The sequence below is a fragment of the Kribbella sp. NPDC004138 genome, assembly GCF_053603655.1.
Genome location: NZ_JBSGFZ010000005.1, coordinates 285,962 through 343,632 on the forward strand (window position 1 = coordinate 285,962; position 57,671 = coordinate 343,632).

The window sequence follows — 57,671 nt, forward strand, 5'->3', positions numbered from 1 at the left end:
CCGGACGACCGGCCCGGACGTTCGGCCACGTGTAGTCGACGCCGTCGGCAACCAGTTTGCTGCCCGGTACGACGCCCGCGGCCTGCAGAGCCTCGACGGAGTACCCGGAGCCGATCCCGTCGTAGTTCGCCTCGCCGGGGAGTGCGTCGTGGCTCGTGCCGTTGCTATTGGCGGCTGCCACGGCATCGGCTGAGTACGACGGCGGCGCCGCGTCCACCGCCGACCCCCACGCGGTGTTCGCGGCAGCCCCGAGCACCACGCTGACCGAGCCGCCCGACGTCAGCAGGCTCGGAGGAAGGAAGGACTTGTTCCAGTCCCCGCCGTTCACGGTCATGCTCTGGACGTACGGCGATCCGGCTGCCGCGGCAGGTGCGCTCACGGTGAGCGTCTTGCCGCCCTGGAGCCGAACGACGGCCTCCGGGAACACCGGGCTGCCGAGCACCAGGTCAGCGGTTCCCGGCACCGCGGGGTAGAAGCCCAGCGCGGACCACACGTACCAGGACGACAACGAGCCCAGGTCGTCGTTGCCCGCCAGCCCGTCCGGCCGGTTGCCGAACAGCTCCGTCTGGATCCGGCGCACGACCTGCTGTGTCTTGTACGGCTGGCCGATGTAGTTGTAGAGCCACGGCGTTCCGAAGCTGGGCTCGTTCCCCATCCAGGCGTGCGGGCCGGCGATCTCGTTCACCTGCTGGAGGTGTGTGTCGAGGTAGTCGCCCATCGCGGCCGGTCCGCCCTTCGCGGCGACCAGCCCGGCCGCGTTGAACGGAACCATCGGCGTGTACTTCCAGGAGTTGCCTTCGGCCCAGTCGCCGTACGAGAAGTCGGTGGGGTCGAAGTTCTCCTTCCAGGCGCCGCTCGAGCGTCGCGGCTGGACGAAGCCGCTCTGCGGGTTCAGCAGGTACTGCCAGCCTTGTGCCCGCTCGAGGAACCTCGCCTGGGTCGCGGTGTCGCCGCGGGCGCCCGCGAACGCCGCCAGTGCGAAGTCGGCGATGTTGTACTCCAGCGAGGTCGACACCGTCCCGGTGTGCTCGCAGCAGTCGTAGCCACCGTCCGTCGGCAAGTAGCCGTGCGTATCGAGGTAGCCGTTGCCCGGCCGGATGTCAGAACGCCCGGTGGCCTGGTCGGCCATCGCCGTCAGGGCCTTGGCCGCGTCGAAGTTGCGCGCGCCGAACGCGTACGCCGACGCGATGATCGGCAGCGCCGGATCGCCGACCATCATGTACGTCTCGCCGTTGGCGACCGGCCACTTCGGCAATCTGCCCGACTGGTCGTAGGCGAGCAGCAAGGACCGGACCATGTCCGAGGTCTGGGCCGGTGCGACCAGCGCGCTCAACTGGATCTGCGACCGGTAGGTGTCCCAGCCCGAGAAGTTGGCGTACACCGCCGACTGACCGGCCGGAACCGTCCGGACGACCTTGTCGAAGCCGATGTACTGGCCGTTGGAGTCGCTGAAGACGTTCGGATGCAGCAAGGAGTGGTACAGGGCGGTGTAGAAGGTCTTCTGGGCGTCGAGCGTGCCCCCGCCGATCTGTACGCCGGTGAGCAACCCGTTCCACGCCGACTTGGCGGCTTGCTCGACCACCGCGAGATCCCAACTGGCCAGGGTGTCCCGGTTGGCCTGGGCGTTCGCGACACTGACGAACGAGATGCCGACCTTCGCCTTCACCACCGAGCCGGCCGGGAAGCTGAGCGCGATCCCGCCGTCGCCGGTGACCCACGGCCACTGCCCGGTCCATTTGGACGATGCCGTGAACGCCTTGTCGAACTTCACCGCGTAGTAGAGCCGGTAATGGTTGCCCCGGGCACAGAACGCCCCGGCACCCGTCCAGCCCGTCACCTCGGTGGTGCTGACCGCGGAGATACCCGCCTCGGATGCCGCGGCACCTCCGGCGGCCTTGATCAGCAGGGTGGACGCCGTCCCCGCCGGGAACGCGAACCTGCCGAGGCCCGCCCGCAGGCCGGTCGTCAGTTCGACGCGGACGTTGTTGGCCAGCGTCAGGCCGTAGAAGCCGGTTCGCGCGATTTCCGTTGCATGCGTGAAACCGACCGTCGCGTTGTTCTTGTCCGCGGGCACCGTACCGGTGACCGGCAGGAACGGCAGATCGCCGTACGCACCGCAGCCGGCGCCGCTCATGCGTGTCATCCCGAAGCCGGCCAGGGCTGTCGCACCGTAGTCGTAATCACCGCCCGGCCAGCGCGGCGAGGTGTCCGGGCCCCACTGCACCATGCCGAACGGCATGGCCGGCCCCGGGAACGTGTTTCCGGCGTTGCCCTCCTGTCCCGCCAGCTGCTTGGTCCCGATCAGCGGATTGACCAGCGTAGCCGGATCCGTCACCAACGTCGCGGCCGTGGCGGGAGCGGCGTACACGTCGGCGCCCGCGACCAGTCCGGTCAGGACAGTCGCCAGCATGGTGAACAACGTCAGCCCGGCGATGGCCCGACGGCATGGCGCCCTCATCAGCGCCGGCCGCAGGTGTCGGGAAGCTCCGGGTCGACGACGTAGCCGCCCCACCAGAGGTTCGCGTCCACCTCGAACTTGTTCGGCCCGCCGTACGCGTTCGCGATCCCCTGTGCGACCGCGTACATGGCCGCGAACTTCCAGCCCCACGTTGCCCACTGCACCGAGTGCACGGCCTCGTGCTGCGGCAGATGCGGGCCGTACTGGATACCGGCCGCCGAACCTCTCAGCTGTGCGAGCCCCGCGGCGTCCTGGGCATCACACTTCAACTGCTCGTCCCAATTGCCCTCGGTCCACGGATAGCCGAGGTAGTCGCCCAGCGTCATCGGCCGCTGCTGGTGGTTGGTCAGATCGGTGTTGAAGCAGACGATCTGCCGCGAGGACATCTTGCACTGCCGGCCGCCGATGAGGTCCAGGGCGATCCTGTTCACCGCGTCGTTCCCTGGCCGGCCGTACCAGTAACTCGGGAACCAGCGAGTCTTCGAGACCGCCTTCTTCGGCGCCGACCACGGTCCCCAGCCGCGCGAGTTCCGGCTCCGCACCAGAATCTCGTACTCCTCGACGGGCGTGTAATACGACGCCCGCTTCTCCATCAAGGACCACCCACTGGTGATCTCTCCGGTCAGGCGATTCTTGTAGCGGATCTCCCACAGGTTCGGCTCGACCGTCGCGTCGTTCCAGTAGAACTCGAAGTAGCCGTTGTACTCCGTCACCCAGGAGATCGTCGGCGCCACCGGGACGGGCGGAATCGGAGTCACCGCCGCGACCGGCGACGGAGCCGAGACCCCGGACTCGTTCGCCGCCCTGATCCGGAACTCGTAGCGCTTGTTGTTGATCAGCGGCCCGTAGTTGATCCACGTCTGGCCGACGATCGGCCACCCGGCACGGGTCCACTGCTGTCCGGACAGCCGGTACTCGAGCCAGTAGTACACGCCCGACACGCTGCTCGCCGACCAGTCGAGCTTGACCGTCCGGTCGCCTGCCGTTGCGACCAGCGAGGCGGGAGCGGTCGGGAAGGGCGGCATCGGGCGGGCACTGGCCACCGGCGACATCGCCGAGTTTCCGGTCATGTTGTTGGCGTAGACGCGGAACTCGTACCTGACCGTGTTACGCAGCCAGTACACCTGCAGCGAGGTACCACTGACCGGGTACGGCATCCGGCTCCAGTTGCCGCCCGCGGGACGCATCTCGACGAAGTAGAAGACGTCCGACGGGGTGCTCGGGGACCAGTCGAGGAACGCCGTGCCGTTGCCCGCGGTCGCCGTCAGGGTCGCCGGTGCTGTCGGCAGCGGCGGCATCGGCCGGGCCTGCACGGTGTTCGTCCCACCGCTCTCACCGATCCCGTTCTGCGCGGTGACGCGGAACGCGTAGGTGTGACCGTTGACCAGATAGCCGGCCGTCATCGAGGTTGTGGTGATCGGCAACGGCAAGCGGTCCCACGGGTCACCGGATGTCATGTCGCGCTGGTAGACGATGTACTGCACGCCCGCCGTCGCGCTCGCGCTCCAGGTCAACTTCACCTTGCCGTCCTGCGCCACTGCCGACAGGTTCGTCGGTGCCGCCGGCAGACCGCCGTACGACGTTGCTGAGGCCACGTTCGAGAACGGACTGGTGCCGCCTTGGTTCTGGGCCGCGATCTTGAACTCGTACTTGTGCCCGGACTTCATCAGCCCCAGCTCCGCCGTCTTGTCCAGACTCGGCAGACCGAGCTTCGTGAAGGTCGCCTCCCCGGCCGTGACGTCGCGCTGGTACACCCAGAACGTGACTCCGGCCGCTCCGTTCCAGTCCAGCCGGATGGTGGCGTTACCCATCGCCCGTGCGACCAGACCGGTCGGCGCCGGCGGCGGGGCATACGTCGACTTCGCCGACACGGCGGCGCTGATCGGGCCGTCCAGACCGTACGCGTTCGGCTGCACCTTGAACTCGTAGACGTGCCCGTTCGTCAGCTGGGTCGCGCTGAAGCTGGAACCCTGCGTCGGGTACTGCAGTTTGACGAACGATCCGCCGGCGGTCACGTCCCGCTGGTAGACCCAGAAGTAGGTGTCGGCGCGGTCGGTCCAGCTGACCTTGATACTGCCGTCGGTCTGGGCGGCCGCAGTCAGGCCGGTCACCGCAGCGGGCGGTGGATACTTCGGGGTCGCCGATACCGCCGCCGACAACGGGCCTTCACCGCCGGGCCCGATGGACGAGACCTTGAACTCGTAGACGTGGCCGTTGGTCAAATACCCCGCGGTCATCGACGAACCGGACGAGATCGGCAACGGGAGCTTCGTGAACTCTGTCTCCCCGTCGGTGACGTCGCGCTGGTAGACCCAGTACCAGATGTCCGCGCCGAGCGACGTCCACTTGAGTGCCACCTCACCGTCGCCGGCGGTCGCGACCAGCCCGGTGGGCGGCGGCAGCTCCGGATAGTCGGAGGTGGCGGTCGCCACCGCGGTACGCGGCGACTCGCCGCCGTTGTCGTAGGCAGTGACGGCGAACTCGTAGACATGTCCGTCCGCGAGGAACCCGGCCTCCATCGAGGTGCCCTGCGAGATCGGCAGTGGCAGCTGGACGAACTCCGACTCCTCGGCGGTGACATCGCGCTGGTAGACCCAGTACCAGACACCGGGTGTCGTCGACGCGGTCCAGTTGAGCGTGATCGTTCCGTCAGTCTTCGCGGTCGCGGTCAGCGCCGCCGGTGCCTGTGGCGGTACGCCGACCGGGGTCGCCGTGACCACTGTCGACCGCGCAGACTCGCCACCGCCTCCCGTCGCCGTCACGTAGAACTCGTGCGGGTGGTCGACGTTCAGGTCCGTCACGGAGAACTCGCGCACGTCGGCGCCGACCATCGTCGCGGACTTGAAGCTGCCGTCGCCCTCGGTCGTGTCGCGGTAGTAGACCTCGTAGTTCCATGCGCCTTGGACGGCTTCCCACGACACCCGGATGCCACCGGTCGTCCCGCTCGGGACAGCGGTCACGCCGGCCGGCGCCGCAGGCGGAACGACATGGACCGTCAGGCTTGCCGTGGCCGATGCCTGTCCCTCACCGGCGTCGTTCGCAGCCGTGACCTTGAACTCGTACGTCTTCCCGTCCCGAACCAGCGACGCCGACGCCGAGGGTGAGGTCACAGCTACCGAGTCCCGGGCGAAGTGGGTCTGCCCGTCGGTCACATTGCGCTGATAGAGCCAGTACTTCGTCGCGCCTCCGATCGGCTGCCACGACAGGGACACCCGGCCGTCCTCGGCCTGCGAGGTGGTCAGCCCGGTGACCTGGCCCGGCACCGCCGCCGGGTCCGGAGCCGGCACCGGCCACGCGGTCTCCACGAACCGCGGGCGGTAGATGTGGGCGTCCGCCGTGTTCGCGCCGCCGTCGAGACTGTTGACGTTGTAGGACCAGAGCAACTTTCCGCCGGCCGCGGACTGCGGATGGACGTGGGCGTCGTACACGATCTTGCCGGTGCCGTCGGCGCCTTCCGGCGCCTGGTACAGGACCACCGGATCGGCGAACGGCCCGGTCGGCGACGGCGCGCTGTAGGCCACCATGTCCGGATGGAAGATGCCGTTGCCCTGTTGCGTGACCAGCACCCAGCCGGAGTCGGCGCGCTGCACGCCGAAGGTCGTCCCGACACCGCTCAGGATCCGCGCGGAGGAAGCTTCGTCGGAGACCCACGCCGATCCGTTCCAGTACTCCAGCGGCGCGGACAGGTCCGCGTTGGTACGGGCCAGGTGGGCGAACCGCAGGCCCGTCTCGTCGACGTACTCCGATCCGTAGACGTAGGTCACCGGACCGTCCTCGACGACTTCGACGCCCCACGCGATCTTGTCGCCGACCGGTAGCTCGACCACCGACTCGCGCACGAAACCGGTTTGGTCGAACGTCGCCACACTGGTGCCCTCGAGCTTGACGTCCAGGGCACCCTGACCGGAGCGGCCGTACCGGCTGTAGAAGACTCGCAGCTTGCCACCGGCGGAGAGGCCGTCACCGACCCAGAAGAACTTCCCGTCCGTGGTCTGCGGCATCACAGCGACCGGATTGGCCGCCGTACCGCCGAAGACCGTGTCCTGGAGGCCTTCACCGGTCTGGACGACGATCGAGTTGTTGATCAGCGGCGTGTTCGCCGGACGGCTGCCGTCGGCGTTCACCGTGCCGATGTAGGTGTCGGAGAACAGCCACGCCACCCGCCCGTCGGACAAGGGAACGGACGCGGTTCCGTCGCCGCCGCTCCACTCCCCCGAGGTGTCGCCGTACTGCTTGAAGGCGTCGTTCAGCTGCGCGGCCGTCAGCACCCCGACCGGAGTCGCGGCGCTCGCACCGGACGGCGGCACGACAGCCAGTCCGAGAACCAGGGCGCACAGTACGGCGAGTGCGATCGGTGCCCGGTGCCGCACGGGCCGACGATCCTTACGACGAGAGACCAGCAGACGCACGGACATGCCCCCACCCCTCTAACGCACAGTCAGGCCCCCGCCCCATTGAGTTTCATAGAATCGTGACCGATCGCAGATATCGCCCACAAGCGTCACTAGCTGCAATCACGAGCGCTTGACAAAGGCCCGTGCAGGTGCGGGGGCGGGTCTGTTGTGACGGCGGGCCGGACACGCCGTACGGTGAGGTCGAGTACCGTCACACACCGATCCGAGGCAGCGCGAATGACGTCTGGCACCACACCGGCCAGTGCACCGAAGGCCAAGCGCCTGGCCTTCCTGCGGCGGGCCACTGTGGTCGCCGTGGCCATGGCGATCATGAACGTGGCCGCCTACGGCTTCACGCTGATCGGCACCCACCGGCTCGCCCCGGAGCAGTTCGGCGCCCTCACGGCCCTGCTGGGGCTGCTGCTGATCGGCAACGTCGCCTCGCTCGGCCTGCAGGCGGCCGGAGCCCGGCAGCTCGCCACGCACTCCGGTGCCGGCGCCGGAGCGTTGTCCGACACGATGTTGAAGGCGGGCAACCGCGCGGCGCTCGTACTGACTGTGGTCTGTCTCGCGCTCACGCCCGTGTTCATGTGGCTGCTGCACATCGACTCGGTGGTCTCGATCGTGCTGCTGGCCCCGACCCTCGGCTGCCTCACGGTGATGGGGGCCCAACTCGGCGTCCTCCAGGGCAGCAAACGCTGGACCGAGCTGGCCGTCATCTACACCTTGACCGGTGTCGGCCGCCTCGTCCTGGGCGGCGGCGCGCTGCTGGTGCGGCCGACGCTCGACGCGGCGATGATCGGTCTCGCGCTCGGCGCCGCCGTACCGATCATCGTCGGCCGCTGGGTGCTCCGCGGATCGACGGGTGCGACCAAGGAGCAGATCAAGACCGTGCTGCGGGAAGCGGCATTCGGCACCCACACGCTGCTCGCGTTCTTCGTCATCGCCAACGCCGACGTGCTGTTCGCCCGCGCCCTGCTCGACGGCACGGACAGCGGCTACTACGCGGCCGGCGTGATCATCGCGAAGGCCTGCCTGTTCCTGCCGCAGTTCGTGATCGTGCTGGTGTTCCCGACACTCGCACAGTCCCCGGGTGACACCCAGCGGCTGCGCAAGGCGATCGCGGCCGTCGCGGGGCTCGGTGTGTGCACGGTCATCGGCACGCTGATCCTTCCCGATCTCGTCGTCGCGGTCATCGGCGGCGCGGACAAGTACGCGCCGCTCGGTCCGTACACCTGGCTGTTCGCGGTCTCCGGTTCCGCGTACGCCGTACTGCAGCTGGTCGTGTACGCCGCGATCGCGCAGCAGGAGAAGCGCGCCGCGCTGGGCATCTGGATCGGGCTGGTCGTGCTCGCCGCGGCCGCCGGCATCGTGCTCGGCACCGGTATCGCCACCGGCCTCAACGGCGTGAAGGTGCTGGTCGCGATGACCAGCACCTGCGCGCTGCTGCTGTCGGCGGTCCTGGCCGCGGGTCTCCACCGCCAGGCCGCCGACTCACCACAGGCTTGACTTCGCGAACCGCCGGGCGAACGTGTTCGCCACGACGAGCAGCACCAGCCCGATCACCGATCGGAACAGGCCGATCGCGGTCGCGTAGCTGAACTGCGGAACCGCGGACGCCAGGCCGATCTTGTACACGTAGGTGTCGATCACCTCGGCGGTGTCGAGGTTCAGGTTGTTCTGCATCAGCAGGACCTTCTCGAACCCGACGGACAGGATCGAGCCGATGTTCAGGATCAGCAGGATCACCGCCACCGGCACGATCGCGGGCAGGTCGATGTGCCACATCCGCCGCAACCGCGACGCGCCGTCCACGATCGCCGCCTCGTGCAGCTCCGGCGGCACACTGGTCAACGCGGCCAGGTAGATGATCGCCGCGAACCCCATGGTCTGCCAGGCGCCCGACCAGACGTAGAGATGCCGGAACAGCCCGGCGTCCCCGAGGAAGTCGACCGGGCCGAGTCCGAACAGACCGATGATCCTGTTCGCCACGCCGGTGCTCGGGTTCGTCAGCACGACGATGAGACCCACCACGACCACGGTCGAGATGAAGTGCGGCGCGTAGGTGATCAGCTGCGCCGACCGGCTGAACCACTTCTTGCGAACCGTGTTCAGGCACAGCGCCAGGACGATCGGCAACGGGAACGTCGCGACCAGCTCGTACACGTGCAGGAACACCGTGTTCCGGATCAGCCGCCAGAACTGGTACGACTCCACGAACCGGTCGAAGTGCTTGAGTCCCACCCATGGGCTGCCGAGGATCCCGGACACGACGTTGTAGTCCTTGAAGGCGATGATCACGCCGTACATCGGCCAGTAGGCGAAGATCGCCAGCCAGATCAGCGGCAGCGCGAGCATCACGTACAGCTGCCAGTGCCGCCGCATCCGGAGTCCGAGTCCGACGGAGGACTTCGCCGAGCGGGTCCGCTTGTGGGCGGCGTCGCGGATCGCCGGACGGTCTTGTGTCGAGGTCGTCATGTGCTCATCCCTTCAGCGAGCCGACCATGGCCCCCTTGACGAAGTGCTTCTGCACGAACGGGTAGACCAGCAACGGCGGGATCATCCCGATCACGATCAGCGAGTACTTGAGCTGCTGCTGGAGTTCCTTCAGCTGCGCGAGCTTGCTCGTGTCGGGCATCTGCGACGGGTCGACCTTGCTCTGGATGAGGATCTGCCGCAGCACCACCTGCAGCGGGAACAGGTGCTCGTTGGTCAGGTAGATCAGCGCGTTGAAGAACGTGTTCCACTGGCCGACGGCGTAGAAGAGCAGGTTCACGGCGATGATCGGTTTGCTCAGCGGCAGCACGATCCGCCAGAAGAACCCGAAGTCGCTGCAACCGTCGACCCGCCCGGCCTCGACCAGCTCCTCGGGGATCGTCACCATGAAGTAGGTCCGGGTGATGATCACGTTCCAGACCGCCATCGCGGTCGGCAGGATCATCGCCCAGCGGGTGTTCAGCAGGCCGAGCTGATCCACGACCAGGTACGTCGGGATCAGCCCGCCGCTGAACATCATCGTGAACACGAACGCCGCCATGATCAGCCCCTTGCCCGGCAAACCCTTGCGGGACAGGGGGTACGCCGCGAGCAGCGTGAGGACGGTGGCGACACAGGAGCCGGCGACCGCGTAGAACACGGAGTTGCCGAAGCTGCTGACGATCGCGTCGTAGTCGAAGATCGCCTTGTACGCGTCCAGCGTGAAGCCGACCGGCCACAGCCACACCTCGCCGGCCGACACCTTCTTGGTGTTGCTGACCGAGGCGCTGAACACGTAGACGATCGGGTACAGGATCGCGAGGCAGAACAGGCCGAGGGCCGTGTAGATACAGGCCAGGGCGATCTTGTCGCCGCGGGTGTCCTGGATCGGCGCGCCTCCGCCCAGCCGCCGCTCGTCCGGCGGCAGGGTCCCGGCGGCACTCATCCGTTGTAGGTCTCGTAGGCGGCCTGCTGCAGGTCCAGGTACGGTTTCACGCCGATCTTCTCGACCCGGTCCTTGAAGTCGTTCCAGGCGCCGTCGTCGTTCGGGTCCAGCTGCCCGGTGACGAACTTCGAGAACGACAGGCTGACCTCGCCCTTCAGGTTCGTCTTCAGCTCCGCCTCCTGCGCGGCCTGGTCCTGGTCCAGGGTGACCGGCGGGAACTGCATCTCCTGCGGCTGCTTGTAGGGAAAGTAGTTGTCCACGGTCTGCTGGTAGAGCGGCTTCTCGAAGGTCAGGTCCTTCGGGTTCACCCGCTCGGCGAGCCGGAAGTCCTGCGAGCGGTACATCGTGTTGTCCTGGCTCCAGCTGATGTTCTTCTCGGTGTTCCAGGTCGCCGAGAAGCCGTACACCGCCTGCTTGCCGTTGATCCCGAGCTCACCCTTCTTGGCCCACTCGAACTTCGGGCCGCCGTACCCGCGCAGGATCGCCTCCAGCTCCATCTGCGCGTCGGCCCACTGGACCAGCAGCTCCGGCTTCGCGCACTTCTTCGTGATCACCAGCTTCGCCACCTCGACGCCGACGCCGAGGTAGTTCCAGGCGGCGTACCGGACGCCGTTCGGCCCCTTCAGCGGCGGGACCGCGAGGTACTTGCGCCAGCGGGCGTTCGGGTCCTTCTGGTCGATGTCCAGGAAGCCGCCCCAGTAGTACGAGCGGGCGCCGCCGATGATCGGCTTGCCCGGCGCGTTGCCGTAGCGGTCCATCTGGTCCTGGTCGGCCGTGAACACGTCCTTGTTGATCAGGCCCTCGGCGTACATCCCGTGGATGAACTTCAGGCCCTCGCGCCACTCGTCCTTGGTGAAGGTCACGTCGACCTTGCCGTCGTTCACCACCAGCCACGGATCGCCGGGGTTGTAGAGGAACGAGTTCATGAAGAACGTGTCGAGCGGCGCGTCCTTGTAGCCGCAGAACGGGATCGTCCGGCCGTTGCCGCCGAGGTCGGCCTTCTTGAACGCGCGCAGCAGCTCGACGAACTCGTCGGTGGTCTCCGGGACGTCCAGCCCGACCTGCTCGATCCAGTCGGTGTTCAGGAACGTGCGCCCGTTGCTCGCCCGGCAGTGGTAGCAGTCGTTGACGTTCGGGAACGAGTAGATCTTCTTGTCCGGCGCCTGGACCAGCTTGCGGGCGTCCGGGTAGTCCTTCATCGCCTGCTGCAGGTTCAGCGCGTACGAGCCGATGTACTGGTCGACGTCGGTGAACAGGCCCTGCTGGCCGTACAGGAACAGCTGCGACCGGCTGAAGTGGATCCCCATGAAGGCGTCCGGGATGTCGCCGGCGGCGATCATCGCGTTCACCTTGGTCATGATGTCGTCGTCGGTACCGCCGATCTGGTTCCACTCGATGTGGATGTTGGTCTTCTGCTCGAGCCACTTCGTGAACGCGTTGGTTCGCCAGTCGCCGATCGTCACGTCCTGCGGTACGACGATCTTGAACGTGACCTTCTCCGAGGAGATTGGCTTGAGCTCGCGGGCGACCGGGCCGACGTACCCCTCCGGGTACTGCACGGTCGTCAGCTTCGGGCCGAGAGTGACGCTGGGCGCGGCCTGCCCGGCGGCGCCGGTGCCGCTGCTCGCACTGCTCGAGCCGCTGCACCCGCTGAGCAGACCGCCGCCGGCTGTCGCCGCGGTCAGTCCGATCGCCCCCGCGATGAGTGATCGACGGCTGAGTCCTTTGCGCGCGTCGTCGTTCGGCATGGTTCCTCCTGGCGGCTGGTCGGAACGAAGTCGATACGAGATCCGATACGAATATCCAATAGGATCTCGGATCTTTGCCCGGGAGAATGACATAGATCAGGACGCTACGGAAGAGCTCGCCGCCACTGAAAGAGATCGACCGATCACTGTTCGTATCTTGCGCGGCAAGCGGTTACCGCTTGCGTGCGGTCACCCAAATTCCTTGCGCTGAAGAAAGGTCCCGGGACCGGCCTGGGTAGGGTGCTGGGCATGCCGACGCCGAAGTTCATCCGCGATCTGCGCGAGAAGATCGGGCACGACCTGCTGTGGCTGACCGGGATCACCGGGGTGGTGCTGAACGACGCCGACGAGGTCCTCCTGGTCCGGCGGGCCGACACCGGACGCTGGGCCCTGGTCGCCGGAATCCTCGAGCCCGGCGAACAACCGGCGACCGGGCTGGTCCGCGAGATCCAGGAGGAGACCGCGGTCCAGGCCGTCGTCGAACGCCTGGTCAGCATCGAGTCACTGCCCCCCAGCAGCTACCCCAACGGCGACCAGGTCCAGTTCCTCGACCTCTGCTTCCGCTGCCGCCCGATCAGCGGCACCCCCCGCGTCAACGACGACGAGTCCCTCGAGGTCCGCTGGTGGCCCCTCAACGCCCTCCCAGACCTCCCCGACCGCGAACAGACCTGCATCAAGAACGCACTCTCCCCCGACCCGGCCCCGGTCTACGCCACGTCGTAGGAGGCGGCCTAGTGGGCGGCTTCGTGCCAGGTGCGGCCGATGCCTACCGAGACGTCGAGGGGGACGGCCATGTCGACGGCGTGGCCCATGTCGTGGCGGACCAGTTCCTCCAGGGACTCGCGTTCGCCCGGGGCGATCTCGAAGACCAGTTCGTCGTGGACCTGGAGCAGCATCCGTGACTTCAGGCCGGACTCGTGCAGTGAGCGGTCGACCTTCAGCATCGCCATCTTGATGACGTCGGCGGCCGAGCCCTGGATCGGGGCGTTCAGCGCCATCCGCTCGGCCATCTCCCGGCGCTGGCGGTTGTCGCTGGTCAGGTCCGGCAGGTAGCGCCGGCGGCCCAGGATCGTCTCGGTGTAACCGGTCTTGCCGGCGTCGATCACGATCGACCGCAGGTAGTCCCGGACCCCGCCGAAGCCCTCGAAGTACTCGTCCATCAGGCCCTTGGCCTCGTCGACGCCGATCTTCAGCTGCTGGCTCAGCCCGTACGCCGACAGGCCGTACGCGAGGCCGTAGTTCATCGCCTTGATCTTCGCGCGCTGCTCCTGGGTGACGTCACCAGGCTCGACCGAGAACACCCGGGACGCGGTCACCGAGTGGAAGTCCATCCCGGAGTTGAACGCGTCGATCAGGCCCTGGTCCTGCGAGACGTGCGCCATGATCCGCATCTCGATCTGGCTGTAGTCCGCCGACATCAGCGACGCGTAGCCCTCGCCGACCACGAACGCCTGCCGGATCCGGCGGCCCTCCTCGGTGCGGATCGGGATGTTCTGAAGGTTCGGCTCGGTGGAGCTCAGCCGCCCGGTCGCCGCGATGGTCTGGTTGAACGTCGTGTGAATCCGGCCGTCGCGCGGGCTGATCGTCTTCAGCAGCCCCTCGACCGTCTGCCGCAGCCGGGTCGCGTCCCGGTGCGCCAGCAGGTACGCCAGGAAGGGGTGCTCGGTCTTTTCGAACAGCGCCTGCAGCGAGTCGGCGTCGGTGGTGTAGCCGGTCTTCGTGCGCTTGGTCTTCGGCATCTGCAGCTCGTCGAACAGCACCACCTGCAGCTGCTTCGGCGACCCGAGGTTGATCTCCTTGCCGATCACCTCGTACGCCGCCGTGGCCGCTTCCCGGACGCCGGTGGCGAACCGGTCCTCGAGCTCCTCCAGGTATGGCCGATCGACCGCGATGCCGTCGCGCTCCATCCCGGCGATGACCTCGATCAGCGGCAGCTCGACGTCCGCGAGCAGCGCCGTACCGGCCTGCTTCTCGAGCTCGGCGTCCAGGGTGTCGGCGAGGTCCGCGATCGCGCGCGCCCGCAGCATGGTGTGGTCCGCGGCCGGACCGCCCTCGACGTCGTCGAAGCTGAGCTGACCGTTCTCCGCCTCCTCGTTGCGCAGCTCGCGCTTGAGGTAACGCACCGTCAGGTCGGCCAGATCGTAGGCCCGCTGGTCCGGGCGGACGAGATACGCGCTCAGCTGGGTGTCCGAGCTGAGGCCGGCCAGCGTCCAGCCGCGCTCCAGGAACCCGAGCAGCGGGCCCTTCACGTCGTGCAGCGCCTTCGGCTGCTTCTCGTCGGCCAGCCAGGCCTGCCACGCCGAGTCGTCGTCCGGCGTCATCGTGGTCGGGTCGAACCAGGCCGCCGCACCGGACGCGTTCGCCAGCGCCAGCCCGGTGATCTGACCGGTGCCGCCGCCCCAGCTGCCCTGCACCGCGACGCCGACGCGCTCGCCGCCGCTGACGTGCTCCTTGAGCCAGGCGCCCACCTCGCCCGGCTTCAGCTGCGCACCGTCCAGCTCGAACCCGTGGTCGACGGTGGCGTCGACCTCCTCGTGCTCGGCGACCAGCCGCTCGCGCAGCACCCGGAACTCCAGGCTGTCGAACAGCGTGTGCACCTTCTCCCGGTCCCACGGCACCCGGGCCAGGTCGTCGACCGCGACGTCCAGGGTGAGGTCGCGGACCAGCTCGTTGATCTGCCGGTTCCGGATCACGTCGGCGAGGTGCTCACGGAGCGACTCGCCGGCCTTGCCCTTGATCTCGTTCACCCGGTCGACGACGTCGTTCAGCGAGCCGAACTGGTTCAGCCACTTGGCGGCCGTCTTCGGCCCGACACCGGGCACGCCCGGGAGGTTGTCGCTCTGCTCCCCCACCAGCGCGGCGAGATCCGGATACAGCCGGGGGCCGACGCCGTACTTCTCCTCGATCGCGGCCGGGTCCATCCGGGCGATCTCGGACACGCCGCGCTTCGGGTACAGCACCGTGACGTTCTCGTTGACCAGCTGGAACGAGTCCCGGTCACCGCTGCTGATCAGCACCTCGAAACCCTGCTCGGACGCCTGGGTGGCGAGCGTCGCGATGATGTCGTCGGCCTCCCAGCCGTCGATCTCCGTGGTCGGGATCCGGAGCGCCTCCAGCACCTCCTTGACCAGCGAGATCTGGCCGCTGAACTCGTCCGGCGACTTCGACCGGCCGGCCTTGTACTCCGCGTACTGCTCGGTGCGGAAGGTCTTGCGGGAGACGTCGAACGCGACGCAGACGTGCGTGGGCTGCTCGTCGCGGAGCATGTTGATCAGCATCGAGGTGAACCCGTACACCGCGTTGGTGTGCTGGCCCGTGGTGGTGGAGAAGTTCTCCACAGGGAGCGCGTAGAACGCCCGGTAGGCCAGCGAGTGCCCGTCCAGCAGCAGGATCCGCGGTCGCCCGGCGCCCGGGGTCGCGGAATCCTTGGTCATCGTCGTCGTATCCGTCTCTGCAGCCACATACCGACTCTAGTGGCTCCCGGGGACAGTTCTGACACACTGCTTCCGTGACAGATGAATCGAACCTCGGACCGGGCATGGCCCTGGAGGGCACCCTCCTGCAGACGATGGGAATCGTCGTCGCCGAGGCGACCGCGGAGCGGGTCGTCGCCACCATGCCGGTGAAGGGCAACACCCAGCCGTACGGGCTGCTGCACGGCGGCGCGTCGTGTGTCCTCGCCGAGAGCCTCGGCTCGATCGGTTCCGCCCTGCACGCGGCGACGTACGGCAAGGTCGCGGTCGGTGTGGACATCAACGCGACCCACCACCGCGCGGTCCGCGACGGGGTCGTCACCGGCGTCGCGACCCCGATCTACCTCGGCCGGACGACGACGTCGTACGAGGTGATCGTCACCGACGAGCGGGACAAGCGCGTCTGCACCGCCCGGATCACTTGCCAGCTGATTCAGGCTCCGCCCGGGAGCTGACCGCGCGGCGGGCGATCGCCGAGCGCCGCGACGACAGCAGGGCGAGCAGGTTCGGTGCGTGCTCGGCGTTGAGCCGGCGGCGCACGGTGTGCGTGTTCGCGAACCGCAGTACGCCGGCCTGCCCGAGCCCGAGCCGGGCCAGGAACCGGTTCGCCTCGCGGGCGATCGCGGGCGCCACCACGGCCAGGTGCAGGCAGCTCTCGTGCTCGGCCCAGGCGACCGCCTCCGCGATCAGCGCCTTGCCCAGGCCGTGCCGGCGGGCCGAGTCGCTGACGTGCAGGTACTCGATCGTGACCGTGGTGTCGTCGTGCAGCGGGCTGATCACGGTCCGGCGCAGGTAGGCCATCCCGTGCACCTGGCCGTCCAGCTCGCCGACCAGCAGCCGGCCGAACGGATCGTCCAGGTGCTTGCTGACGGCAACCTCGGCGGCGGCCTCCGACGGCGGCGCCGGGAGCCGGGACGGCAGACCCGCGGCGGTGCTGAGCTCACGCCACATCGCCACCAGGGCGGCGGCATCGCCCGCACGGGCGTCCCTCACCTCGACGGCAGCCACCACAGCGACCTCCCGGTCCGGTCCACCCCCGAGGTGAACAGACGGGCCGATACGCTCGTCCTCGCGCAACAGTAGGCCCTCGGGGGTCACATGCAAAGCTGACAACAGCGGTCTGGAGACCAGTTTGTTCATCGGAATCGGGACCGTCGTGAACGTCGCGACGGTGCTCGTCGGCTCGGTACTCGGCGTACTCGTCGGGCACCGCCTCAGTCACCGCACCCGCGATCTCGTCACCGACGCGCTGGGACTGGTGACGCTCCTGATCGCGATCAGCGGGGCACTGACGGTGAGCGACGACGTGCTCAGCGACGCCGTCGGCGACAGCGCGCCGATCCTGATCGTGCTCGGCGCGATGCTGATCGGCGGGATCATCGGTTCGCTGCTGCGGATCGAGCAGCGGCTGGAGGACTTCGGCGGCTGGCTGCAGCGCCGGTTCGACCGCGGCGAGGGCCGCAGCACCTTCGTCGAGGGGTTCGTGTCCGCCTCGATGGTGTTCTGCGTCGGCCCGCTCACGTTCCTCGGCTCGTTGTCCGACGGGCTCGGCCGCGGCGCCGACCAGCTGTTCCTGAAGGCGGTGCTGGACGGCTTCGCGGCGATCGCCTTCGCCGCGTCGTTCGGCTGGGGCGTGGCGGCGTCCGCGCTGGTCGTCCTGGTGGTCCAGGGATCGATGACCGCGGTCGGGGCGATCCTCGGCGACGTCCTGCCCGACGCCCATGTGACCGCGCTCGGCGCGACCGGCGGCGTGATGCTCATCGGTGTCGCGCTCAGACTTCTGAAGCTCAAGCAGGTCGCCGTGGCCGACCTGCTGCCCGCGCTGCTCGTCGCGCCGTTGCTGGTTCAGCTGCTCGTTGTCATCCGCAACTGAACCAGCAACGCCTCTGTCGATCCCGGGTCAGTCCTCGCCCAGGTAGGCCTTGCGGACCGAGTCGTTCACCAACAGGTCCCGACCGGTGCCGGACAGCACGATCTTCCCGACCTCGAGCACGTAGCCGTAGTCGGCCCGCTTCAGCGCGGCCTGGGCGTTCTGCTCGACCAGCAGGATCGTCGTGCCCTGCTGCTGCAGCTCGGTCACCGTGGTCATGATCCGCTTCATCATGATCGGTGACAGACCCATCGACGGCTCGTCCAGCATCAGCAGCTTCGGCCGGCTCATCATCGCCCGGCCCATCGCCAGCATCTGCTGCTCACCGCCGGAGAACGTCCCGGCCGGCTGCTTGCGCCGCTCCCCCAGGATCGGGAAGAGGTCGTACGCCGCCTGCAGGTCGCCCCGCACACCTCCCGGGTCCTTGCGGGAGAACGCACCCAGCATCAGGTTCTCCTCGACCGACAGCCGCGGGAAGATCCGCCGGCCCTCGGGCGAGTGCGCCAGCCCGCGGGTGACGATGTCGTGCGCCGCCACGTGGTCGATCCGCTCGCCCTGGAACCAGATCTCGCCGCCGGTCGGCCGGAGCAGGCCGGAGATCGTCTTCAGCGTGGTGGTCTTGCCGGCGCCGTTGGTGCCGATCAGCGACACCACCTGCCCCTGCTCCACGCTGAAGCTGATCTTCTTCACGGCCCGGATCTTGCCGTAGGCAACTTCCAGGTCCTTGACCTCGAGCATCGTGGTCATGGGGCCTCCCCTCCGGGTACCTCGTCCTCTTCGTCCTCGCCGGTGCCGATGTAGGCCTCGATCACCCGCGGATCGGACTGCACCTCGTCGGGCGTGCCCTCGATCAGGGTCTGCCCCTGGACCAGGCAGAGCACCCGGTCGCAGAGGTTGAAGATGAACCGCATGTCGTGCTCGATCACCACGACCGACAGGCCGGAGTCCCGGATCTTGAAGATCAGGTCACTGGCCTGCCGGGTCTCCTGCGGATTCATACCGGCCGTCGGCTCGTCCAGCAGGATGAGCTTCGGGTCGGTGGCCAGCGCCCGCGCGATCTCGAGCCGGCGCTGGTCGCCGTACGGCATGTTCCGGGCCAGGTGCTCGGTGAACCGGCCGAGACCGACGAAGTCGAGCAGCTCCTGGGCCCGGGCCCGGGAGGCCGCCTCCTCGCGGCGGAACTTCGGGCCGTGCAGCACCGAGGTGATCGCGCCCGAGCTGGTCCGGCAGTAGCGCCCGACCATCACGTTCTCCAGCGCGGTCATGTTCGCGAACAGCCGGATGTTCTGGAACGTCCGCGCCATCCCGGCCCGGACCACGGCCCGGGGCTTGGGCGGCAACGGCGTACCGGAGAACCGGACCTGCCCGCTGGTCGGCTTGTAGAGGCCGGTGAGGCAGTTGAAGAACGTCGTCTTGCCGGCCCCGTTCGGACCGATCAGGCCGACGATCTCCCCTTCGCGCACCGTCAGGTTGACGTCGTTCACCGCCAGCAGACCACCGAACCGCATGGTCACGCCGGAGGCCTCCAGAACCGGGGCGCCGATCGAACGCTCGGCCGTGTTCTGGGTGTCGGTCACCGTCATTTCGCCTCCTCGACAGCGAGCCGTTCCTCTTCGACCTCGACGGCCAACGCCTCGTCCTCCTCGTGGAACTCGAGCTGGCGCCGCTTGCTCGCCACCAGGCCCTCGGGACGGAACCGCATCATCAGCACCAGCAGGATGCCGAACAGGAACAGCCGGTACTCCGAGAAGAACCGCAGCTTCTCCGGCAGCAGCTTCAGGATCGTCGCACCGAGCAGCACACCGGCGATGGTGCCCATACCGCCGAGCACGATCGCGGCGAGCAGGAACGCCGACTCCAGGAAGATGAACTGGTCCGGACTGACCGCGCCGTCCTGATGGGCCTTGATGGTGCCGGCCAGACCGGCCAGGAAGGCGCCGACCGCGAACGCGAGCAGCTTCAGCCCGAAGACGTTCACGCCCATCGCCTCGGCGGCCTTCTCGTCCTCCCGGATCGCGACCCAGCCACGGCCGATCCGGCTGTTGTTCAGCCGGGCGAATGTCAGGATGACGAAGCCGAGCAGGAGCAGCAGCAGGAAGTAGTAGTTCGAGAACCGGCCGAGCTCGATGCCGGCGACCGTGTGCGCGTCGCCGAAGTTGAACCCGAACAGTTCCAGGTCCGGGATGCCGGGGATACCGTTCGGCCCGTTGGTCAGGTTCGGGCCGTTGTTGCCGTCCAGGTTGAACATCGAGAACCGGAAGATCTCACCGAACCCGAGCGTCACGATGGCCAGGTAGTCACCCGAGACCCGCAGTGTCGGCGACCCGATGATCAGGCCCAGCAGAGCCGCCACACCGGCGCCGATCAGCATCACCAGCAGGAACGGCGGTTTCCAGCCGATGGTCGCGAACGCCGACGTCGACAGCGTCGCGGCGACATACGCACCGGAGCCCAGGAACGCGATGTACCCGAGGTCCAGCAGACCGGCCAGGCCGACCACGATGTTCAGGCCCATCGCGGTCGCGCTGAAGACCAGCACCGAGCCCGCGATCGACATGTTCGCGTCCGAACCGTTCTGGGTGAACGGGAACAGGAACGCCGCCGCGAACGCCGCCAGCGTGAGCACCTTGCGGTGCCGCTGCCCGGCGTGCGACATGAACGTCATCGCCCCGGTCCGGAACAGCCCGGTCGCGCCGGTTGCGACGAACACCAGGCACAGGATGAACGACCACGCGTCGCCCAGCCCGAGCGCGTACGCCGCGAGGAAGAGCACCACCGCCATCATCGCGGAGATCAGGAAGATCTCCAGCCAGTCCGGCAGGCGCGCGTGGCTCATGTCCCGCAACTGGTGCAGTGGCAGCAGGTACGCCGACACCGCGATCAACGCGGCACCGACGAGCGTGACGTACGCACCGGGGTTGACGTTGATCAGGCCGTCGGACTCCACCGAGATCGCGACGATCACCAGCACCATGTACAGCGTGAGGCCGACGCCGAAAGCCCGCAGGCCGAGCGTCGCGTCCAGCCAGGTGCCCAGCTTGGTCAGCGGCCCCCGCTCCGCCAGCAGCAGCACCAGCGAGAGCACGGCGACGATGATCGCGAGGATCTGCAGGCCGCCCGGATAGAAGTTGATCGAGAGGTCGTTCAGGATCGACTTGTCGTAGCTCCACGACAGGAACGATCCGACGATCACCAGCGCCACGCCGACCAGGCCCAGCGGCCACGCGATCGGCTTGCCCGGCTTCGCCACCGGGGCCTCGGCGACGTCGTCGACAGGAGTCTCCACGTCGGTCATGCGCGGTCCACCACCCTCGCGCCCAGCAGGCCCTGCGGCCTGAACACCAGAACCAGGATCAGGATGACGAAGGCCCAGACGTCCTTCCAGGTACTACCGCCGAACTGCCCGGGGATGTACTGGGTGGCCATCGCCTCGATGACGCCGAGCACCAGACCACCGACGACGGCGCCGAAGATGTTGCCGATCCCGCCGAGCACCGCGGCGGTGAACGCCTTCAGACCGGCCAGGAAGCCCATCCGGAACTCGATGTTGGTGTTCTGCAGACCCTGCGAGACACCGGCGATCGCCGCCAGCACCGCACCGAGGGCGAACGCGACCACGATGATCCGGTCGACGTTGATCCCCATCAGCCGCGCGGTGTCCGGGTCCTGCGACACGGCCTGCATACCGCGGCCCATCCGGGTCCGGTTGACGAAGAACCAGAGCAGCACGGAACAGACCGCGAGCGCCCCGATCGTGAAGATCGCGGACCGCTGGATGGTCACCCCGCCGACCTGCAGGGCCGTGCCGGTCACCACATCGATCTGCGGGAACGGGATGCGCAGCTTGGCGCTCGGCCAGTCGACGTTGCTGATCAGCTTCTCGTAGAGCACCCAGCTGACTTCCGCGATCACGACCGCGCCGGCAGCGGCAGCGGCGATCGCCGGTACCGGCGTCTGGTTCCGGGCGCGACGGCGTACGGCCGCACCGGCCAGCCACCCGATCGCGGTACCGACCAGGGCGCCGAGCACGACCACGCCGACGATCAGCAGGGCGTTCAGGTCGGGGTTGACCAGCCGGACGACGACCCACACCGCGACAGCGCTGCCGGCGGCGCCGAGCAGCGGGGCGCGGTCGAACCACTTGGAGACCGGGTGGCTCAGGTCGATCTTGGCCACCCGCCCGCCGATCAGGTAACCGACGCCGATCGCCAGACCCGTGAGCACCACGACCGTCCACTCGGGCTGGTCGTAGAACAGGCGGACGAACTCCTGCAGGAACACGGAGATACCGATCGCCGTGATCAGCGGTGCGAGTCGTGGCGCGTTCCGCAGGGGACGGTACGCGACACGTTCCATGGCCACCGCGGTGCCGACCGACGCGATCATCGCGCCGACGATCATCACCGGCAGGATCCACACACTGGTCTTACCGTTGAAGAACAACAGGTACGTCGTCAGTGCGCCGAACGCACCGATCATGAACACCTCGCCGTGGGCGAAGTTGATGAGCTGCACGATGCCGTACACGACGGTGTACCCGACCGCGATCAGGGCGTACAGCGAGCCCAAGGTCAACCCGTTGACGAGCTGCTGCAAGAACTGGTCCACGTCGACCTCCCATCTGCCTCGGTTTATGACACGCCACGGGGGTGGGAGGATCGCTCCCACCCCCGAGACATGAGGTCGACTCTGCTTACTTGCTCTCGAAGTCCTTGGTCTCCACGGTGGCCCACTTGCCGCCGGCAACCTTGTAGACGGTCAGCACCTTGGAGGTGGTGTCACCGTACTGGTCGAAGGCGACCTTGCCGGTCACACCGTCGAAGGAGACCTTGCCCACGGCATCGACCGTGGCCTGGCGCGCGGACTCGACGTCCTTGGCGTCCTTCAGCGACGTCTTCAGGGCGTTGATGATCGCGTTCGCAGCGTCGTAGGAGTAACCGCCGTACGCGGCGTACGGCTCCTTGTAGTTCTGCGCGTTGTAGTCCGAGACGAACTTCTTCGCCGACTCGAGGCTGTCGACCGGAGCACCGACCGAGGTGGCCAGGTCACCGTCGCTGGTCTTGCCGGCCAGCGTGATGTACTTCGGGTCGAAGATGCCGTCGCCGCCCATCAGCGGGACGTTCAGGCCGGCGGCCTTCATCTGCTGCGACAGCGGACCGGCGTTCGGGTACTCACCGCCGTAGTAGACGGCCTGCGGGTTGGACGGCTTCACCGCGGAGATCACGGCCTGGTAGTTCGAGTCGTCCGGGTTGATCGTCTGCGCCGACACGACCTGACCGCCGAGCTTCTTGAACTCCTCGGTGAAGGTGCCGACCAGGCCCTGGCCGTACGCCTTCTTGTCGTGGATCGTGGCGACCTTGGTGATCTTCGCGGTCTCGTACAGGTACCGCGCCGCGAACGGACCCTGGACGGCGTCCGTCGTGCAGGTGCGGAAGTAGGTCGGGTACGGCCGCTTCGGGTCCGTCTGCCACTTCGCGCCCTGGGTCAGGCCCGGGCCGGTGTTGGCCGGCGAGACCTGGACGATGTTCTTCGGCGCGAGCACCGGCTGGACCTGCTGGCTGACGCTGGTGTTCAGCGTGCCGACCACGCCGATCACGTCCTTGTCGCTGGCCAGGGCCGTGGCGGCGTTCTTGCCCGGCTCGGTCTTGGCCTCGTCGTCCTTCGCGTCCACCTCGAGCTTCCAGCCCGGGATCGCGTTGGAGTCGTTGGCCTGCTTGACGGCCAGCTCGACGGAGTGCTGGATACCCAGACCCAGGGCGGACAAGTCTCCGGACAGCGGCGCGATGACGCCGATCTTCGCGGTCTTGGTCGAGCTTCCGGAGTTCCCCCCGGAGTCGTTGCCACTGCGTGAGCCGCAGGCAGTCAGGGCCAACGACGCAACGATCAGCGACGCGCCGACCCGTACTACGGAACGCTGGTGCACTGTTCCTCCCATGTCTGGATAGTCCCAGCGAATCCGGGACTCTCGCGCATTTGCCACGAGCACCGGCAGGTTAGACCCCGCGATGGTTCCAAGCGAACAGCGCATCGGCTGTGTTGTGAGGTCGTTACCCCGGTAAGCATCGTCCGTTGACCTGATTACTGTCCGATCGGGTCGATTGGTGACGTAGTGTTAGCGACCGGTTGACTTTAGTGAGAATCACTGCCTGTCAACCTGGGTGACTGTCACGATTCGTCACGAAGCCGCCAGCGCGTTCACCTCACCGTCACGACACGCCGCTACGGCAGGCGAGAACCCCGGATCTTTGCCGCGCGGGCAGGACGAACTGCCCGTTCAGGAATCGCCGGCCTCGTTCACGACCAGCTCCGCGACCTGACGCATCGAGACCCGCTTGTCCATCGCGGTTTTCTGGATCCACCGGAACGAATCCGGCTCCGACAACCCGAACTTGGTCTGCAGGATCGACTTCGCGCGATCCACCAGCTTGCGCGTCTCCAGCCGCTCGGCCAGGTCCGCGACCTCCCGCTCCAGCTCGGCGAGCTCGACGTACCGCGACGCGGCGATCTCGATCGCGGGCAGCAGGTCGGCCTTGGAGAACGGCTTCACCAGGTACGCCATCGCGCCGGCGTCCCGCGCCCGCTCGACCAGCTCCCGCTGCGAGAACGCGGTCAGCATCAGCACCGGCGCGATCCGCTCCCCCGCGATCTTCTCCGCCGCACTCAGCCCGTCCAGCTTCGGCATCTTCACGTCGAGAATCACCAGATCCGGCCGCTGCTCGATCGCCAGCCGAATCGCCTCCTCGCCGTCCCCCGCCTGCCCGACGACGTCATACCCCTCTTCCGCGAGCATCTCAGCCAGATCCATCCGAATCAGAGCCTCGTCCTCAGCGATCACCACACGCTTAGCAGTCACACCCGACACCTTATCGATCCCCCCTCACGACTTAGGACCCACAAAGGTGTCGAGCGCAGCAACCGCCTCCTTCCGGCTGACCGCAATGAGATCCCAGCGCGGCCGGCGCCAAGCGATGCCCAAGAGGTCCAGTGCGTTCGTGAGTATGTTCCGGATGTCGTCGGACTTGTTCGAGAATATGTAGCGCACGTAGTAGTACCGCTTGTCACGACCGGGCCTGCTCGCCCAGTTCACGATCCGGCATCCGTCCGAGTGAATCAGTCCTCGCAGCAACTGTTCTGGGTACCTGGCAACGATCTCCTGCTGCCAGTCGGCCAGCTCGATCTTCCGCAGATGTTTCATCCCTGGCCCGTGCTGCGGGAACACACACGGCCAATGCTTCCACCGCGCCTCTATCCGGATCATGCCTTGCCCGGTCCGCAGGCATGGGCTGGCCGTCGGCTTCACCAGCCTGATCGTGGCCGCGATCTCCTGGTTCAGCTCCGGATACTTCTGATCGTTCGCGATCTGAAGGCAGAAGACCCCCCGCCGCGCCTTGGCAATGTGCCCGTCGCCCAGATACCAGCCCAACAGCAACGCGTACGCCATCTCATCCAACTCCGCCCCATCGCACCGCGGGCACGGAGTGCCCCGGTAACCCCTGGCGCCACCACGCGTTCGCCCTTCCTTCTGGTACCGGCGCCGCCAAGTACGAATCGTTCGCAACGCGACCCCGTGGATCTCGGCGTTGACACGATCCGGTACGCCGTCGTCGGACATCCGCAACGCCGACTCGACCGTCTCCTCCGACCGGAAGTGCGCCATGACACATCGTCGCGTCGGCCACCGACATTTTCTGATCGAACGGTCAGATGGGCTAGGATTTCCGAACGCGCATCAAGCGCGGATGCCCTGATAGCCCAACGGCAGAGGCAATGCTCTCAAACAGCATCCAGTGTGGGTTCGAATCCCACTCAGGGCACAAAAACTGTCAGTGGTCCCGGCCAAGCTGGGCTCATGTACGACGAGCGGACGCGGGCGATCGCACTGGCGGCGATCGGCGCCGGGGAGAGTCTGAACTCGATCAGCAAGCGGCTGGGGATCAGTCGGGCGGCGCTGCGTGAGTGGCGGGATCGCGGGATGCGTTCGGCGCGGCCGGGCGGGTGCCCGCGGTGTGGGAGTGGATCGCTCGACAATCCGTCGTACTCACATCTGCTGGGTCTGTATCTGGGTGACGGGTGCCTGTCGCGGCATCGGCGGGATGTGTTTGCGCTGCGGATCGCGTGCGACGACGCGTACCCGCGGCTGATCGACGAGGCTGCGTCCGTCGTACGGGCCGTCCACCCGAGCAGGCCGGTGCATCGGGTGCAGGCGGTCGGGTATACGTCGGTTCTCTCGTACTGGAAACACTGGCCGTGCCTGTTTCCGCAGCACGGCGCCGGACCGAAGCACCGCCGTACCATCGCGCTCGCCGACTGGCAGCGGGAGATCGTTGCCGATGACCCCGAACTGTTCCTCCGCGGCCTGTTCAACTCCGACGGCTGCCGCGTAGCCAACTGGACCAGGCGAACGGTCGCCGGCCGACTGAAGCGGTACGAATATCCGCGCTACATGTTCTCCAACGAATCCCCCGACATCATGCGGATCTGCCAGTGGGCACTCGACCTGCTCACCATCCCCTGGCGCATGCCCCGCCCCAACGCCCTCTCCGTCGCCCGCCGAGAAGCCGTCACCTACCTCGACACCTTCATCGGCCCAAAGTCCTGAGCTCCGCCCGCTCGGATCTCCCGGCTTGAACGTGGTTGAGGCGGACGGTCAGCTGACCGTCCGCCTCAACCGCTGCTCTTCGTCTGTGTTCTTACCCGCTAACCCCGGTGATTACGGGTTGGGATTGCGGTAGGCGGGGGCGATTCCTTCGATGGCGTCGCCCATGCGGTGGACTCGGAGGGCGTTGGTGGAGCCGGGGATGCTGGGTGGGGAGCCGGCGACGATGACGACCAGGTCGCCCTTGCTGAGTTTGCCGAGTTCCAGGAGGCGCTGGTCGACCTGGCGGACCATTTCGTCGGTGTGGTCGACGGTCGGGACGATGTGGGTCTCGATGCCCCACACCACGCTCAGCCAGGAGCTGACCGACGGGACCGGCGTGAAGGCGAGCAGCGGGACCTCGGTGCGGTAGCGGGCCAGCCGGAGGGCGGTGTCGCCGGACTGGGTGAACGCGATCAGGTACTTCGCGTCCAGCCGCTCCGCAACGTCCGCGGCCGCGCGGGCGATCACGCCGCCCTTGGTCTTCGGCTCCCACTCGATCTCGTGGACCCGGCCGAGGCCCTGCTCCTCGGTGGCCTCGACGATCCGGGCCATCGTCTTGACGGTCTCGATCGGGAAGCGCCCGACGCTGGTCTCGCCGGACAGCATGACCGCGTCGGCGCCGTCGAGTACGGCGTTGGCGACGTCGGACGCCTCGGCCCGCGTCGGCCGCGGCGCGGAGATCATCGACTCGAGCATCTGGGTGGCGACGATCACCGGCTTCGCGTTCAGCCGGGCCTGGTCGATGATCAGCTTCTGGGCCAGCGGGACGTCCTCGAGCGGCAGCTCCACGCCGAGGTCGCCGCGGGCCACCATGAATCCGTCGAACGCCTCGATGATCTCGTCGAGGTTGGCGACCGCCTGCGGCTTCTCGATCTTGGCGACGACCGGGATCCGCAGACCCTCCTCGTCCATGATCTTGTGCACCAGCTGGATGTCGGCCGCGTCCCGGACGAACGACAGCGCGATCATGTCGGCGGGCAGGTGCAGCGCCCAGCGCAGGTCCTCGGCGTCCTTCTCGGACAGCGCGGGCACGCTGACCGAGACGCCGGGCAGGTTGATGCCCTTGTGGTTGGAGACCGGCCCGCCGACGGTGACCCGGCAGACCACGTCGGTCTCGGTGACCTCCTCGGCGACCAGGGCGATCCGGCCGTCGTCGATCAGCAGCTGGTCGCCCGGCTTCACGTCACCCGGCAGGCCGTCGTACGTCGTACCGCAGATGGTCTGGTCGCCGGGCACCTCCCGGGTGGTGATCGTGAAGCGCTCGCCGTAGGTGAGCGTTGCCTTGCCCTCGGCGAACTCGGCCAGCCGGATCTTCGGGCCCTGCAGGTCAACCAGGATGCCGACGTTGCTCCCGGTCTCCGCCGCAGCGGTGCGGATCCGCTGGTAGATGCGCTCATGCTCGGCATGGGCACCATGGCTCAGGTTGAGCCTTGCGACGTCCATGCCTGCTTGGACGAGTTCCGTGATGCGCTCCGGGGCGGCCGTAGCCGGGCCGAGCGTACAAACGATCTTTGCGCGACGCACGTCACAAAACCCTACTCCTGCAAACCACTGGTCCTGCTGGTCCGCCCCCGTTACTGGACAGTTAACAGTAGAAGACAATCGGCGGCAGTGCCTGAATCGTCAAGAAGGCAAGGGGGTGTAGGCCCCGACGGTGATCGCCCCGGTCAGCTCAGCCGTGACGCTCTGGAGGCCGATCGGCTGCCCTTCCTTGTCGTAGGTGATCAGCGTGACCTGCCCTGGCCGGCGCAGCGTGTACCCCAGCGCGAAGGCGTACGCCGCTCCCCCGGTCGTCCCGTTCGTGTACGTCGTCACCGACCGCCCGTCGACCACCCGGCTCTCCGGCCCCACCTGCCGGTGCAGATGGCCGGACAGCACCAGCCGCGCGCACCCGCGGGCGGCGGTGTCGGCGCCGGACGCCGGGTCGTGGACCACGAATGTCGAGATCCGCTTGTTCTCGGCCTGGTCGCAGGCGATGTCCGCGAGCCGCTCGGACTGGTGCTCGATGGTCTCGTCGCCGGGGCTGTCCGCGCTCCCGAGCCCGGTCTTGGTCGGGTCGCTGTCGCCCAGGAACCGGATTCCCTCCACCTCGACCGGCTTGCTGTCGAGCACGGTGAACCCGTTCTTGCGCATGGCGTCCTCGATGTGGCCGCCCGCGTCGTGGTTGCCGGCCACCGCGACGACCTTGAAGTCCTTGAAGTGCTGCCGCAGCGAGTGGATGCTGAAGACTTCCCAGCCCTGGCCGGACGACGTGTCGTCACCTGCGTCGATGAGGATCTTCGCCCCGCCGGCCTTCGCCACCTCGGCGGCGAAGCCGTCGATCCCGATGTTGTCGTGCCGGTCGTTGACCTGCAGTGCGACCTTCTGCCCTTCGGCGGGCTGGTGGATCTGGGTGGCGACATCGGCCACCGAGTCCTTCAGCTGACCGTAGAACCGGGACGACCGCTGGTACGTCTCGACCGCGGTCCGGATCACGCCGACGCCGCCCGTGGTGGAGAACCCGGAGGCGACCTCGACGCCCTGCAGTTGTTCGTCAAGCGGGATCTCCGGCAGCAGGTCGGCGAGCGGCTTCCACTCGGTCGGCGGTACGTCGACGGGCCGCATCCGTCCGGGGCCGAAGATCGAGGCGATCGTGATCAGCATCGCGACCAGGACGACGATCGCCCGGTGCTCGAGCCGGCGTTCGTGACGGTGGACGAGGTGCCACAGCTCCTGGCGGCGGCGGGCGCCGATCATCGCCCAGACGGTCGCCACCACGACGACCACCAGCAGACCGGAACCGGCCCCGGCCAGGGCGTCGTCGACGGCCATCTCCTGGACCACCTGCTGGATCCGCCCGATCTCACCGTCGGGCTGGGCCGCGATCAGGGCGTCGCGGTTGATCAGGTCGGTGAGGTTGGCGGCGTCGGTCTCCTGGACGTCGACGTTCACGCCGAGCCCCATCGGGTTGCTGCTGGCGATCCGCAGCCGCGGCAGGACGGCGCCGAGGTCCACCGTCGCGTGCCCGTCGAAGGTCGGCGAGACGGTCGCCGCGTGCGCACCGATCGTGACGCGCTCGGAGTCGTTTGCGAACGCAACCAGGCCGATCGTCACCGAGGTGACCAGCCAGAGCACGACGAGGGTGGCCCACGGCGCGATCGCGCGGAGCCGGGCCTTCGTCACCAGGCGCGTTGCCACACTTCCAACCTATCGACCCTCACCACTTTGAGCACCGACCAACCAGATCGCGGGGTGTTTCATGGTTGGCCGGTGCCCAAGGACGGTCAGACCGCCAGCGGGCGGGCGGTGGGCGGGATGGGGGTGGGCAGGGTGGACGAGCCGGTGAGGTGGGTGTCGACGCCGTTGGCGCACGAGCGGCCCTCGGCGATCGCCCAGACGATCAGGGACTGGCCGCGGCCGGCGTCACCGCAGGCGAAGACCCCCTCGACCGACGTGTGGTAGTTCTTGTCCCGCTGCACGTTGCCGCGCTCGTCGAGCTCGACGCCGAGCTGCTCGAGGAAACCCTCGCGCTCCGGTCCGACGAAGCCCATCGCGAGCAGCACCAGCTGCGCCGGAATGTGCTTCTCGGTGCCCTCGACCGGCGCGAACCGGCCGTCCTTGAACTCCACCTCGATCAGGTTCAGCCCGGAGACGTTGCCGGCCGCATCGGCCTCGAAGTTCACCGTGGAAACGGCGTACACCCGGTCGCCGCCCTCCTCGTGGGCGGAGGCGACCCGGTAGATCATCGGGTAAGTCGGCCACGGCTGGTGCCCCGGGCGGTCCTCGGACGGCCGCGGCATGATCTCCAGCTGGGTGACCGAGCGAGCCCCCTGGCGGTGCGCCGTACCGAGGCAGTCGGCGCCGGTGTCGCCGCCGCCGATGATCACCACGTCCTTGCCGGTCGCAACAATCTGGTCCTCGACGTTCTGGCCGAGCGCGACCCGGTTGGCCTGCGGCAGATACTCCATCGCCTGGTGGATGCCGCCGTGCTCCCGGCCCGGCACCGGCAGGTCGCGGGCCGCGGTGGACCCGGTCGCGATCACCACGGCGTCGTACCGCTGCTTCAGCTGGGTGCCCGTGACGTCCACGCCGACGTTGACGCCGGAGCGGAAGACCGTGCCCTCCTCCTTCATCTGCTGGATGCGGCGGTCGACCTGTTCCTTCTCCATCTTGAACTCGGGAATGCCGTAGCGCAGCAGGCCGCCGGGGGCGTCGGCGCGCTCGTACACCGCGACCGTGTGACCCGCGCGGGTCAGCTGCTGCGCGGCGGCCAGGCCGGCCGGGCCGGAGCCGACGACGGCGATCGTCTTGCCGGTCAGCCACTCGGGCGGCTGCGGCTTGACGTCACCGGCCTCCCAGGCCTTGTCGATGATCGCGACCTCGACGTTCTTGATCGTCACCGGGTCCTGGTTGATCCCGAGCACGCACGCGGTCTCGCACGGCGCCGGGCAGAGCCGGCCGGTGAACTCCGGGAAGTTGTTGGTCGCGTGCAACCGCTCGATCGCGCTCGACCAGTCGTCCCGCCAGACCAGGTCGTTCCACTCCGGGATCAGGTTGCCCAGCGGGCAGCCGTTGTGGCAGAACGGGATGCCGCAGTCCATGCAGCGGCCGGCCTGCTTGGTGATGATCGGCAGCAGCGCCTTGCCGGGCCCGCCGGGGTAGACCTCTTTCCAGTCCTGCACGCGCTCGGCGACCGGCCGCCGGTCGGCGACCTCCCGTCCGGTGGTCAGGAATCCCTTGGGGTCAGCCATCAGATGGCCTCCATCATCGCTCGCGTGGTGGCGTCCTCGTCCAGGCCGTCGCGCTCGGCGGCCGCCTTGGCCGCCAGCACCCGGGCGTAGTCGCGGGGCATCACCGTGGTGAACCTGGCGGCCGCGGCGGGCCAGTCGGCGAGCAGCTTGGCCGCCCGTTCCGAACCGGTCTCCTCGTGGTGCCGCCGGACCAGGTCGTGCAACAGGTCGGACTCGTCCTCGGTGAGCGGGAGCAGGTCCACCAGCTCCGGGTTCACCAGGGCGCGGTCCAGGTCGAGCACGTGGGCCACGCCGCCCGACATGCCCGCGGCGAAGTTCCTGCCGACGGCGCCGAGCACGACGACACGCCCGCCGGTCATGTACTCGCACGCGTGGTCGCCGACCGCCTCGACGACCGCGGTCGCGCCGGAGTTCCGGACGCAGAACCGCTGGCCGGCGCCGCCGCTGATGAACAGTTCGCCGGACGTCGCGCCGTACGCGATCACGTTGCCGGCGATGATCTGGTCGGCGGCGTCGAACCGGGCGTGCCGGTCCGGCCGGATCACGACCCGGCCGCCGGACAGGCCCTTGCCGACGTAGTCGTTCGCGTCGCCCTCAAGCCGCAGGGTGACCCCGCGCGGCACGAACGCGGCGAACGAGTTGCCGGCCGACCCGGTGAAGGTCAGGTCGATGGTGCCGTCGGCCAGGCCGGCCGCGCGGTACCGTTTGGTGATCTCGTGGCCGAGCATGGTGCCGACGGTCCGGTTGACGTTGCGGATCGCGAGCTGTGCGCGGACCGGTTCGCCGTTGTCCAGCGCCGGGGCGCAGATCCGGATCAGCTCGTTGTCGAGCGCCTTGTCCAGGCCGTGGTTCTGCTCGATCGTCCGGTGCCGCGACGCGCCCTCGGGCAGCGCCGGGACGTGCAGGATCGGCGTCAGGTCGAGCCCGTCGGCCTTCCAGTGGTCGACCGCGCGCTCGATGTCGAGGACCTCGGCGTGCCCGATCGCCTCGTCCAGCGTGCGGAAACCGAGCTCCGCCAGGTACTCGCGGACCTCCTCGGCGATGAACTCGAAGAAGTTCACCACGAACTCCGGCTTGCCCGAGAACCGCTCGCGGAGCACCGGGTTCTGGGTGGCGACGCCGACCGGGCAGGTGTCCAGGTGGCAGACCCGCATCATGATGCAGCCCGACACCACCAGCGGCGCGGTCGCGAAGCCGTACTCCTCCGCGCCGAGCAGCGCGGCGATGACGACGTCCCGGCCGGTCTTCAGCTGGCCGTCGGTCTGGACGACGATGCGGTCCCGCAGCCCGTTCAGCAGCAGGGTCTGCTGGGTCTCGGCGAGGCCGAGCTCCCAGGGACCGCCCGCGTGCTTCAGCGAGGTGAGCGGCGCCGCGCCGGTCCCGCCGTCGTGGCCGGAGATCAGGACGACGTCCGCGTGCGCCTTGGAGACGCCCGCGGCAATCGTGCCGACACCGACCTCGGACACCAGCTTCACGTGGATGCGGGCGGCCGGGTTGGCGTTCTTCAGGTCGTGGATCAGCTGCGCCAGGTCCTCGATCGAGTAGATGTCGTGGTGCGGCGGCGGCGAGATCAGGCCGACGCCCGGCGTCGAGTGCCGGGTGCTGGCGACCCACGGGTACACCTTCGGGCCGGGCAGCTGCCCGCCCTCGCCGGGCTTCGCGCCCTGCGCCATCTTGATCTGGATGTCGTCGGAGTTCGTCAGGTACTCCGCGGTGACGCCGAAGCGGCCGGACGCGACCTGCTTGATCGAGCTCCGGCGGGCCGGGTCGTACAGTCGCTCGGCGTCCTCGCCGCCCTCACCGGTGTTCGACTTGCCGCCGAGCTGGTTCATCGCGATCGCCAGCGTGGTGTGCGCCTCCGCGCTGATCGAGCCGTAGCTCATCGCGCCGGTGGAGAACCGCTTGACGATCGCGCTGACCGGCTCGACCTCGTCGATGGAGATCGGCTCTCGGTCGGACTTGAACCCGAACAGCCCGCGCAGCGTCATCAGCCGCTCGGACTGCTCGTCGACCTTCGACGTGTACTGCTTGAAGATGTCGTACCGACCGGTGCGGGTGCTGTGCTGCAGCCGGAAGACCGTGTCCGGGTCGAACAGGTGCGGCTCGCCCTCACGGCGCCACTGGTACTCGCCGCCGATCTCGAGCTTGCGGTGCGCCGGCAGGATGCCGTCGGCCGGGTACGCCCGCAGGTGGCGGCGCCGGACCTCCTCGGCGATCTCGTCCAGGCCGACGCCGCCGATCCTGGACGACGTACCGGTGAAGTAGATGTCGACCAGGAACGGGGACAGCCCGTTCGCCTCGAAGATCTGGGCGCCGGTGTACGACGCGACCGTCGAGACGCCCATCTTCGACATCACCTTGAGGACGCCCTTGCCGAGCGACTTCACCACGTTGCGGATCGCCTGCTCGGGCTCGACGCCCGGCAGGTATGTGCCCTGGCGGCACAGGTCTTCGACGGACTCCAGCGCCAGGTACGGGTTGATCGCGGCCGCGCCGTACCCCATCAGGAGCGCGACGTGGTGCACCTCGCGGACGTCACCGGCCTCGACGACCAGGCCGACCTGGGTCCGGGTCTTCTCCCGGACCAGGTGGTGGTGGATCGCGGAGGTGAGCAGCAGCGACGGGATCGGCGCGCTGTCGGCGTTCGAGTGCCGGTCGGACAGCACCAGGATGCGGGCGCCGTCGTTGATCGCGGCGCTGGCCTCGGCGCACAGCTCGTCGAGCCGGGTCCGGAGCGCCTCGCCGCCGCCCTCGACGTCGTACACGCCGCGCAGGACCGTGGTGGCCAGGCCCGGCATGTCGCCGTCGAGGTTGATGTGCCGCAGCTTGGCCAGCTCGTCGTTGGTGATCACCGGGAACGGGATCACCACCTGACGGCAGGACGCCGGGCTCGGGTTCAGCAGGTTCGACTCCGGGCCGAGGCTGGACGACAGCGAGGTCACCAGCTCCTCGCGGATCGCGTCCAGCGGCGGGTTCGTGACCTGGGCGAACAGCTGCGCGAAGTAGTCGAACAGCAGCCGCGGGCGGTCGCTCAGCACCGCGATCGGCGTGTCGGTGCCCATCGAGCCGATCGGCTCGGCGCCGGACTTCGCCATCGGGGTGAGGATGACCCGCAGCTCCTCCTCGGTGTACCCGAAGACCTGCTGCCGCCGGGTGACCGAGGCGTGGCTGTGGACGACGTGCTCGCGCTCGTGCAGGTCCTCGAAGCGGATCAGGCCCGCGTGCAGCCACTCGTCGTACGGGTTCTCGGCGGCGAGGGCGTTCTTCACCTCGGCGTCGGTGATGATCCGGTGCGCGTCGACGTCGACCAGGAAGATCCGGCCGGGCTCGAGCCGGCCCTTCTCGGTCACGGTGGCGGGGTCGATGTCCAATACCCCGGCCTCGGACGCAAGGACGACGAGGCCGTCGTCGGTCACCCAGTAGCGCGAAGGGCGCAGGCCGTTGCGGTCCAGGACCGCGCCGACCTTGGTGCCGTCGGAGAAGACCACCGACGCCGGGCCGTCCCACGGCTCCATCAGCGTCGAGTGGAACTCGTAGAACGCGCGCCGCTTCGGATCCATGGTGGCGGCGTTCTCCCACGCCTCCGGAATCATCATCAGCATCGCGTGCGGCAGCGAACGGCCGCCGAGGTGCAGCAGCTCGAGGACCTCGTCGAAGGACGCGGAGTCGGACGCTCCCGGCGTACAGATCGGGTAGAGCTGCTCGAGGTCGCCCGGGATCAGGTCGCTGGACAGCAGCGCCTCGCGGGCCCGCATCCAGTTCCGGTTGCCCTGGACGGTGTTGATCTCACCGTTGTGGGCGATGTACCGGTACGGGTGCGCCAGCGGCCAGGACGGGAACGTGTTCGTCGAGAACCGGCTGTGCACGATGCCGATCGCGGACGCGAGGTCGGGGTCGGTCAGCTCGGGGAAGAACTTGTCCAGCTGGTCGGTGGTCAGCATCCCCTTGTAGGTGATCGTCCGGCCGGACAGCGACGGGAAGTAGGTCTCGGTCTCCTTCTCGGCGCGCTTGCGCAGCCGGAAGGCCATCCGCTCCAGCGCCAGGCCGAGCACGCGGCCCGCCTTCGCGGTCACGAACAGTTGCTTGAACGTCGGCATCACCGAACGCGCAGTCGCGCCGAGCAGTTCGGGCGTGGTCGGGACGTCCCGCCAGCCGACCACCGTCAGCTGCTCCTCCGCCGCCAGCTCCTCGATCCGGGCGATCGCCTTCGCGGCGTCGTCGGCCTCGGCCGGCAGGAACGCGATACCGGTCGCGTAGCTGTGCGGCGCGGGCAGCTCGAACGCGCACACCTTGCGGTAGAAGGCGTCCGGGACCTGGATCAGGATGCCGGCGCCGTCACCGGAATCGGGCTCCGCACCGGACGCACCACGGTGCTCGAGGTTCCGCAGGGCGGTCAATGCCTTGGCCACGATGTCGTGGCTCGGTTCACCGGTCAGGGTCGCAACGAAGGCGACACCACAAGCGTCGTGCTCGTGCCGTCCGTCGTAGAGACCCTCGCTCGGGAATGGGGGGCGACCATACATTCAGGAGCTCCCGTCGTCCTACGGTCAAAAACAACTGGCCGCGGGACAACACTGGCCCAAGCCGGGAGTCCCGAGACTACCTCATGACGCCCGCCAGTTGGACTTCCTGTCCACCGCGAAACGCCATGCTAACCCTGCGTAAGCAAGCGCTCACTACTAGCCTCCCATCTTCCCAGCCACCCGCTCCGGCAACCACCAACAGCACCTGAAATTCACTTGCTGAGACCCGTCGGGGCGTCGGGCGGGACGCTGACGGCATCACGCTGCGTACGGCCTCTCAGTTCGCCCCTCAACATCCGGTCGCATGAAGCGCGCGAAGATGGTGCCTAGCTGGTCGAGGTGGGTGGCCGGAAGGACGTCGATCGGGCCAGGGAACATTCGACGGAGCGTAGTGGAGGCATCTCATGGGGCTGAGCGATTTTCCGCGGTACCCGTTGCTGTTCGGAGCGAGCCCGGTGCACCCGCTGGAGCGGCTGTCGGCGTACCTGGGCGGGGCGAAGATCTGGGCGAAGCGGGAGGACTGCAACTCCGGTCTCGCGTACGGCGGGAACAAGACGCGCAAACTGGAGTACCTGATCCCGGACGCGCTCGCGCAGGGCGCCGACACGCTCGTGTCGATCGGCGGCTACCAGTCGAACCACACCCGCCAGGTGGCAGCGGTGGCGGCCAAGGCCGGGCTCAAGGCGGTGCTCGTGCAGGAGAACTGGGTGGACTGGCCGGACGCCCTCAACGACCGGGTCGGCAACATCCTGCTCAGCCGGATCATGGGCGCCGAGGTGCGCCTCGACCCGGCCGGGTTCGGGATCGGCTTCAAGGACAGCTGGAAGCAGGCGCTCGCCGACGTCGAGGCCCGCGGCGGTACGCCGTACGCGATCCCGGCCGGCGCCTCGGACCACCGGCTCGGCGGGCTCGGGTTCGCGAACTGGGCGTACGAGGTGGAGCAGCAGGAGCGTGAGCTCGGCGTCTTCTTCGACACGATCGTGGTCTGCTCGGTCACCGGCTCGACGCACGCCGGCATGATCGCCGGGTTCGCGGGCCAGGACCGCCCGCGCCGGGTGATCGGGATCGACGCCAGCGCCAAGCTCCAGGAGACCCGCGACCAGGTCGAACGCATCGCCCGGAACACCGCCGAGCTGATCGGCCTCGGCCGCGACCTCCGCGACGACGAGATCACCGTCCTCGATGGTTGGGCCGGCGACGAGTACGGCGTCCCCGTGCAGTCCACGCTCGACGCGATCCGCCTGACCGGCGAACTGGAAGGCATGATCATCGACCCGGTCTACGAAGGAAAGTCCATGGCCGGGCTGATCGACCTGATCCGCACCGGCGACATACCGAAGGACTCCACCGTCCTGTACGCCCATCTCGGCGGCCAGCCCGCCCTGAACGCCTACAGCAGCCTGTTCACCCAGACTCAGCGGATCACCGACTGACTACCAGCCGCCGGCGAAGAACCCTTCGAGGCCGGGCTGTGGGTGGACCGCCGTCATCGCGTTCGCGGCAACGACGACGGCGAGCGCCAGCGACAGCAGCGGCACGAGCACGCCGTACCCGGCCAGTACCCACCGGGTACGGCCGTCCGCCCTCGCGAACCGTCGCCACAAGAGGACGGCGAGTACAGCGAGCGCGGCCACCACGATCGCGCCCTCGACAGCCATCACCGCGTGGAACAGCACGTAGTCGTCGGTGATCACCTCGAGAGGCGGCGACTGCTGCCCATCCGCCAGCTGCTGCCGGATCTGCCCGAGCGTGCCGTCCAACGGACCGGCCGGGGCTCCGAACAGCATCGGCAGCAGCGAGCCGAACGGCGCCGCCATTCCATGGACGTTGGCCATGACCGCCGAGCGAGACCACGGCGAGCCCGGTGGACAGGACACCGCTCACCGCGAGGCCCGCCGCCCGCAGCCCGTGCGTCCGCAGGAACGCCTGCCAGATCAGCACGGCGAGCGCGACGAGCACGACCAGCAGCGCGCCGGCGAGCACGCCCTTGGCCACGTGATAGCGGAACCAGTAGTCGACTACCCGTTGCAGGCCTTGGTCGAAGTTCCGCTCGCCGGAGCCCCAGTAGGTGACGAACCCGCTGCGGAAGGCACCGACCAGGTGTCCTTCGCTCCTGAGGTCGGCGGTCGCCGCATCGCTCGCGAGCACGCCTGGAGCAACGACGAAGGCGACGACGAGCGCGACTGCGAGAACGGCGAGCCTCTTCATGGGCACAAGCTAGGCGAATCAGCACGGCGTGAACCATGACGTCGAGGCGACCCCGGGGGTAGCGCCTGCGCTACCCGATTCCGGGGCCGACGAGCGTGCCGACGAAGTAGGTCAGGGCCGCCGCGGCGCCGCCGAGGAGCAGCTGGCGCAGGCCGGAGTACCACCAGGACCGGCTCGTCACGCGGGAGACGACAGCGCCGCAGACGAACAGTGCGGTCAGGGAAAGGATCAGGGCCGGTACGACGCTGGTGGCGCCGAGCAGGTACGGCGCCAGCGGGATGAACGCGCCGACGGCGAAGCAGACGAACGACGAGGCGGCGGCGACCACCGGGTTGGGGAGGTCGCCGGGGTCGATGCCCAGTTCCTCGCGGACGTGTTCCTCGAGGGCCTGGTCGGGGTCGGCGTGGAACTGCTTGGCGACCTTGCTGGCCAGGTCCGGGTCGAGGCCCTTCGCGCGGTAGGTCTCGGCGAGCTCGATCTCCTCGTCGATCGGGTGTTTCTTGATCTCGGCGCGTTCGACCTCGATCTCGGCGTGCGCGAGTTCGCGCTGGGAGGCGACCGAGGTGTACTCCCCCGCCGCCATCGAGAACGCGCCGGCGGCGAGGCCCGCGAGGCCGGCCAGCACGATGAACTTCGAGCCCGAGGCGGTGCCGCCGTCCATGCCGGCGATCAGCGCGAAGTTCGAGACCAGGCCGTCCATCGCGCCGAACACCGCCGGGCGCAGCCAGCCGCCGTTCACATCACGGTGCGTGTGGTCGCCGTGATGCTCGGCCGAAACCTCGGGCGTCTCAGTCACGAGACCCTTCAGGTGGTTGCTCGGCGTCGCCGGACCCGTTCGTACTCCCGGCTTCGACCTTCTCGGAACCGTCGTCCGGCTTGTCCACGACGGCGTCCTGCGGCTCGGCCTCGGTGGCCTCGGCGTCCTCGGCCGGCTTGGAGGCCTCGGTGGTGGGCTTGCCGGCGGCCGGGCCGGTGCTGATGTCTTCCTGGCCGGGGTAGCGCTTGGCGCTGATCACGAAGGCCACGACCGCGAGCACGAACAGGATCAGCGCGGTCCAGACGTTCAGCCGCAGGCCGAGGAAGTGGTTCACGGTGTCGATGCGCAGGTTCTCGATCCACGCGCGACCGGCGGTGTACGCCGCGACGTACAGGAAGAAGGCGCGGCCGTGGCCGAGCTTGAACCGGCGGTCGGCGAGCAGGATCAGCGCGACCACACCGAGGTTCCAGACGGCCTCGTAGAGGAACGTCGGCTGGAACGTGGCGAAGTCCTTGTACCCGGCCGGACGGTTGTCGAAGGCGATCTCCAGGCCCCACGGCTTGCTCGTCGGGCGGCCGAACAGCTCCTGGTTGAAGTAGTTGCCGAACCGGCCGAAGATCTGCGCCAGCGCGATCCCGGGCGCCATCACGTCCGCGACCGCCAGGAACGGCACCTTCGCCCGCCGGCAGGCGATCCACGCGCCGAGCGCGCCGAAGCCGACCGCACCCCAGATGCCCAGTCCGCCGTGCCAGATCTTCAGCGCGTCGAGCGGGTTCTTGCCGGCGCCGAAGTACAGCTCGGCGTCGGTGACCACGTGGTAGATCCGCGCGCCGACGAGCCCGAACGGGATCGCCCAGAACATGATGTCGGCGAGCACCGGCGCCGATCCGCCGCGCGCCACCCAGCGCCGGCGGCCCAGCCAGTAGCCGGCGAAGATGCCGGCCAGGATGCACAGCGCGTACGCACGGATCGGCAGCGGTCCGAGGTGCCAGACACCCTGGCTCGGACTGGGAATGGTCGCCGGAATCAACACGGCGGAACTCAGACTAGACATGGCAAAGACAGACGCTACTCGACGCGTCAGACCACGGCCAGGAACGCAGGGTCACGATGCGATCGCGTCCACGGCCTGCTGCAGGCCGTCGGGTGTCAGTTGGTCGGCTTCCAGCTGCTTTCCGTTGACGTACACGGTCGGCGTACCGGTCACGCCCCGGTCGTCGGCGGCCTTGCCGACGGACTCCAGCCAGCTCGCGTACGTGTCGTTCTGCACGGCTTGCTGGTACTTCGCGTCGCCGATCCCGAGCTGCTTGCCGAGCTCCATCAACTGGTCGGTGGTCCAGGACTTCGAGAAGTCGCCGTACAGCTCGTCGACGAAGCTCAGCGCCTTGCCGTTCGCGGCCGCCGCGGCGAACGCGTTCGCCAGCCGCGGCGAGGCGTCCGGGTTCACGAACTGCAGCGGCCAGTAGGTCAGCGTCGCCGTACCGTCCTGGACGAGCTTGTCGATCGTCGCGCCGGTCTTCTCCTCGAACTCCGCGCAGTGCGGGCAGCGGAAGTCCAGATACAGGTCGATGGTGACCTTGGCGCCGCTCGTGCCGACCGTGACGCCCTTGCCGGCCGTGCCCGGACCGGTGACGACCGCGGGCTCGGGACGCCCGTTCGAGCTCACCTCGACCTTCGAGTGGCCGCGGTAGTACTGCACACCGACGCCGGCGCCGAGGGCCAGCACCAGGACGATCACCACGATGATCCCGGGTGAGATCCGGCGTTGCTGCTGCTGAAGCAGCGGATTCACGGGGGACTTGGCCTTGCTCACGACGCGGTGACTCCTTGCGGCTCGGATACGACGGCGAACTTGCTGACGGGGTTGAACCACAGCCAGCCGGCCAGGACGAGCAGGCCGGCGTCGCGGAGGATCTCCTGCAGGTACTTCGTTTGCCCCGGCGCGACCTGACCGCCGCCGCCGAAGCAGCCGCAGTCGATCGACAGGCCACGGGCCCAGGCGGACGCCACCGCGGCGATGAACACGACCAGGAAGACACCGGCCGCGGCCGCCGAGGCCCGGACACCGAAGCCGATGATCAGCAGCAGCCCGATCGCGATCTCCAGGAACGGCAGTCCCCAGCCGACCGGCTGCACCAGCGACGACGGGAGCAACTCGTAGGCACGGACCGCCTGCGCGGCGGTCTCCGGGTCGGTCACCTTGAGCGCGCCGGCCACCAGCATCACGCAGCCCAGCACGAGCCGCGCCACCAGCGAGACCCACGACTTCACCGGTTGGCCTCCACCAGTTTCCCGAAGTCGTGGGCGAGGTCGCCGATCGCGGCGTTCGACAGCCACAGCACGGTCGCCTTGTCGTTCTTCCCGAAGCCGATCACCTGCGCTCCGTGACCGACCTCGTACCCGCCGGAGGGCAGCTTCTGCATCCCTTCCACCGGGACGCCGACGGCCTTGGCGATGTCCTTGATCGACGTCAGCGAGCCGGTCAGCCCGACGAACGACGGGTCGAACCGGTCCAGGTACTTGCGGATCACCGGTCCGGTGTCGCGCGCCGGGTCCGTGGTGATGAACAGCATCTGGATCTGGTCCTGCACCTGCTGGTCGAGCTTGGTCAGCGCGGACGCCACGTCGGCCATCACGGTCGGGCACACGTCCGGGCAGTTCGTGTACCCGAAGAACACCAGCGTGACCGGCTTCTTGGTCGAGGTGACCAGGTTGAACGGGTTCCCGCCGGTGTCGGTCAAGGTGGCCGCGGGCATCGAGTACGGCCGGTCGAGCGCCGCGCCGCGCAAGCCGTTCGGATCCTGGCTGCTGCGAATGATCGCGCCGCCCGGATTGTCCGGCTTCTCCGCCTTGCCGCTGCAGCCCGCCAGGGCAAGCAGGGCCACCGCCGCCAGTAGAAGGACGGCGGTGTTCCTGGTTCGACTCACGGCGGTACTAACGATCAACCGGCGTACGGGGTTCCCGGCGGACGCCCTCGGACAGGTCCTCCGCCAGCGCGCGAACGGCGGCCGGACCACCCTCGCCGAGCGCCTTCACGAGCGCCGCGCCGACGATCGCGGCGTCCGCGAACGCGGTCACCCCGGCCGCCTGGTCGCCGTTCGAGATGCCGAGGCCGACGCCGACCGGCAGGCCGGTCGCCGCGTGCGTCCGGGCCACCAGCGGCGCCGCCAGCTCCGACGGCTTGTCCCGGGCGCCGGTGACACCCATCACAGCGGTCGCGTACACGAACCCGCGGCAGGCGGCCGTGGTCATCGCGATCCGCTCGTCGGTCGAGGACGGGGAGACCAGGAACACCTTGTCCAGGTCGTGCTTGTCCGCGGCCGCGACCCATTCGGCGGCCTCGTCCGGGATCAGGTCGGGCGTGATCAGCCCCGCTCCCCCGACCCCGGCGAAGTCCGCGGCGAACCGGTCCACGCCGTACCGCTCGATCGGGTTCCAATACGTCATCACGAGCACCGGGACGTCCGAGTACGCCGCGAGCTGCTCGACCGTGCTGAGCACGTCACGGGTGCGCAGACCGGCGGCCAGCGCGATCTCGGTGGCGCGCTGGATCGTGACGCCGTCCATCACCGGGTCGCTGTACGGCAGGCCCAGCTCGATCACGTCGGCGCCGCCGTCGACGAGCGCCTTCAGCCCGTCCAGCGCGCCGTCGTACGACGGATAACCGGCCGGCAGGTACCCGACGAAGGCGCCGCGGCCTTCGTCGTTGGCCTTCCGGATCGCGGCCCCGGCCTTGCCCAGGGCAACGAGCTCACTCACGGCCGGATCCTTCCTCGCCCAGGCCGAACCAGGTCGCGGCCGTGTCCATGTCCTTGTCGCCACGACCCGACAGGTTCACCAGGATCGTTGCGTCCGGCCCCAGCTCCTTGGCGATGTCGAGCGCCCCCGCGACCGCGTGCGCGGACTCGATCGCCGGGATGATGCCCTCGGTCCTGGACAGCAGGCGGAACGCCTCCATCGCCTCGGCGTCGGTGATCGGCCGGTACGTCGCCCGCCCGGTCTCGGCCAGCCACGCGTGCTCCGGGCCGACGCCCGGGTAGTCCAGCCCGGCGGAGATCGAGTGCGACTCGATCGTCTGCCCGTCCTCGTCCTGCAGCAGGAACGACCGCGCGCCGTGCAGGACGCCGACCTGGCCGGCGCTGATCGTGGCCGCGTGCCGTCCGGTCTCGAACCCGTCGCCGCCCGGCTCGACGCCGTACAGCTTCACGTCCTGGTCGCCGATGAACGCGGTGAACAGGCCGATCGCGTTGGAGCCGCCGCCGACCGACGCGACCGCGGCGTCCGGCAGCTTGCCGAGCAGCTCGAGCGACTGCTCGCGGGCCTCGTCGCCGATGCCGCGGACGAAGTCGCGGACCATCGCCGGGAACGGGTGCGAACCGGCCGCCGTGCCGAGGATGTAGTGCGTCTTGTCGACGCTCGCGACCCAGTCGCGCAGCGCCTCGTTGATCGCGTCCTTCAGGGTCCGGCTGCCGGTCTTGACCGAGATCACCTCGGCGCCGAGCAGCCGCATGCGGGCGACGTTCAGCGCTTGGCGCTCGGTGTCGACCTCGCCCATGTAGACCACGCACTCCAGGCCGAGGTAGGCACAGGCGGTCGCGGTCGCGACGCCGTGCTGGCCGGCGCCGGTCTCCGCGATCACCCGCGGCTTGCCCATCCGCTTGGTGAGCAGCGCCTGGCCGATCGCGTTGCGGATCTTGTGTGCGCCGGTGTGGTTCAGGTCCTCGCGCTTGAGCAGGATCCGCGTGCCGGCGACGTCCGACAGCCGGGTCGCGTCGTACAGCAGGCTCGGGGCGCCGATGTACTCGCGCAGCATCCGCTCGAACTCGCCGGTGAACTCGGGGTCGGCCATGGCTTCACGCCACGCCTGGGTGAGATCGTCGAGCGGCGCGATCAGCGCCTCCGGCATGAACCTGCCGCCGAAACGGCCGAAGTGCCCGAACTGGTCGGGCAGCACAGTACTCATCCGACAAAACCTTCCGACCCGGCCCGTACGGCGCGGGGAGAGTTACGGCCCCGCACCGTTTGGACCGGGCGGGCGTTCTAGTGCCGCTGCTGGATGGCGGGGTGCGATCCGGCGGCGACGAGGTCGGCGACCGAGGCGCGCGGGTCGCGGCCGGTCACCAGAGTTTCACCGACGAGGACGACATCGGCCCCGGCGCGCGCGAACTCGATTACATCATGCGGGCCGCGGACCCCGGACTCGGCCACGCGGACGAGCTCGGTCGGGATCGTCGGCGCGACCCGGGCGAAGGTGTCCCGGTCGACCTCGAGGGTCTTCAGGTTGCGGTTGTTCACGCCGATGAGCTGGGCTCCGGCGTCCACCGCACGCCGGGTCTCCTCCTCGTCGTGCACCTCGACCAGCGGGCACAGGCCGATCGACTGGGCCCGCTCGATCAGCGAGACCAGCGCCTCCTGCTCGAGCGCCGCGACGATCAGCAGCACCATGTCGGCACCGGCCGCCCGGGCCTCCCAGAGCTGGTACGACGAGACGATGAAGTCCTTGCGCAGCACGGGGACGTCGACCCGGCCGCGGACCGCACGCAGGTCGTCGAGGCTGCCGTTGAACCGGCGCTCCTCGGTCAGCACCGAGATCGCCGCGGCGCCGCCCTGCTCGTACTCCCCGGCCAGCGCGGCCGGGTCGGTGATCTCGGCCAGCTCGCCCTTGGACGGGCTGGACCGCTTCACCTCGGCGATCACCGCGATCCCGTCGCCGCGGAACACCGGCATCGGGTCCTTGGCGTCGGGCTTGCGCTGGGCCTCGAGCTTCAGGTCGTCCAGGCTGACCCGCGCCTGGCGCTCCGCGAGGTCGGCCTTGACCCCGGCGAGAATGTCGTCAAGCACAGTCATGTCCGTCCGCCCCTCAGTGGTCGCCGTCGGTCGGGACCCCGAAGCCCAGCAGCTGCAGCACCTTGCCGGCCAGCGCCCCCAGAACCGCGATCCCGACGGAGACCCAGAACAGCACCCAGTTCGGCCCGAGCACCATCGCGATGGCGCCGAGCGTGAACGCGACCAGCACGATCGCGACCGCCGTCCACGCCGCCGGGCTGTTGCCGTGCAGATCGTGCGGAGCCTCGTCCTCGATCCGGCTCGGCCCTTGATCGGCCACCGTATTGTCCATAATTGGCGCCACTCCTCCTCGTCGTCCCGTCCTATTGTGGCGGTAGCCCGCCGCGATCAGAGAGTCGGGTCCTCCCCGGCGTCGATCGCCTTCCACTGATCCGCTCCGTGATCCGGCCCGGCCGCCGCCGGATCACGCTCGTAACGGGCCGTGGCCCGCCTCCAACGGTGCGCGGTCAGCACGGTCAGCAGACCCGCCGCGACCAGCGCGATGCCGCCCGCCAGCGCGAACCACGGCGCCGGGCCCAGGGACTGCGTGACCTGGTTGGCCAGCACGTCGCTCAGCTCGGGCCGCAGCCGGCTCAGTTCCGGGCCGTCGGGGCGCACGCCCAGGGCGACGACGACCGCCGCGAACCCGAGCAGCGCCACCAGACCGCCGAGGACTCTCCGCAGCGCCGTTCCCGCCAGCCTCAGCACCACGACGGCCAGGATCGCGGCGAGCGCGAGCGTCACCGGGGCCTTGGTGATCGTGTAGCCGTTGAGGACGACGTCCTTGCGGCCGTTCCCGGGGTCTGCCGACACCCAGGTCAGGTACCCCGACAGCCCGAGGAGCACCAGCGCCGCCAGGGCGAGGACGTCGACGATCCGTTGAGGCCTCATACGTCGGTGAACGTTCCCGCGACCGCGATCGCGTTGAGCACGGCGGCCGCCTTGGTCCGGCACTCGGCGTCCTCGGCGGCCGGATCCGAGTCCGCGACGATGCCGGCGCCGGCCTGGACGTACGCCGTCCCGCCGCGCAGCACCGCGGTGCGGATCGCGATCGCGGTGTCCGCGTCACCGGCGAAGTCCAGGTAGCCGACGACGCCGCCGTACACGCCGCGGCGGGTGATCTCGAGCTTGTCGATGATCTCCATCGCGCGCGGCTTCGGCGCCCCGGACAGCGTGCCCGCGGGGAACGCGGCGGTGAGCGCGTCGAAGGCGGTCAGACCGGCCTTCAGTTGCCCGGTGACCGTCGACTCCAGGTGCATGACGTGGCTGTAGCGGCGCACGTCCATGAAATCGACGACCTCGACCGTGCCGGGCGCGCAGACCTTGCCGACGTCATTGCGGCCCAGGTCGACGAGCATCAGGTGCTCGGCGCGTTCCTTGACGTCCGCGCGGAGCTCCTCCTCCAGCGCGTGGTCCTCCTCCGGCGTGGCGCCGCGGCGACGGGTGCCCGCGATCGGGTGCAGGATCACCTTGTTCTCGGTGACCTTCACCAGGGCCTCCGGGCTGGAGCCGACGATGTCGAACCCGTCCAGCCGCACGAGGTACATGTACGGGCTCGGGTTGGAGCGGCGCAGCACCCGGTAGATGTCCAGCGCGGACGCACTGCTCTGCAGCTCGAACCGCTGCGAGACCACGATCTGGAACGCCTCGCCCGCGCGGATCTCCTCCTTGGCGTGCTCGACGGCCTGCCGGTACTCCGCGCTGGAGCGCTGCCGGTGCGGCTCCGGCTGGGCCTGCCGGTCGGCGCGCACGACATACGACGGGGTGGGCTGGGCGAGGTCGCGCTCCATCGCGTCCAGGCGCCGGACGGCGTCGGCGTACGCCTCGTCGACGCGCTCGTCGGAGTCGTCCCAGTTGACCGCGTTCGCGATCAGCCAGATCTCGCCGGTCTCGTGGTCGAGAGCGGCCAGGTCGGTCGCGAACAGGAACGTCAGCTCGGGCAGGCCGAGGTCGTCGGTCGTCGTGTCCGGCAACCGCTCCAGGCGGCGCACGGCGTCGTACCCGAGGAAGCCGACCATGCCGCCGGTCAGCGGCGGCAGGTCCGGCAGCCGCGGCGTATGCAGGATCTCCAGCGTCTCGCGGAGCGCCCGCAGCGGGTCGCCGTGGTCCGGCAGGCCGACGGGCGGGTTGCCCGTCCAGACGGCCTCGCCGTTGCGCTCGGTGAGCGTCGCGGCGGAACGGACGCCGATGAACGAGTACCGCGACCAGACGCCGCCGTTCTCCGCCGACTCGAGCAGGAACGTGCCTTCGCGCTCGGCGGCGAGCTTGCCGTACACCCCGATCGGTGTCTCGGCGTCGGCCAGCAGCCGGCGCGTGACCGGGATCACCCGGCGGTCCTTGGCGTACTCGCGGAAGGTCTCCAGGTCCGGCGCGGTCACGCGGCCGTCACCTCGATCTCGCCATGCTCGAAGCAGCTGCGGGTGCCGGTGTGACAGGCCGGCCCTTCCTGGTCGACGAGCACGAGCAGGGTGTCGGCGTCGCAGTCGACGAGGAGCTGCTTCACGTGCTGACGGTGGCCGCTGGTCTCGCCCTTCACCCAGTACTCCTGCCGGCTGCGCGACCAGAACGTGCTCCGCCCGGTCGCCGCGGTCCGGCGGACCGCCTCGGCGTTCATCCAGCCCACCATCAGGACCTCGCGCGTGTCGTACTGCTGCACCACCGCCGGGATCAGACCGGCCGCGTCGAAGGTCAACTCGTCGATAGTCACCCACCCATTGTCCCCGATCCGGGGTTGCCTTCTGACCACGGTCCGGATGAAGGTGTCCGGATGACGCTGAGCGAATACCGGGTGATCGACGGGCACAACGACCTGCCGATCGCTTTCTACGAACTGTGCGGCTACGACCTGGACGCGTACGACCTGGGCGGCTCGGTGCCGGCGCTGAACACCGATCTTCCCCGGCTGCGGGCCGGCCAGGTTGGCGGGCAGTTCTGGAGTCTGTGGGTGCCGCAGGACGAGCACGCGGTCCGGCGTACCTTCGAGCAGCTCGACTTCGTCCGGCGGCTGGTGCAGCGCTTCCCGGCGGACCTGGAGCTCACCGACACCGCCGACGAGGTCGAGGCGGCGATCAAGGCGGGCCGGGTCGCGTCGCTGATGGGTATGGAGGGCGGCCACTCGATCGGCGAGTCGCTCGGCGTCCTGCGGGTGATGCGGGCGCTCGGCGTCCGGTACATGACGCTGACCCACAACAACAACGTGTCCTGGGCCGACTCGGCCACCGACGAGCCGGTGCTCGGCGGACTGAACGAGTTCGGCGAGGAGGTAGTCCGGGAGATGAACCGGATCGGCATGCTCGTCGACCTCTCGCACGTCTCCGCGGACACCATGCGGCACGCGCTCCGGGTGACGAGCGCGCCGGTGATCTTCAGCCACTCTTCGGCGCGCGCCGTCTGCGACGTACCCCGGAATGCGCCGGACGACGTACTCGAGACGCTGGCCGGCAACGACGGCGTCTGCATGGTGACCTTCGTGCCGTACTTCACCTCACAGGCGTACGTCGACTGGGTCGCCGGCGCCCGGGAGGCGGCCCAGGACCAGGGCCTGAACCCGCTGAACCCGGACAACCAGGCGAAGCTCGCCGAGAGCTACGGCGTGCCGAAGCCGCAGACCACGCTGGCGGACGTGGTCGCGCACGTCGAGCACGTCCGCGAGGTGGCGGGCGTCGACCACATCGGGCTGGGCGGCGACTACGACGGGTGCCCCGAGTTCCCGGTCGAGCTGCCCGACGTGGCGTCGTACCCGGTGCTGTTCGAGGCGCTGGCCGGCCGCGGCTGGAGCTCCGAGGACCTCGACAAACTTGCCGGAGGCAACATCCTGCGCGTGCTCCGGGCCGCGGACGACGTCGCGGCTTAGGTCTCCCGGTACTGGGAGCGGATCTCGTCCAGCGCCTGCATCCCGGCGGCCTGGTACGTCGCGACTGCCCCCTCGTTGGTGGCCGGCGTGACCGTGTAGATGCTGGAAGCGCCCATCTCCCGCAGGTGCCGCGCGCAGCCGAGGACCATCGCGGTGCCGTAGCCGCGGCCGCGATGCAGGCGGTGGACGCCCATCGGCTCGATGTAGCCAGGGCGTCCCTCGCCGGCTGACCAGACGGTCGCCGCGGCCACCGATTCACCGATCTCGTTGCGGAGCACGAGGCACCGCGCGTCGGCGTACGGCAGGCCGTCGGACATCGCGAACCAGCGGTCGTCGGTGAACGTCGACCCGTCGAACGACGCCCGCTGCACGGAGGTCCGCTCGTGGGCCTCCTCCGCGCCGATCACGTCCACCCGGGCGCCGGGATCCGGTACCGGGTCGGTCAGGTCGCGGCGCAGCGGCACCCACGGCGCGTCGGCGTTCCAGCCGTCCTTGAACAGCAGGTCCTGGACGAGCGCCCCCATCGGCGTCTCGACGTACACCTTGCCCTCGATCAGCACGCCGGTCGCGGGCGCGGACACGTCGTCGACGATCCGCTGCGCGAGTTCCTCGTCACGCTGGACGTCCGGCGCGATCGACATCCGCAGCCAGTCCGGCTCGTCGAGCATCCCGATCGCGACGATCTGCCCGCCCCGGCGCCAGACCCGCGTCGCCGCCGCCGTCCGGTCCTCCCCGAACCGCCAGAACCAGCCGAGGTCCCCCGGGTGCAACTGCAGCGGCACCTCCTCCCGCTGCCACTCCCGCAACACCGCCACGACGTCCCCCAGCTCACCGATCCCCGGCGTACTCAACTCGATACCCATCCCCCGATCACACACCATCCCCCCACCCATCCGCACGCGACTTCCCGCACCGCACCCCCGCCCCGCGCCGCCCTCGAAGGCTCACTTTGTGCACCAGATCCGTACGTCGGACGCCCGAAAGCGCGGATGTGGTGCACAAAGTCGAGTTGTCCACAGGCGGCCGGGCGGCCGCGCGCGGTTTTCGGGAGGATAGGGGGGTGGAGCGGTTGGGGCAGGAGGTGCGCGGGCAGCTGGCTCGTCGGCTGGGGAGACCGCTGCGGCATGTCGACCTGCTGGAGCTGGGGCTGCAGAAGTACGACGTCGAGCGGCTGCTGCGCAATGGCGGGCTGCAGCGCGCGCACGGTCGTTACGTCAGCGCCACTCTCGATCAGCAGCTCGCCCGCGCCGCGTGCGCGCAGGCAGCCCATCCGCGATCGGTCATCAGCCACTTCACGGCCGCAGACCTCACCGGCCTCCGGACGTGGACGGATCAGGACCGGCGTACTGCGCTGCCCCCGATCTGGCTCACCTGCGAACCGGGCGGCCGCCGCAATCTGAAGCGCTCGGACGTCGTACTGCGCCGTGCCGGCCTGAGCGCCGCGGACCTGCAGCTGCACCGCGGTCTCTGGCTGACGTCGGAGGCCCGAACCACCGTCGACCTCGCGCGCGAGCTCTCACTTCGTACGGCGGTGGTGACCGTCGATCACGCCTTGTCCAGATCGGTCTCGATGGCCGAACTCGACGCGATCCTGGACAGTCAATACCGCTGGCCCGGCGTACGGAAGGCACGCGCGGCCGTTGCGCTGGGCGATTCGCGCTCCGAGTCGGCCCTCGAGTCGTACGTCCGCGTCGTGTTCCTGGACGGCGGGTTCCCAGGTCCGGTGCTGCAAGCAGAGTTCTGGGACGGGTATCGCTGGCTGCCGCTTCGTGTCGACTTCTGGTGGCCCGAGTTCCGCACGGTCGGGGAAGCCGACGGCCTGGAGAAGTTCGAGGCCGCGACACCGACCGAGCGCCGTCGCTTGCTCCGCCGGGCTTTCGAGCGCGACCAGCGGCTCTCGGACTGCGGTGTCGAGGTCGTCCACTTCGGCTGGGAGGACGCGGTCCTCCGGCCCGCCGAGCTGCTCCGGCGTTTCCAGGTCGCGTTCGACCGCGGAGCCCGCCGTACCGGCCCCGCACCCACCTGGCGCCCCGCCACCCCCACCACCAGCCGCCCCGCCGCCTAACCCCCGCCCGCCCGGCCCCTGCCCCGGCTGCCGATTCTCCTGCCCGCCACTTTGTGCACGAGATCCGCGTTTCGGACTGCCGTCGGTACGGATCTGGTGCACAAACTCGGACCTGCTCGGCCTGCGGCGGGGGCGGCGTGGCCGGGGTGGCCGGGGTGGGTGGGGGGTGGGTTTGTGATTTCGGTGGTCGGGCACGGGGCGAGGGCTAGTGACAAATCGACGGATGGAGTGGGCTGTGCTGACCCTGACTGAGAACGCGACGCTGGTGATCAAGAGCATCACCGGGGTCGAGGGCGCGCCGGAAGGTGCCGGGGTGCGGATCTCGCAGGACAACCCGGCGGATCCGGCACTCGCGGTGACGACGACAGAAGCTCCGCAACCGGGCGACCAGGTGGTCGAGGAGGCGGGTGCGCGGGTCTTCCTCGAGGAGAACGCGGCGAACGCGCTGGACGACAAGATCCTGGACGCGGCGGTCGACGACAAGGGCGGTGTCGAGTTTTTGCTGGTGCCGCAGCCGGGCCCGAGCAACGGCGCTGCGCCGACCCCCTGATCCACCGATCCGCACGCCGGCCGGGAACCATGAGCCTCGGCCGGCGTGCTGTCGTCTCAGAGCGTCAAACGGCGCTGCGTTGCGCAATCCAGCTGTCGTGCAGCCGGGTGTAGACGCCTCCCGCGCCGACGAGCTCGGCGTGCGGGCCCCGCTCCACGATCTCGCCCTCGTCGAACACGAGGACCTCGTCGGCGGCCTCCGCCGTCGACAGCCGGTGCGCGATCGTGACCGACGTACGACCGGCCATCAGGCGCTCGAGCGCCGCGTTCACCCGCACCTCGGTGCCGGGGTCGACCGCCGAGGTCGCCTCGTCGAGCACCAGCAGGTCCGGGTCGGCGATGTTCGCGCGGACCAGCGCCACCAGCTGCCGCTCCCCCGCCGACAGCGACTCGCCGCGCTGACCGACCGGCGACTGCAGCCCGTCGGGTAACGACTCCAGCCACTCGGTCAGCCCGAGCGACTCGAACGCGGTGACCAGCTCCGCATCCGTCACTTCCGGGCGCCCGAAGCGTACGTTCTCCGCGAGGGACGCGTCGAACAGGTAGCCGTCCTGCGGCACCATCACGACCCGCTCCCGCAGTGACTCGAACGAGATCTCGCGCGCGTCGACCCCGTCGAGCTTCACCGCTCCGGAGGTTGGATCCATCAACCGGGTCAGCAGTTTCGCGAACGTCGTCTTGCCCGACCCGGTCTCCCCGACCACGGCGACCCGTCGGTGCGGCGCGATCCGGACGTCGACGTCGCGCAGCACCAGCTCGCCTTCGGGGTAGGCGAAATCGACGTCGGCGAACTCGACCGTGATCGGCCCGCGCGCCTGCTGTACGCCGTCCTCGCCCGGGTCCGCGACATCGGCGGGCGTGGCGATCACGCCGAGCACCCGGCGCCAGCCGGCGAACGCGCTCTGTGCGTCGGTCAGCACCTGCGTCGCGATCTGCACCGGGTCCGAGAACAGGGCCACCAGGAACATGAAGGCGAGCAGCTCACCCAGCGTGGCCTGCTTGTCGACACCGAGCAGCACGCCGACCGTCAGGACGCCGGCGTTCGCCAGGCCGGCAGCCAGGCCGCCGATCGAGAACGTCAGACCGGTGAGCGCCTGCGCCCTGGTCGCGGTCCGGCGGTAGTCCTCGATCGAGGCGTCGATCCGGTCCTGGGTGCGCTGCTCGATCGCGTACGAGCGGACCACCTGGGCGCCGACGACCGGCTCCGCGATCGCGGACAGCATCTCGCCGACCTTGGCCCGCACCACGCCGTACGCCGCGGACATCGCGCGCTGCAGGTACTTCAGGCTCGCGAAGAGCGGGATGAAGCACAGCAGCACGACGAGCGCGAGCTGCCAGGAGTAGAAGAACATCACGATCGTCGCGAGCAGCATCTGCCCGAGGCTGACCAGGAAGATGAACCCGCCGAACTGCAGGAACTGCGACACGGTGTCCACGTCCGAGGTGACCCGGCTGACCAACGCGCCGCGGCGCTCGGTGCTCTGCGTCAGCACCGGCAGGTCGTGCACGTGCCGGAACGCCTTGATCCGCATGGTGGCCAGGCCGTGCTCGGAGTTGACCGCGAGCCGCACGGTCGTCAGGTACGAGGCGCCGGCCGTCAGGATCACGCCGAGGGCGCAAATCAGGCACATCCAGGCGACGTACGACATGTCCGGGCCGTTCGGACCGGACAGGCCCTTGTCGATCGTCTGCTGCACCGCGATCGGTACGACGATCCGCCCGGCGGTCATCGTCAGCGCGAGGATCCCGGTCACCCACCACCCGCGCGCGAGCTCCGGCGAGACCTTCAGGCCGTCCTTCAGGGTCTGCAGCCCACCCGCGTTGTCACCGTGGTCAAGACGGCTGGCTTCGGCCGCACTCACGCTGATGCTCCTTCCGCATCCAGGTCGTCGATGTCGGCTGCGAGTTCCGCTTCTTCCTCGCGGCGCTCGGCGTCCTTCTCGTAGGCGTCGACCAGGTCCCGGTAGGCGGGTGTGGACGACTGCAGTTCGGTGTGGGTGCCGTGCGCGAGGATCCGGCCCTCGTCCAGGAACAGCACCTCGTCGGCGAGCGAGATGGTCGCCTTCCGGTACGCGATCACCAGCACGGTCGTCGCCGCGCCGGAGTCTTCCTGGACGGCCGAGCGCAAGCCGGCGAGGATGCGCGCCTCGACCTGCGGGTCGACCGCGCTCGTCGCGTCGTCCAGGATCAGCAGCCGCGGCCGCCGGACCAGCGCGCGGGCCAGCGCGATCCGCTGCCGCTGACCGCCGGACAGCGTCGTGCCGCGCTCGCCGACCTTGGTGTCCAGCCCGTCGGGCAGCGCCTTCACGAAGCCGTCGCCCTGCGCGACCCGCAGCGCGTCCCACACGTCGTCGTCGCTGTAGTCACCGCCGAGCGTGATGTTGCCGCGGATCGTGTCGTCGAACAGGAACGCGGTCTGCGCCACCAGCGCGGCCGATCCGGCCAGCTCGTCCCGGGCCAGGTCCCGCAGGTCGATCCCGTCGATCTTCACCGCGCCCTGCTCCGGGTCCACCAGCCGCGTCAGCAGCGTGGTCATCGTCGACTTGCCGGCGCCCGTCGGGCCGACGACCGCGACCGTCCGGCCCGGCTCGACGGCGAAGTCCACACCGGCGAGCACGTCGCGATCCGGCAGGTACCCGAACCGGACGCCGCCGACCTCCAGCCGGGCCGCCTTCGTCGACGTCAGCCGCTCCTCGCCGTACTCCGTGCCGCCCTCGGCCGTGAGCACCCGCTGGATGCGGTCCCACCCGACGACCGACCGCGGCAGCTCGCCGAGGACCCAGCCGAGCGCGCGGATCGGGAACCCGATCAGCGTGAAGAGGAACGCCACCTGCACCACGTCACCCGCGTCCGCGCCGCCGGAGCGCACCCGCGCGACGCCGACCAGCAGCACCGCGAGCACGCCGAGCCGGGGCAGGCCGTCGATCACCGGGTCGAACAGGCCGCGGGCCTTGTTCACCGCGATGTTCGCGTCCCGCAGCGCGTACGTCGGGCCGCGGAAGCGCTCGGTCTCGGCCGCCTCCCGGCCCAGCGTCTTCACCACCAGCGCCCCGTCGAACGACTCGTGCGCGACCTCGGAGACGTCCGCGCGGAGCTGCTGCGCCCGGGTGGCGAGCGGCTGCAGGTACCGCTGGAAGATCACGTTCGCGACGAAGACCAGCGGGAACACCAAGCAGCCGACCAGCGCCAGCCAGACGTCGGCGGCGAACATCGCGACGGTCGCGAACACCAGCATCGCGATCACGCCGATCGCCATCGGCAGCGGCGCGATCACGAACCAGGTCGACTCGACATCCGCATTGGCGTTCGACAGCAACATGCCGGTCGAGTGCTGGTGGTGCCACTCCAGCGGGAGCTTCAGGTACTGCCGGGTGACGCGTCGCCGGTACGTCGCCTGCAGCCGGAACTGCATCACACCGGCGCCGAGCCGCCGCCCGACGACACCGATCGCGTTCAGGATCGCGATGCCGATGAACAGGGCGATCAGCGACCCGATCGCGCCGGCCGTGGTCTCACCGCTCTCGAACGCGGGCCGCAGCACGTGGTCCGTCGCCCAGCCGAGCGCCCAGCCGCCCGCCACCGTCATGGCGCCGTAGAGCATCGCGGCGAGCACGGACAGCGCGAAGATCCCCGGCTCCTCCCAGATCGCCACCCGCAGAACGGCGAACCCCCGGCGGGTGACGCTGCCCTTTTCCGGGACTTTCGGGACAGGCAAGACACGCTCCAGGGCAGTCAGGTGCATCAATGGGACTCAGACATGACAACGATTGACATTCTGCCACTCGCCACGGACAACTACGATCGAGTTGTGACCGACTACAGCCGGGTGGAACGACTCGCTCTGTGTGACCTGTTCGAAGCGGTCGGACCGGCCGCCCCGACCCTGTGCGAGGGCTGGGACGCCTACGACCTGGCGGTCCATCTGTACGTCCGCGAGGCCGATCCGATGGCCGGGCCGGGGATCATGATCCCGGCGCTCGCGGACACCACCGAGCGGCGGATGCGGCGCGTGAAGGAGCGCTACGGCTTCGCCGAGGTGGTCGGCAAGGTCCGCAACGGCCCGCCGCGGGTCTCGATTTACGCGCTGCCGAAACTCGGGCACCAGCTGAACACCACGGAGTACTTCGTCCACCACGAAGACGTGCGGCGCGCGCAACCGGCGTACGACGTCCGCGAGCTGCCCGCCGAGCAGCAGGACGGTCTGTGGAAGGCGGTGCGGCTGGCCGCCAAGTCGATGACCCGCAAGTCGCCGAGCGGCCTGGTGCTGCGACGCCCCGACGGTACGACGTCCGTCGCGAAGCGGCCCAACGAGGACGGCTCGGTCACCGTGACGGGCGAGCCCGGCGAGCTGGTGCTGTTCTGCTTCGGGCGGCAGCAGGTCGCCGACGTCCAGCTGGACGGTGACGCGGAGACGGTCGAGCGGCTCCGCAACGCGTCATTCGGCGTGTGACCGCTTCTTGCGTCGCGCGCGCTGGACCACGCCGCTCACCACGGTGGTCAGGATGACCAGGACGATCGCCGCCAGCACGCCCTGCCACGGCTCGTCGAAGAGCGCGTAGCCGAGCAGGCCGATGGCCATGTAGACCGCCGCCCACAGCGACGACGCGGCCAGGTCGACGATCGCGAACCGCTCCCACTTGTAGCCGGCGAGACCGGCCGCCAGGAGCACCGGCACCCGGCCGCCCGGGATCAGCCGGGAGGTGAGCAGCACGCCGATCTCGTGCTCGGACAAACGCTCGCGAAGCGAGTCCAGCGACCCGTTGTTGCGCAGCCATCCGACCCGTGTGGCCAACCGCTCACCGCCGAAGCGGCAGCCGGCGTACACGATCAGGTCCCCGACATACGCGCCGGCGGCGCCCGCGAGCAGCACACCGGCCAGCCCGATCGGGTTGTTGTGCGAGGCCAGGACGGCGCCCGCCGACACCGCGGCACCCGTCGGCAGCACGGGCAGCACCGCACCGAGCAGCACAGCGCCGGCCAACGCGAACAAGTACCACAGGTCGAACTTGGTGTCCCCGGTCACACAGGCACCTCGATCGACTGGCCGGGGGCGAGGACCTTCACGTTCACCTCGGGATCGAGCTGCTTCATCGCGGCCTCGAACCTCTCCCCCGGCGGCAGGAACAGCTCCGGCTTGATCCAGTCGCAGCCGATCGGCCAGAACGTCCCGAAATGGACCGGGACCGCCGTCGAGGCGCCGACCCGCCGGACCGCCTCGGCAGCCCGGATCGGGTCCAGGTGCCCGGGGCCGAGCGACGGCCCCCACCCGCCGACCGGGACCAGCGCCACGTCGACCGACCCGGCCTCGGCCTCGAGCCCGTCGTACAGGTCGGTGTCGCCGGCGAACCAGACACTCGGCGAGCCGTCGACCCGGTACCCGAGGGCCTGCGCGGAGTACGACGACCACGGCAGCCGGCGCCCGTCGTGGTGTGCGGTGACCGCGGTGATCTCCAGCGACCCGATCCGGACCTGGTTGCCGGGCGAGACCTCGATGCAGCGGTCCGAGTACTCCGGGCCGCTGTCGGCGTGGATGAGCTTCGCCGCGCCGCGCGGCACGATCAGCGCGGCGTCCGACGCGACCAGCGGCAGCGAGGTCAGGTGCAGGTGGTCGGCGTGCAGGTGCGAGATCAGGACCGCGTCGCAGCGCCTCGCCTCCCGCGCCGGCGCGGGACCGCGACGGCGGCGCAGGTGGGCGATCCGCGACGTCAGCACCGGATCCGTCAGCAGCCGTGTGCCGTTCGCCTCGATCGTGGTGGTGGCGTGCCCCCACCATGTCACGCGCATGTCACTCGCACGCTTCATGCCCCCATCCTGCGGGCCTCAGACGCCCGCTCGGACTCGATCGGCTCGTCCAGGTCCTTGCGCTGCCCCAGCTTCTCCAGCCAGCCGATCAGCACCTCGTGCACCTCGTCGGAGCCTACGGGAGGCTCGGCCAGCGCCCAGCGACTCGGGTGCACCAGCACCGCCTCGGTCTGCCAGCCGCCGATCCCGCCGTGGCACCCGACCAGCTCCTCGAAGGCCGCCACCTCGTGGGTGTAGTCGTCGAGCCGGCTGACCACCACCAGGTCGCCGTTGTGCGGCATCTCCGCCTGCCGGAGCATCGACGCGGCCGCGAGACCGCCGTACGACGCCAGCGGGTCCTCGCCCTCGATGCGCCCGGACCGCAGGACCCGGACCCCGGCGCTGCCGATCGCCACCGGTCCCTCGGCCAGCGAGTCGACCACGACGAACCCGATGCCCGGATGCGTCGCGAGGCCCGGGATCAGCTTCGGGTGCAGCAGCTCGATCTCCTCCAGCGGCACCCGGCCGGGCGTCGTCGCGAGGTAGATCAGCGCCAGGTTGCCCGATGCGGTCACGACCATCTGCTCGTCCGCGGCAACCTGCGGCTCACAGTCCTTCGGGCCGAGCTCCACCTCGCCGGTCTTCACGTGCAGCGCCCGCCGGGTCACGGAGCCGGCGACGCTGCGGCGCATGCTCAGCTCGGTGAGGAACGCGTTGACCGGGCCCCACCCCTCCGACTTGCCGACCGCCTGGACCGGCTGCTTGGTGGTGTCGACCAGGTCGTCGACCACTTCGGCGAGGGTCCGGCCGTACCGCTGCAGGAATGTCGAGCCCTGGCTCTGGCCGTGGTCCGACAGCACGACGATCTCGTACGAGTGCGGGAGGGTCTCGATGATCCGCTGCAGCGCGCCGAGCACCCGGTCCAGGCCCTCGAGCGTCTGCAGCGACTCGGCGCGAGTCGGGCCGGCGTGGTGCGCCACCTCGTCGTAGTCGACGAAGTCGCAGTAGATCACCGGGGTGCCCTTCACCAGCTCGTCGGTGATCAGCGAGACGTTCAGGTCGCGGAGCAGCACGTTGGTGACGGCCCGCAGGAAGATGTACCCACCGCCGCGCTTCACCCGCGGGACCAGGTGCCGGGCCCGCTGCCGGCGGGCCTGGTGCAGCTCCTTGATCATCTCCGCCACACACAGCACTAGGCCGCGGGCGGCGCCCTGCGGACTGGAGAAGAACCGGACGTACCCGCCGCTGCGGCTGTTCGGCAGGCCGGCGCGGCTGAACACGAGCTCGCACTTTTCGGCGTCGCCGGACCAGTTGTTGCTGATGCTGACGCCGCCGTCGGCGAGCAGGCCGCGCCCGGTGGACATCCGGGCCTCGATC

At 69.1% G+C, this 57,671-nt stretch carries 48 protein-coding genes and 1 tRNA gene (2 of these 49 running past the window's edge); 12 read left to right on the forward strand and 37 right to left on the reverse strand.

Annotated elements, in window-relative coordinates; translation table 11 throughout:
- Positions 1 to 2,410, reverse strand: partial view of a GH92 family glycosyl hydrolase gene (locus ACWEOO_RS09215; protein WP_452142547.1) — the 5' portion only. It extends 953 nt beyond the left edge of the window; 2,410 of the gene's 3,363 nt are visible here — the first part of the coding sequence; its start codon is at positions 2,408 to 2,410; the stop codon falls past the left edge of the window.
- Between the two features lie 47 nt (positions 2,411 to 2,457).
- A complete protein-coding gene (locus tag ACWEOO_RS09220; protein ID WP_452142548.1) occupies positions 2,458 to 6,873 on the reverse strand; it encodes a fibronectin type III domain-containing protein in 4,416 nt (1,471 codons plus the stop codon).
- Between the two features lie 216 nt (positions 6,874 to 7,089).
- Here ACWEOO_RS09220 and ACWEOO_RS09225 point away from each other — a divergent pair, with 216 nt between their 5' ends.
- Positions 7,090 to 8,361 (forward strand): polysaccharide biosynthesis protein, encoded by a 1,272-nt coding sequence (locus ACWEOO_RS09225; RefSeq protein ID WP_452142549.1) that lies wholly within the window; start codon positions 7,090 to 7,092, stop codon positions 8,359 to 8,361.
- On the opposite strand, the gene ACWEOO_RS09230 is transcribed toward ACWEOO_RS09225, so the two are convergent.
- Genes ACWEOO_RS09230 through ACWEOO_RS09240 form a run of 3 tightly spaced genes read right to left on the reverse strand, consistent with a single transcriptional unit; the run spans position 8,347 to position 12,021 of the window.
- A complete protein-coding gene (locus tag ACWEOO_RS09230) occupies positions 8,347 to 9,330 on the reverse strand; it encodes an ABC transporter permease (protein ID WP_452142550.1) in 984 nt (327 codons plus the stop codon). The genes ACWEOO_RS09225 and ACWEOO_RS09230 overlap by 15 nt on opposite strands.
- A 4-nt stretch (positions 9,331 to 9,334) precedes the next feature.
- Positions 9,335 to 10,273: a carbohydrate ABC transporter permease gene (locus ACWEOO_RS09235; protein WP_359929710.1), complete on the reverse strand. Its 939-nt coding sequence runs from the start codon at positions 10,271 to 10,273 to the stop codon at positions 9,335 to 9,337.
- The gene (locus tag ACWEOO_RS09240; protein WP_452142551.1) at positions 10,270 to 12,021 is read right to left on the reverse strand and encodes an extracellular solute-binding protein; all 1,752 of its coding nucleotides are present in this window, start codon (positions 12,019 to 12,021) and stop codon (positions 10,270 to 10,272) included. Before ACWEOO_RS09240 ends, ACWEOO_RS09235 begins: the two co-directional genes overlap by 4 nt.
- Positions 12,022 to 12,270: 249 nt before the next feature.
- Between ACWEOO_RS09240 and ACWEOO_RS09245 the strand changes: the two genes are divergently transcribed.
- Entirely contained in the window at positions 12,271 to 12,744 is a 474-nt protein-coding gene (locus ACWEOO_RS09245) for an NUDIX hydrolase (protein ID WP_452142552.1), read from the forward strand.
- 8 nt (positions 12,745 to 12,752) lie between these two features.
- On the opposite strand, the gene polA is transcribed toward ACWEOO_RS09245, so the two are convergent.
- The gene (gene polA, locus ACWEOO_RS09250) at positions 12,753 to 15,455 is read right to left on the reverse strand and encodes a DNA polymerase I (RefSeq protein WP_452142596.1); all 2,703 of its coding nucleotides are present in this window, start codon (positions 15,453 to 15,455) and stop codon (positions 12,753 to 12,755) included.
- A gap of 74 nt (positions 15,456 to 15,529) precedes the next feature.
- On the opposite strand from polA, the gene ACWEOO_RS09255 reads away from it, so the two are divergent.
- Positions 15,530 to 15,949: a hotdog fold thioesterase gene (locus tag ACWEOO_RS09255; RefSeq protein ID WP_452142553.1), complete on the forward strand. Its 420-nt coding sequence runs from the start codon at positions 15,530 to 15,532 to the stop codon at positions 15,947 to 15,949.
- Here the strand turns inward: ACWEOO_RS09255 and ACWEOO_RS09260 are convergent.
- On the reverse strand, positions 15,912 to 16,502 hold the full coding sequence (locus ACWEOO_RS09260; protein WP_452142554.1) for a GNAT family N-acetyltransferase: 591 nt from the start codon (positions 16,500 to 16,502) through the stop codon (positions 15,912 to 15,914). The two genes, ACWEOO_RS09255 and ACWEOO_RS09260, sit on opposite strands and share 38 nt — an antisense overlap.
- A gap of 124 nt (positions 16,503 to 16,626) precedes the next feature.
- Here ACWEOO_RS09260 and ACWEOO_RS09265 point away from each other — a divergent pair, with 124 nt between their 5' ends.
- Positions 16,627 to 17,367, forward strand: coding sequence for a DUF554 domain-containing protein (locus ACWEOO_RS09265; protein ID WP_452142555.1), 741 nt, complete (start codon positions 16,627 to 16,629; stop codon positions 17,365 to 17,367).
- Between the two features lie 27 nt (positions 17,368 to 17,394).
- Here the strand turns inward: ACWEOO_RS09265 and ACWEOO_RS09270 are convergent, their stop codons facing one another.
- The 7 genes from ACWEOO_RS09270 to ACWEOO_RS09300 form a co-directional block, all read right to left on the reverse strand.
- Positions 17,395 to 18,111, reverse strand: coding sequence for an ABC transporter ATP-binding protein (locus ACWEOO_RS09270; RefSeq protein ID WP_452142556.1), 717 nt, complete (start codon positions 18,109 to 18,111; stop codon positions 17,395 to 17,397).
- Entirely contained in the window at positions 18,108 to 18,947 is an 840-nt protein-coding gene (locus ACWEOO_RS09275; protein ID WP_359929721.1) for an ABC transporter ATP-binding protein, read from the reverse strand. Before ACWEOO_RS09275 ends, ACWEOO_RS09270 begins: the two co-directional genes overlap by 4 nt.
- A complete protein-coding gene (locus ACWEOO_RS09280) occupies positions 18,944 to 20,659 on the reverse strand; it encodes a branched-chain amino acid ABC transporter permease (protein WP_452142557.1) in 1,716 nt (571 codons plus the stop codon). Before ACWEOO_RS09280 ends, ACWEOO_RS09275 begins: the two co-directional genes overlap by 4 nt.
- Positions 20,656 to 21,972, reverse strand: a complete 1,317-nt coding sequence (locus ACWEOO_RS09285; protein WP_452142558.1) for a branched-chain amino acid ABC transporter permease — start codon at positions 21,970 to 21,972, stop codon at positions 20,656 to 20,658. Before ACWEOO_RS09285 ends, ACWEOO_RS09280 begins: the two co-directional genes overlap by 4 nt.
- Positions 21,973 to 22,057: 85 nt before the next feature.
- On the reverse strand, positions 22,058 to 23,299 hold the full coding sequence (locus ACWEOO_RS09290; protein ID WP_359929727.1) for a branched-chain amino acid ABC transporter substrate-binding protein: 1,242 nt from the start codon (positions 23,297 to 23,299) through the stop codon (positions 22,058 to 22,060).
- A 339-nt stretch (positions 23,300 to 23,638) separates the two neighbouring features.
- Complete coding sequence (locus ACWEOO_RS09295) at positions 23,639 to 24,226, reverse strand: ANTAR domain-containing response regulator (RefSeq protein ID WP_344197031.1); 588 nt, start codon at positions 24,224 to 24,226, stop codon at positions 23,639 to 23,641.
- A 15-nt stretch (positions 24,227 to 24,241) separates the two neighbouring features.
- Positions 24,242 to 25,021, reverse strand: coding sequence for a helix-turn-helix domain-containing protein (locus ACWEOO_RS09300; protein ID WP_452142559.1), 780 nt, complete (start codon positions 25,019 to 25,021; stop codon positions 24,242 to 24,244).
- 84 nt (positions 25,022 to 25,105) lie between these two features.
- On the opposite strand from ACWEOO_RS09300, the gene ACWEOO_RS09305 reads away from it, so the two are divergent.
- Both ACWEOO_RS09305 and ACWEOO_RS09310 read left to right on the forward strand, forming a co-directional pair.
- Positions 25,106 to 25,178, forward strand: a tRNA-Leu gene (locus tag ACWEOO_RS09305).
- Positions 25,179 to 25,213: 35 nt separating this feature from the next.
- Complete coding sequence (locus tag ACWEOO_RS09310; RefSeq protein WP_452142560.1) at positions 25,214 to 25,963, forward strand: transcriptional regulator; 750 nt, start codon at positions 25,214 to 25,216, stop codon at positions 25,961 to 25,963.
- A 111-nt stretch (positions 25,964 to 26,074) separates the two neighbouring features.
- On the opposite strand, the gene pyk is transcribed toward ACWEOO_RS09310, so the two are convergent.
- The 4 genes from pyk to gltB form a co-directional block, all read right to left on the reverse strand.
- Positions 26,075 to 27,526: a pyruvate kinase gene (gene pyk / locus ACWEOO_RS09315; protein ID WP_452142561.1), complete on the reverse strand. Its 1,452-nt coding sequence runs from the start codon at positions 27,524 to 27,526 to the stop codon at positions 26,075 to 26,077.
- Between the two features lie 99 nt (positions 27,527 to 27,625).
- Positions 27,626 to 29,179 (reverse strand): metallophosphoesterase family protein, encoded by a 1,554-nt coding sequence (locus ACWEOO_RS09320; RefSeq protein ID WP_452142562.1) that lies wholly within the window; start codon positions 29,177 to 29,179, stop codon positions 27,626 to 27,628.
- A gap of 86 nt (positions 29,180 to 29,265) precedes the next feature.
- Complete coding sequence (locus ACWEOO_RS09325; protein ID WP_452142563.1) at positions 29,266 to 30,732, reverse strand: glutamate synthase subunit beta; 1,467 nt, start codon at positions 30,730 to 30,732, stop codon at positions 29,266 to 29,268.
- Positions 30,732 to 35,255 carry a glutamate synthase large subunit gene (gene gltB / locus ACWEOO_RS09330; protein ID WP_452142564.1) on the reverse strand — a complete coding sequence of 1,508 codons (4,524 nt, stop codon included), beginning with the start codon at positions 35,253 to 35,255 and terminating at the stop codon, positions 30,732 to 30,734. The genes ACWEOO_RS09325 and gltB overlap by 1 nt, the downstream gene beginning before the upstream one ends.
- 404 nt (positions 35,256 to 35,659) lie before the next feature.
- On the opposite strand from gltB, the gene ACWEOO_RS09335 reads away from it, so the two are divergent.
- Complete coding sequence (locus ACWEOO_RS09335) at positions 35,660 to 36,688, forward strand: 1-aminocyclopropane-1-carboxylate deaminase (protein WP_452142565.1); 1,029 nt, start codon at positions 35,660 to 35,662, stop codon at positions 36,686 to 36,688.
- On the opposite strand, the gene ACWEOO_RS09340 is transcribed toward ACWEOO_RS09335, so the two are convergent.
- A complete protein-coding gene (locus ACWEOO_RS09340) occupies positions 36,689 to 37,090 on the reverse strand; it encodes a hypothetical protein (RefSeq protein ID WP_452142566.1) in 402 nt (133 codons plus the stop codon).
- Here ACWEOO_RS09340 and ACWEOO_RS09345 point away from each other — a divergent pair.
- On the forward strand, positions 37,089 to 37,502 hold the full coding sequence (locus ACWEOO_RS09345; protein ID WP_452142567.1) for a hypothetical protein: 414 nt from the start codon (positions 37,089 to 37,091) through the stop codon (positions 37,500 to 37,502). The genes ACWEOO_RS09340 and ACWEOO_RS09345 overlap by 2 nt on opposite strands.
- Before the next feature lie 31 nt (positions 37,503 to 37,533).
- On the opposite strand, the gene ACWEOO_RS09350 is transcribed toward ACWEOO_RS09345, so the two are convergent.
- The 12 genes from ACWEOO_RS09350 to hisI form a co-directional block, all read right to left on the reverse strand.
- A complete protein-coding gene (locus tag ACWEOO_RS09350) occupies positions 37,534 to 38,259 on the reverse strand; it encodes a VIT1/CCC1 transporter family protein (protein WP_359933769.1) in 726 nt (241 codons plus the stop codon).
- The gene (gene lgt, locus ACWEOO_RS09355) at positions 38,252 to 39,274 is read right to left on the reverse strand and encodes a prolipoprotein diacylglyceryl transferase (protein WP_452142568.1); all 1,023 of its coding nucleotides are present in this window, start codon (positions 39,272 to 39,274) and stop codon (positions 38,252 to 38,254) included. The genes ACWEOO_RS09350 and lgt overlap by 8 nt, the downstream gene beginning before the upstream one ends.
- Positions 39,275 to 39,325: 51 nt before the next feature.
- Positions 39,326 to 40,033, reverse strand: coding sequence for a DsbA family protein (locus ACWEOO_RS09360; RefSeq protein ID WP_452142569.1), 708 nt, complete (start codon positions 40,031 to 40,033; stop codon positions 39,326 to 39,328).
- Positions 40,030 to 40,491 (reverse strand): MauE/DoxX family redox-associated membrane protein, encoded by a 462-nt coding sequence (locus tag ACWEOO_RS09365; RefSeq protein WP_452142570.1) that lies wholly within the window; start codon positions 40,489 to 40,491, stop codon positions 40,030 to 40,032. The genes ACWEOO_RS09360 and ACWEOO_RS09365 overlap by 4 nt, the downstream gene beginning before the upstream one ends.
- Positions 40,488 to 41,147 carry an SCO family protein gene (locus ACWEOO_RS09370; RefSeq protein WP_452142571.1) on the reverse strand — a complete coding sequence of 220 codons (660 nt, stop codon included), beginning with the start codon at positions 41,145 to 41,147 and terminating at the stop codon, positions 40,488 to 40,490. Before ACWEOO_RS09370 ends, ACWEOO_RS09365 begins: the two co-directional genes overlap by 4 nt.
- Before the next feature lie 7 nt (positions 41,148 to 41,154).
- Entirely contained in the window at positions 41,155 to 41,979 is an 825-nt protein-coding gene (trpA, locus tag ACWEOO_RS09375; protein WP_452142572.1) for a tryptophan synthase subunit alpha, read from the reverse strand.
- A complete protein-coding gene (gene trpB / locus ACWEOO_RS09380) occupies positions 41,972 to 43,183 on the reverse strand; it encodes a tryptophan synthase subunit beta (protein WP_452142573.1) in 1,212 nt (403 codons plus the stop codon). The genes trpA and trpB overlap by 8 nt, the downstream gene beginning before the upstream one ends.
- Before the next feature lie 77 nt (positions 43,184 to 43,260).
- Positions 43,261 to 44,067: an indole-3-glycerol phosphate synthase TrpC gene (trpC, locus tag ACWEOO_RS09385; RefSeq protein ID WP_355690225.1), complete on the reverse strand. Its 807-nt coding sequence runs from the start codon at positions 44,065 to 44,067 to the stop codon at positions 43,261 to 43,263.
- Between the two features lie 13 nt (positions 44,068 to 44,080).
- Entirely contained in the window at positions 44,081 to 44,338 is a 258-nt protein-coding gene (locus tag ACWEOO_RS09390) for an HGxxPAAW family protein (protein ID WP_452142574.1), read from the reverse strand.
- A 56-nt stretch (positions 44,339 to 44,394) separates the two neighbouring features.
- Positions 44,395 to 44,937, reverse strand: a complete 543-nt coding sequence (locus ACWEOO_RS09395; RefSeq protein ID WP_452142575.1) for a Trp biosynthesis-associated membrane protein — start codon at positions 44,935 to 44,937, stop codon at positions 44,395 to 44,397.
- Positions 44,934 to 46,424, reverse strand: coding sequence for an anthranilate synthase component I (locus ACWEOO_RS09400; protein ID WP_359933751.1), 1,491 nt, complete (start codon positions 46,422 to 46,424; stop codon positions 44,934 to 44,936). Before ACWEOO_RS09400 ends, ACWEOO_RS09395 begins: the two co-directional genes overlap by 4 nt.
- The gene (gene hisI, locus ACWEOO_RS09405) at positions 46,421 to 46,753 is read right to left on the reverse strand and encodes a phosphoribosyl-AMP cyclohydrolase (RefSeq protein ID WP_359933749.1); all 333 of its coding nucleotides are present in this window, start codon (positions 46,751 to 46,753) and stop codon (positions 46,421 to 46,423) included. Before hisI ends, ACWEOO_RS09400 begins: the two co-directional genes overlap by 4 nt.
- Positions 46,754 to 46,813: 60 nt before the next feature.
- Here hisI and ACWEOO_RS09410 point away from each other — a divergent pair, with 60 nt between their 5' ends.
- The gene (locus ACWEOO_RS09410; RefSeq protein ID WP_452142576.1) at positions 46,814 to 47,899 is read left to right on the forward strand and encodes a dipeptidase; all 1,086 of its coding nucleotides are present in this window, start codon (positions 46,814 to 46,816) and stop codon (positions 47,897 to 47,899) included.
- Here ACWEOO_RS09410 and ACWEOO_RS09415 read toward each other — a convergent pair.
- On the reverse strand, positions 47,896 to 48,762 hold the full coding sequence (locus tag ACWEOO_RS09415) for a GNAT family N-acetyltransferase (protein WP_452142577.1): 867 nt from the start codon (positions 48,760 to 48,762) through the stop codon (positions 47,896 to 47,898). The two genes, ACWEOO_RS09410 and ACWEOO_RS09415, sit on opposite strands and share 4 nt — an antisense overlap.
- Before the next feature lie 197 nt (positions 48,763 to 48,959).
- Between ACWEOO_RS09415 and ACWEOO_RS09420 the strand changes: the two genes are divergently transcribed.
- Together ACWEOO_RS09420 and ACWEOO_RS09425 are read left to right on the forward strand one after the other, a co-directional pair.
- Positions 48,960 to 49,964: a hypothetical protein gene (locus ACWEOO_RS09420; protein ID WP_452142578.1), complete on the forward strand. Its 1,005-nt coding sequence runs from the start codon at positions 48,960 to 48,962 to the stop codon at positions 49,962 to 49,964.
- A 235-nt stretch (positions 49,965 to 50,199) separates the two neighbouring features.
- On the forward strand, positions 50,200 to 50,514 hold the full coding sequence (locus ACWEOO_RS09425) for a Fe-S cluster assembly protein HesB (protein ID WP_355690212.1): 315 nt from the start codon (positions 50,200 to 50,202) through the stop codon (positions 50,512 to 50,514).
- A 64-nt stretch (positions 50,515 to 50,578) separates the two neighbouring features.
- Here ACWEOO_RS09425 and ACWEOO_RS09430 read toward each other — a convergent pair whose 3' ends face one another.
- Positions 50,579 to 52,375 carry an ABC transporter ATP-binding protein gene (locus ACWEOO_RS09430; protein ID WP_359933741.1) on the reverse strand — a complete coding sequence of 599 codons (1,797 nt, stop codon included), beginning with the start codon at positions 52,373 to 52,375 and terminating at the stop codon, positions 50,579 to 50,581.
- The gene (locus tag ACWEOO_RS09435) at positions 52,372 to 54,228 is read right to left on the reverse strand and encodes an ABC transporter ATP-binding protein (protein ID WP_452142579.1); all 1,857 of its coding nucleotides are present in this window, start codon (positions 54,226 to 54,228) and stop codon (positions 52,372 to 52,374) included. Before ACWEOO_RS09435 ends, ACWEOO_RS09430 begins: the two co-directional genes overlap by 4 nt.
- A gap of 93 nt (positions 54,229 to 54,321) precedes the next feature.
- On the opposite strand from ACWEOO_RS09435, the gene ACWEOO_RS09440 reads away from it, so the two are divergent.
- Positions 54,322 to 54,963 (forward strand): TIGR03085 family metal-binding protein, encoded by a 642-nt coding sequence (locus tag ACWEOO_RS09440; RefSeq protein WP_452142580.1) that lies wholly within the window; start codon positions 54,322 to 54,324, stop codon positions 54,961 to 54,963.
- Here ACWEOO_RS09440 and ACWEOO_RS09445 read toward each other — a convergent pair.
- The 3 genes in view from ACWEOO_RS09445 to ACWEOO_RS09455 are tightly spaced (each overlapping or abutting the next) and all read right to left on the reverse strand, a layout consistent with a single transcriptional unit that may run on beyond the window.
- Entirely contained in the window at positions 54,949 to 55,536 is a 588-nt protein-coding gene (locus ACWEOO_RS09445; RefSeq protein ID WP_452142581.1) for a DedA family protein, read from the reverse strand. The genes ACWEOO_RS09440 and ACWEOO_RS09445 overlap by 15 nt on opposite strands.
- Positions 55,533 to 56,315, reverse strand: a complete 783-nt coding sequence (locus ACWEOO_RS09450) for an MBL fold metallo-hydrolase (RefSeq protein WP_452142582.1) — start codon at positions 56,313 to 56,315, stop codon at positions 55,533 to 55,535. Before ACWEOO_RS09450 ends, ACWEOO_RS09445 begins: the two co-directional genes overlap by 4 nt.
- A protein-coding gene (locus ACWEOO_RS09455) for an alkaline phosphatase family protein (protein ID WP_452142583.1) crosses the window boundary here: on the reverse strand, positions 56,312 to 57,671 show its 3' portion. The gene runs 767 nt beyond the window's last position; the window shows 1,360 of its 2,127 coding nt (coding positions 768-2,127); the start codon falls outside the window, past its right edge; it ends in the stop codon at positions 56,312 to 56,314. The genes ACWEOO_RS09450 and ACWEOO_RS09455 overlap by 4 nt, the downstream gene beginning before the upstream one ends.

Excerpts from the sequence above, each read along its gene's own strand:
- ACWEOO_RS09345 (WP_452142567.1), top strand. The coding sequence starts at position 37,089 with ATGACCGCCGAGCGAGACCACGGCGAGCCCGGTGGACAGGACACCGCT.
- ACWEOO_RS09335 (WP_452142565.1), top strand. The coding sequence starts at position 35,660 with ATGGGGCTGAGCGATTTTCCGCGGTACCCGTTGCTGTTCGGAGCGAGC.
- lgt (WP_452142568.1), bottom strand. The coding sequence starts at position 39,274 with ATGTCTAGTCTGAGTTCCGCCGTGTTGATTCCGGCGACCATTCCCAGT.
- ACWEOO_RS09245 (WP_452142552.1), top strand. The coding sequence starts at position 12,271 with ATGCCGACGCCGAAGTTCATCCGCGATCTGCGCGAGAAGATCGGGCAC.
- ACWEOO_RS09300 (WP_452142559.1), bottom strand. The coding sequence starts at position 25,021 with ATGGCGCACTTCCGGTCGGAGGAGACGGTCGAGTCGGCGTTGCGGATG.
- ACWEOO_RS09450 (WP_452142582.1), bottom strand. The coding sequence starts at position 56,315 with ATGAAGCGTGCGAGTGACATGCGCGTGACATGGTGGGGGCACGCCACC.
- polA (WP_452142596.1), bottom strand. The coding sequence starts at position 15,455 with ATGACCAAGGATTCCGCGACCCCGGGCGCCGGGCGACCGCGGATCCTG.
- ACWEOO_RS09390 (WP_452142574.1), bottom strand. The coding sequence starts at position 44,338 with ATGGACAATACGGTGGCCGATCAAGGGCCGAGCCGGATCGAGGACGAG.
- ACWEOO_RS09230 (WP_452142550.1), bottom strand. The coding sequence starts at position 9,330 with ATGACGACCTCGACACAAGACCGTCCGGCGATCCGCGACGCCGCCCAC.
- ACWEOO_RS09340 (WP_452142566.1), bottom strand. The coding sequence starts at position 37,090 with ATGGCCAACGTCCATGGAATGGCGGCGCCGTTCGGCTCGCTGCTGCCG.
- ACWEOO_RS09270 (WP_452142556.1), bottom strand. The coding sequence starts at position 18,111 with ATGACCACGATGCTCGAGGTCAAGGACCTGGAAGTTGCCTACGGCAAG.
- ACWEOO_RS09275 (WP_359929721.1), bottom strand. The coding sequence starts at position 18,947 with ATGACGGTGACCGACACCCAGAACACGGCCGAGCGTTCGATCGGCGCC.
- ACWEOO_RS09290 (WP_359929727.1), bottom strand. The coding sequence starts at position 23,299 with ATGGGAGGAACAGTGCACCAGCGTTCCGTAGTACGGGTCGGCGCGTCG.
- ACWEOO_RS09235 (WP_359929710.1), bottom strand. The coding sequence starts at position 10,273 with ATGAGTGCCGCCGGGACCCTGCCGCCGGACGAGCGGCGGCTGGGCGGA.
- trpB (WP_452142573.1), bottom strand. The coding sequence starts at position 43,183 with ATGAGTACTGTGCTGCCCGACCAGTTCGGGCACTTCGGCCGTTTCGGC.
- ACWEOO_RS09220 (WP_452142548.1), bottom strand. The coding sequence starts at position 6,873 with ATGTCCGTGCGTCTGCTGGTCTCTCGTCGTAAGGATCGTCGGCCCGTG.
- ACWEOO_RS09310 (WP_452142560.1), top strand. The coding sequence starts at position 25,214 with ATGTACGACGAGCGGACGCGGGCGATCGCACTGGCGGCGATCGGCGCC.
- ACWEOO_RS09225 (WP_452142549.1), top strand. The coding sequence starts at position 7,090 with ATGACGTCTGGCACCACACCGGCCAGTGCACCGAAGGCCAAGCGCCTG.
- gltB (WP_452142564.1), bottom strand. The coding sequence starts at position 35,255 with ATGTATGGTCGCCCCCCATTCCCGAGCGAGGGTCTCTACGACGGACGG.
- ACWEOO_RS09325 (WP_452142563.1), bottom strand. The coding sequence starts at position 30,732 with ATGGCTGACCCCAAGGGATTCCTGACCACCGGACGGGAGGTCGCCGAC.
- ACWEOO_RS09415 (WP_452142577.1), bottom strand. The coding sequence starts at position 48,762 with ATGGGTATCGAGTTGAGTACGCCGGGGATCGGTGAGCTGGGGGACGTC.
- ACWEOO_RS09240 (WP_452142551.1), bottom strand. The coding sequence starts at position 12,021 with ATGCCGAACGACGACGCGCGCAAAGGACTCAGCCGTCGATCACTCATC.
- ACWEOO_RS09395 (WP_452142575.1), bottom strand. The coding sequence starts at position 44,937 with ATGAGGCCTCAACGGATCGTCGACGTCCTCGCCCTGGCGGCGCTGGTG.
- ACWEOO_RS09280 (WP_452142557.1), bottom strand. The coding sequence starts at position 20,659 with ATGACCGACGTGGAGACTCCTGTCGACGACGTCGCCGAGGCCCCGGTG.
- trpC (WP_355690225.1), bottom strand. The coding sequence starts at position 44,067 with ATGACTGTGCTTGACGACATTCTCGCCGGGGTCAAGGCCGACCTCGCG.
- ACWEOO_RS09410 (WP_452142576.1), top strand. The coding sequence starts at position 46,814 with ATGACGCTGAGCGAATACCGGGTGATCGACGGGCACAACGACCTGCCG.